We start from the raw sequence: 57,671 nt of genomic DNA on the forward strand, positions 1-57,671 counted from the left end.
AACCTTTTCAGCCTGAGCTTAGAAACAAAAGAGCGAAGGGAACTAAATTTTTAAAAATTTAGTTCTGTCCCACCGCCAGCCCGAACCTAGAAACGAGATAGTGAGGTAGAAAAGTTATGGATAAGGAGTCTGTCCCACCGCCATCAGCTGTACTCCAGCACAGCTGACATTCCTAGCGGAAACTTCATTAACAGCTTCAACTAGTCCAGACTGCACGGCTGACAGGAATTTTGTTTCTTTTATCTACAAGCTCAAAATCTCCACTCCGCTGGAGCTTTTGAGCAGCTAGCTGCCAACCTGTCTGCTCCCGCTTAGTTTGCTGCTGCTGTTCATTGAGTATCAGCTGTTTTCCTGAAAGCTTGCTTGATTTATGGTAAAATAGAAACAGTTTAGTATAGAAGTGAGCAAAATGAAAGATTTATTAAAATATTTTAAGGGCTATATCAGAGAGTCTCTGCTGGGCCCTCTGTTTAAGCTCTTGGAAGCCAGCTTTGAGCTCTTGGTGCCGCTCCTGATGGCCGGTATTGTCGACCAGACTATTCCCAAGAAGGATTCCCCCCATCTTTTCTGGATGGTTTTTCTTTTGATAGTCTTAGCTGGTCTGGGAGTTCTGGTAGCGGTCGTGGCCCAGTATTATTCCTCTAAGGCGGCGGTCGGCTTTACCCGCCAGCTGACGCAGGACCTTTACCAGATCATCCTCCGCCTGCCCAAGGCCAGCCGCGATCAGCTGACCGTTTCCAGCTTGGTGACCCGGCTAACCAGCGACACCTACCAGATCCAGACGGGGATCAATCAGTTTCTCCGCCTCTTTCTGCGGGCCCCCATCATTGTCTTTGGCTCTATCATCATGGCCCTGACAATCAGTCCGGCTATTACAGTTTGGTTTTTGGCCATGGTGGGGATGCTGACCTTGATTATCTATGTCATGTCCCGGCTGATGAATCCTCTCTATGCCAAAATCCGTCAGCTGACGGATCAGCTGGTCAGTCTGACCCGGGAGCAGCTGCAGGGTATGCGGGTTATTCGTGCTTTCGGGCAGACTGCTAGGGAAGTACATGATTTTAGAAATAAAAATGAACTCTACAAAACCTGGCAGATTCGGACCGGATTTTTGGCCAGTCTCATCAGTCCGCTGACTTTTTTGGTGGTCAATGCCACCCTGCTGGCGGTCATCTGGCAGGGCAATGCGGCTATTGGACAGGGGCTGCTGACCCAGGGCCGGCTGGTGGCCTTGGTCAATTACCTGCTGCAGATCTTGGTGGAGCTGCTCAAGCTGGCCATGCTGGTCAATTCGCTCAATCAAAGCTATATCAGCGCAGGGCGAATCAGTCAGGTCTTTGCTCAGGCTGAAGAAGATGTCCTGCAGGAGCTGGATCAGGAGACGGCCCTGCCCAATCAAGCTATTCAAGCCCAGCAGGTCAGCTTTTCCTATCCCAATGCCGCTGCTCCGGCTCTTACCGACCTCTCCTTTGACCTGCAGGCGGGTCAGACGCTGGGGGTCATTGGCGGGACCGGCGCGGGTAAGTCTACGCTGGTCCAGCTTTTAGCCCACCTTTACACAGCGGATGCCGGCCGCTTAAGCCTTTTTCATGAGGGGAGAAGTCCGCGCGATTTGAGAGAATGGCGGTCCTGGGTCAGTCTGGTGCCTCAGAAAGCGGAGCTATTTCAGGGAACTATCCGCTCCAATCTGACACTGGGGCTGGACAAGCAGCCTGCAGATGAGCAGGTCTGGCAGGCTCTGGCTATTGCTCAGGCGGCAGAATTTGTCGCACAGAAAGAGGGCGGGCTGGATGCGGTAGTGGAGGCTTTTGGCCGCAATTTCTCAGGCGGTCAGCGCCAGCGTCTGACCATCGCCAGAGCGGTCCTGCGCCGGGCACCCTTTCTGGTCCTGGACGATGCGACTTCGGCTCTGGACTATCTGACCGAGGCTCGGCTGCTGCAGGCGATGAAGGAAGAGCTGGGAAAGACCAGTCTGATTCTGATCTCTCAGCGGACCAACAGCCTGCGCTCAGCGGACCAGATTCTGGTCTTGGACCAAGGACGGCAGGCTGCACTTGGCAGGCACGAGGACCTGCTGATCAGCTCTGCGATTTACCGGGAAATCCATCAATCTCAGCACAGCAGTAAGGAGGGCGACCGCCATGACAAGTAAGTACAAAAGCAGCAGTCTGAAACGTCTGAGCCATGATCTGCTGCAGGCCCGCGGGCTTTTTCTGCTGGCCAGTCTGGGAACCTTGCTGCAGGTCGGTCTGACCATCTATCTGCCGGTGCTGATCGGCAATGCAGTGGACAGTGTGCTCCTGCCGGATGCCAGCCGGCAGCTGCTGCCGATTTTGGGACAGATGGCCTTGGTCATTGGAGCCAATACTCTGGTCCAGTGGTTCAACCCGCTGCTCTACAATCGTCTGGTCTACAGCTACAGTAAAAAGCTACGCCAGCAGGTCATTGAGAAGATTCACCGTCTGCCCTTAGCCTATCTGGATGGTCAGGGGACAGGCGATGTGGTCAGCCGTCTGACCACGGACCTGGACCAGCTCAATAACGGCCTGCTCATGGTCTTTAATCAGTTTTTTGTCGGTCTGCTGACCATTTTTATCACCATTGTGACCATGGCTCAGATTGATATTTTCATGATGCTCTTGGTCCTGTTGCTGACACCGCTCTCTCTTTTTATCGCCCGCTTCATTGCTCGGAAAAGCTACAGCCTTTTTCAGCAGCAGACTGAGGCGCGCGGACGGCAGACCCAGCTGATTGAGGAGAGCCTGAGGCAGGAGAGTCTGATTCAGGCCTTTAATGCTCAGGAACAGTTTATGGAGGCCTTTGGCGCCAGCAACAGCGTCTACTCCGACTACTCGCAGGCGGCCATCTTCTACTCCTCTACGGTCAATCCGGCCACCCGCTTTGTCAATGCCCTCATTTATGCCCTTATCGTAGGCTTTGGGGCTGTGCGGATTATCGGCGGTTCCGCCTTTACGGTCGGTCAGCTGGTGACCTTTCTCAACTATGTCAACCAGTATACCAAGCCTTTTAATGACATTTCTTCGGTCCTGTCGGAATTGCAGAGCGCCCTTGCCTGTGCAGAGCGGCTCTATCATGTCTTGGATGAGCCGGAAATTGCAGAGACTGGGACAGCAGAAGTAGATGCTGCTCAGGTGCAGGGCCATATCCGCTTTGAGCATATTGGCTTTGGCTATGAAAAAGACAGACCCCTGATCCGGGATCTGACAGTGGCTATTCCCGCTGCCAGCAAGGTGGCCATTGTCGGGCCGACTGGGGCCGGCAAGTCCACTCTGATCAATCTCCTCATGCGCTTTTATAATCTGGACAGCGGCCGGATTTTGCTGGATGGCCGAGACATGACGGACTACAGCCGGGCTTCTCTGCGCCAGCAGTTTGGCATGGTTTTGCAGGAGACTTGGCTCAAGACAGCCACCATCCATGACAATATTGCCTTTGGCCGGCCGGATGCCAGCCGGGAGCAGGTAGTGGCGGCTGCCAAGGCTGCCAATGCCCATTTCTTTATCCAGCAGCTGCCCCAGGGCTATGATACCTATCTGGCCGACGCGGGGGACTCCCTGTCTCAGGGCCAGCGCCAGCTCTTGACCATCGCCCGAGTCTTTCTGGCAGTGCCTAAGATTCTCATCCTGGACGAGGCGACTTCCTCCATTGATACCCGGACCGAGGTCCTGATTCAGGAAGCCTTTAACAAGCTCATGCAGGGCCGGACCAGCTTTATCATCGCTCACCGCCTCTCCACCATCCAAAATGCCGATCTCATCCTCGTCATGGTAGACGGCGACATCGTCGAGCATGGCAATCATCAGGAACTCATGGCCGCCCAAGGCGTTTATTACCACATGCAGACGGCGCAGGGGAGTTTGGACTAAACATATAAGTATAAGCAAAACGACCGACCTGTTCTACACAGGCCGGTCGTTTTTAAATATAAAATCAATTTATTGATCATTCTGAATAGCTGCCTTGACTTGGGCGATGGTGACTGGCTGGTCATCTCTGTAAATGACGGTGTCGCCGTCGTTGTCAAGAATTTCGCCGACCAGGGGTTGGCTGTCTGGAGCTTTGACGGAGAATCCGCCGCCTAGATTTTCCGGATAGGCAATAACTTGGTCATGGTCTGAAAATCTATCCAAGGTTTCTAGGAGCGTAGGGTCTTCCTTGGCTTTTTCTGTCATGATTTCCAGCGTCGGTGCCTGGGCAGCTGCGTCATTCTTGCTGTCATCTGCAAGCGCAACAGCGTTTTTATTGCTTTCTCTAGTGTCATCGTTGGCAAGTATAACAGTGCTTCCGATGGCAAGAGAGGCAGCAAGGCCGGCGAGAAAAATGAGGGTGATGAGTTTTTTCAATAGCTTCCTCCTATTGGTTTGGACGAGTAAAAGTGGATGAGGGACGGTTAGGGCGCTGAGCGAGGGAATATGGTTTCCGAATCTTGTCTTTCTACCCTGGCCTAGCGGTTCCCTTTCACCTATATTATATCATTTATTATTGGCTATGGCTGGAAATAAGGTGTTTACAAACTATCTTTCCCCACCTCCTCCAATCCCTCCTCGGTCAGCCGGTAAAGCTTCTGGCAGACTTGCTTGAGGAAGGCGCGGTCGTGGGAGACGGTCATGATGGCGCCGGGGTAGTGGGCAAAGAGCTGGCGGACCTGGGGCTGGGAAGTGGGGGAGAAGTTGCGCGTGGGTTCGTCCAGCAGGAGGACATTGGGTCGGTCCAGGACCAGCTTGAGCAGGAGGAGCTTGGCTCGCTGGCCGCCAGAAAGCTGGCTGATAGGATGGCGGGCTTCCTCGCGCGTGAACTGTAGGCTGGCCAGATGGGTCAGAGCCTTTTCCTGACTGGCCTTATGGCCGGTAGGAGCCAGAAAGTCCAGGGGACTGACTGCCTGATCCAGCAGGTCGCCATAGTGCTGGGGCATGTAGCCCGCCCGCAGATCTGTCCGCTGACATAGGCTGCCCCACATTTCCTTGAGCAGGCTGGATTTGCCCGCTCCATTGGCTCCGATGATGCCAATTTTCTCCTGTCCGGTCACTTCCAGGCTCAGATTTTTCGCCAGCAGTCGCCCTCCAACCTCCAGATTTTGCCCGTCCATTTTGAGGATTCTTTTGGTCAATGGCAGAGCTTCTATGTCTGAAAAGCGGAGCTTGATTGCTTCTTCCTGAGTTGGGATTTCAGTCATCTGGGCTGCCTGCTGCTCAAATCGCTTGCCTTGAGAAAGAACGTTCTTCATCTTCTTGGCAAGGAGTCGGCCTTCGACATCGTTTTTGGTATTTCTCAAAGCATTTTCGACATTTTGCTTGACCCGCTGGTGTTTGTTCATGGTCTTGGCGTGTTCTTCCCGCTCTTTCTTGGCCTGCTGGCTCTGCTTGTCAAAGGCCTCCTGACGCTGCTGGCTGTAGTCCTCATAGGCCAGATTTCTGACGGTAGTCCGGGCTTCCTGCTTTTTCTTGATCCGCTCCAGATGGACGATCTTGGTCGCCGCCTTAGTCAGAAGATTTTCATCATGGGAGACAAAGAGGACCGTCTTGTCCGTCTGCTTGATAAAATCTTCCAGCCAGATCAGGGTATCCAGATCCAGGTCATTGGAAGGTTCGTCTAAAAATAGCATGTCGGCATCGCTGGCCAGTTTTTTGATCAGCTGGACTTTGAGCTTTTCGCCGCCGGACAGACTGGAGAGGACTTGGCTTGAAGCAAAGCGCTGACTGTCGAAATGCAGCTCCTGGGCATAGCGGTAGAGCTTAGCATAGTCCAAATCTGCCTCGGTGTCCGCAAAGAAGTAGTCGTTGAGGGTCAGCTGGGCCTCCTGCTCAGGCAGCTGCTGGGGCAGGTAGCTGTAAGAGGAGTAGGCCCTTTGGATCTGACCGCTGCAGCTGACATAGTCTGTGACCAGGCTGGGCTCCATCATCAGCTTGAGCAGGGTGGACTTGCCATTGCCCTCTTCGCCGATGATGGCTACTCTGTCGCCCGCATTGACCGTCAGTGTCAGGTCTCTGACCAAGTCTTTTAGATCCTTTAGATGGGTGATAGTGAGATTGCTTACTTGTAACATAGGTGCCTCCTTATTCGTGTAAAAAACAGCTCCGCTTTATCTAGCAGAGCTGTTTTTTGATTGCACAAAGAAGGCAGTGAAATGCCTAATCAGGTCTTTGTTTCTAGCGAAATAGAGAAAAAGACACTGCGGGTATGTGAAAACATGACAAAATCTACTAAATAAAGTTTCCTTTAAAAAATAGACTTAATTTTTCATGTCTCCAGTTACCTCCGAAATATAAGTACCCTAAGTGTAGCAAAAGTCCTTCTCAGTGTCAAGAAATTATAAAATATTTCTAAATTTTTTTAGTCGCTTTTTGATAAAAAGGGCTGAATGTCTTGCTGCAGCTGCTTTCTTCAGGTATTGAAAAAAATTATATAAAAATTTGACATATGGTAGAAAATTATATATAATCTCATTGTATATAAAAATAATATATATAAAAGAATTTCATAAAGGAGCACCAATCATGAACAAAGCAGTATTTATCTGGCTCTTGACGATTCTCAGTCTGGGTCTGCTCAAGGTCGAAAATGTCAAGGCAGCCGAGCCTCAGCTGCCGTCTGGCACACCGTCCAGTCAAATCGGTCAAAAAATCGAGGATTATGTTAAAGAAAACGAAAAAACGACCGCCGGCATGGAAACGGCCGTCTTTGACACCAAGGGCACCATCTACCGGGGCAACTTTGGCTATATGGACAAGGAAAAGGGCCTCAAGGCCGATGACGACAGCGTCTTTGAATGGGGATCTGCAGCCAAGCTCATGGTCTGGGTTTCCGTCATGCAGCTCTGGGAAGAGGGCAAGCTTGACCTTGACGAAGACATCCGGACCTATCTGCCAGAGGGCTTTCTCAAAAATCTCCGCTATGACAAGTCCATCACCATGACGGATCTGATGAACCACCAAGCAGGATTTGAGGAATCTTCCCATGCCTACTTAGAAAACGAGGGGCAGAGCATTGAAGAAATTCTGGCGGTCAACCAGCCAGCCCAAATCTTTGAGCCCGGTACCATGACTGGCTATTCTAACTGGTCTACCGGTCTGGCTGCCTTTATTGTCGAGCGGCTTTCCGGTCAGAACTTTGCGGACTATGCCCGCGAGCATATCCTCCAGCCGCTGGGCATGGATAAAACCTCACTCTTACCCGGCTTTACCGATAATGACTATGTCCGGGACAAGCGCAAGGAAGAACTGACCTATGATACAGAAGGGAAGTCCCTGGGCCTCAACTACATGAAGCTGGGCCTCTATCCTGCTGGCGATGCAGCTAGTACCATGGGAGATTTCCAGAAGTTTGCCCAGGCGCTCTTGAAGAAAGAAAAACTCTTCAAAAGAACTGAAACTTGGACCACTCTTTACACAGCGACATCGACCTATCCGGGCACAGATATGCCGCTCAATATGCACGGCTTCTGGACTCAGGAGTATGGCACGACAGTTGTCGGTCACGGCGGTAACTCCCTGGGCTTCTCCTCTTATATCCTGCTGGATCTGAAAAACGGCGTCGGCATGACCATCATGACCAATCAGGGGCATGAACAGGTTTATAATTACGAGATGCCAGCATTGGTTTTCGGAGCCAAGAAAAAGACCGACCCAGCCACTTTTGAACAATTCCAGGCTGGTAATTACCGGAGCTCTCGCTATTATGAAACCGGCCCCCTGTCCTTCACCAGAACCTTCCCTCGGACAAGCTATGTCGCAAAAACAGCTGAGAATCCGCTTTTGACTGATAATTTTGCTGTAGTCAGCCAACAAAACGGAAGGGCAAAAGTAACAGCTGCTTATGGCGATACGTTCAAAATGAATGATGCCGATGTGCAGAAGGATCAGGCTATGATGATTTTAGCTGTAGCTGCCGTTATCTATGGCCTCATTCACTTCCTAATACGGGGCGGACTGGATCTCTTCCGCTGGGTCTTCAAAAAAGGTCCATCTAAGACACCGAAAAATCTGCGCATTTGGTCTTACCTAACCTCTTTCGCAGCCTTAGCTGTAGCCTTTAATTACTTTTCTATGTTTAGTGCCTTGGCTGCCAGTGATATAAGCTTTTTAGCCAGCTGGCGTTACATAGTCTTTGCGGTTCTGGGGCTGATTTTGGCCGGCTGTGCCGTCTATCCTCTCCTGACCAAGGCTTGGAAGGAACTGAGTAAGAGTCGGATTTTCCTGACAGTCTTGACCAGCCTGTCCGCTCTGGCAATCGTGGCCAATATTCTCTACTGGTCTATCTACCAATGGTGGTTGATCTAATCTCCTCAAGAAAGGAAGTCGTCATGTTTAAAATTTTTATCCGAATGGTCTACAGAAGCATCGCCTATGCTATCCAAGGTACTGACTAGGAAGGAAAACTCATGAAAAAATCAATTTTAGTCATTATTTTAACGGTTTTAACGCTGGGACTTTTCAAGCCTGTGCCTGCTCAAGCGGCGGAGCAGAAACTGCCGTCTGGCACGGACCGTAGCCAGATTGGCCAGAAAATCCAAGACTTTGTCAAGGAACATGAAAAGACAACTGCCGGCATGGAGACAGCCGTCTTTGACAAGGACGGCACCATCTACCGGGGGAACTTCGGTTATATGGACAGGGAAAACAAGGTCAAGGCCGATGACGACAGCGTCTTTGAATGGGCCTCTATCACCAAGCTGACCGTCTGGATATCGGTCATGCAGCTCTGGGAAGAAGGGAAGATTGATCTGGAGGAAGACATCCGGACCTACCTGCCGAAAGGTTTTCTCAAAAATCTTCGCTATGACAAGCCCATCACCATGCTGGATCTCATGAATCACCAGCCTGGTTTTGACGAGACACCGCTCTACAATGAGGGTGACAATAAAACGATTGAAGAGCTGCTCCTAGACTACCAGCCCATCCAGTCCTTTGAGCCAGGTACCACGACATCCTATTCTAACTATAGTACAGCTCTGGCCTCCTATATCGTGGAGCGGATTTCCGGTCAGACCTATGTGAACTATGTCCATGAGCATATCTTTCAGCCCTTGGGCATGAATCGGACCGCGATTTTACCAGACTTATCAGACAATGCCTATGTCCAAGCTAAGCGCAAGGAAGCCAAGGGTTATGATGCCCAAGGCAAGCTTTTAGGAGAGGTTCCCTTTAAACTGGGCCTCTATTCGGTCGGTCAGGCTACGGGAACGCTGGATGATTTGCAGAAATTGGCCCAAGCCCTGCTGGGCCGCAAGACCCTTTTCAAGCGTCCGGAGACTTGGACCACTCTTTACTCAACGACATCGACCTACCCCGGTACGGACATTGCTCGTAACGCTCACGGCTTTTGGGCCAGTCACTACGGCGTCACCTTGCTGGGGCACAATGGTAATTCTGATGGCTTTTCCAGCAATCTCTATCTGGATCTTGAAAACGGTATTGGCCAAGTTATCCTGACCAATCAGCAATATGAGCAAGTGTACAATACCCAGATGCCGGAATTGATTTTCGGCCCAATGCAGACTGTCAGTGAGGCTACTCAGAAGCAGTCCCAGCCCGGCTATTACCACTATCTGAGAAGCTATAACAATGGCCCGCTATCCATCCTGCTCATGATGCCCGGTGCTATAGAGAAGATTGATAAGCTGACGGACCAGCCGGCCTTGCTGTCTATGTTCTGGACTATTGACCAGAGCCAGGGGGCTGACCGTATAGAAGTCGGTGTCATGAGTGCAGAAAGGCTTTCGGATACGGATCTTTTCAAGCACTATCTGGTCCTGATCCTCGGAGCTCTGGCCCTTGTCTTTGCCCTGGGCAATCTTGTGCTCAGTTCCGTGATTGGCGGTTTCCGGCTCCTCCTGCGAAAGACCAAAAGTCCGGCTCCCCGCTCTTGGAAGGTCTGGAATTACCTGACTTCTATAGGCATCCTTCTTTTCGGCAGCAATCTCATCCTGCTTTTGCTTGTTGCCATGAATCAGTTCCAAAACTATCCAATGGTAGAGCCTTGGCGCTACATGGTCTTTGCCGGTCTGGGGCTGATCCTGACAGGCTGCGCGGTCTATCCGCTAGTGACCAAGGATAGAAACGGACTCGGAAAAGGCCGTATCTTCCTAACCGTCCTGACCAGTCTGTCAGCTCTGGCCATCGTGGCTAATATTCTCTACTGGTCGCTTTATCAATGGTGGGTGATGTAGCAGAAGTAGATATTCAAATAGTTATAAACTGTAAATAACTGCGGGCGAGTTTTATAGATGTTATAATAAAAAAGGAACGACTTTTTCAAAAAATGCTCTCTCTATCAATTCTGGATGTTCTAGCTTAGGAAAGGAATACCTATGATTAAAAGTATTTTTAAATTTATGTTCAAAGGCCTAGTCTGGCTCTTGGGGCTGCTGGCTTTGGCCTTACTGGCGATTTTTCTCTATCACCGTTTCCAAATTGCTCAGGAGAGTAGGCTAATCCAAAAGCCCTTTGGCCAGTTGGTCGAGGTGGACGGCAAGAAGCTCAATGTTTATACGGCCGGCAAGGGGGACAAGACCTTGGTTTTCCTGTCTGGTTTGGGCACCAATTCGCCAGTGCTGGATTTCAAAGCTCTTTACTCCAGGCTGGAGGAGGATTACCGCATCGTTGTTGTCGAGCCGCTGGGCTATGGCTACAGCGATGACGGGGATGATGACCGCTCGCTGGATAAGCAGCTCAGTCAGACCCGCAAGGCTCTCAAGGCGGCTAAGATTTCCGGCCCCTATGTTCTGGTTCCCCATTCTATCGGGGGTCTGGAGGCCATTCACTGGGCCAATCGCTATCCGTCAGAAGTGGAAGCTATTGTTGGCCTGGATATGACCATGCCCCATACGGAAGTATCCGATCAGGAGCGTTTTACCCGCTCTTACCAGATCGTTCAGCTGGTCAGAAATCTGGGCTTGGCCCGGCTGCCTATTTTCTTTAATGATGACAATGCCCCGGCTATCCAGTCTGGTGCCCTCAGCGAGCGGGAACAAGCAATCTTTAAAGCTCTGTTTCACCGGCGCTCCGTCACTCAGGCAGTCATGAATGAAGTCAAGGCCAGGGACAAAAATGTCGCTACCGTCAATCAAGAGCCGGTGCCGCAGGTCCCTACCCTGCTCTTTGCGGCTGTCCAAAAGGGCGGAGGAGATACCAAGCTGGAAGAGGACTTTGCCGCCCAAAATCCCCAGGCCCAGCTAGTCACCTTGGAAGGCTCCCACTATATCCACGATGACCAGCCGGAGGAAATAGCCAAGCGGATAAAGGACTTCCTAGGGAAGTGATTGGCTAAGCTGGATAATTGATGTTTAAGGAGGTGTTAGATCGATAGAAGAATACCTGAAAGAGACGGCTTTGCTGGATTTTTCCCATCCCTTTATTCAGGATTTGATTGAGCGTCAGGCTTGGCGCAATATGGCTGAGTTTGACCGTCTGAAAGCCATCTATGATTTTGTAAGAAATGACATTCTTTTTGGCTACAATGAGTCGGATGGGATTCCTGCTTCAAAGATTTTGTCTGACGGTTTTGGCCAGTGCAATACCAAGGGCATTCTCTTTATGGCCTTGCTCAGAGGCTGCGGCATTCCCTGCAGGATGCACGGTTTTACCATTGACAAGCAGCTGCAAAAAGGGGCCATGACCGGCTTTGTCTATAGAAATGCGCCGCAGGAAATCCTGCATAGCTGGGTAGAAGTTTATTTTGAGGAGATCTGGTATGAGCTGGAGGGCTTTATCCTTGATGATGGCTATCTGAAGCGGCTTCAGAATACTTTTCCCGACTGCCGGGGTGCCTTTTGCGGTTACGGAGCAGCGACAGCATATTTCCAGCATCCCAAGGTAGCCTTTAACCGCAGCAATACCTACATTCAGAGCGAGGGGATTGTGCAGGACTTGGGTGCCTATCCGTCGCCGGATGAATTTTTCCTGAGACACCGTCAGGAGCTGTCAGCTGTCAAGGAATGGCTCTATTGTCATCTTGGTCGGCATCTCATGAATAGAAATATCCGGAAAATTCGTGGGAAAGGATAGGAGAAATATAAAAAACGGTAATTCGATTTGAATGGTTAAAAAAATTTTTTCTCGGGCTTGCTTATTTTTATCTGGCCATTACGAATAGTATAGGTAAGAGACTATTTGTCAGGAGGAAGTATGAGCTTGTCCAACCCCTATTCGCTGCGCCATCCCAATCTGTCCCCAACCATGGATCTGATTGCCAAAAAGATTTTTCATCAGGAGCACCTGACGGCTGATTTCATTAAGAGCGTGCTCAGGCTACCGGTCCAGTCGGTGGAGATTCTGGAGGGCACCCAGATCCAGCTGGAGGAAGAAGACCACCTGGGCTTCTACACGGCCGTGGACGTGCGGGCCCAATTGGACGATGGGACGCAGGTCATCATCGAGGTCCAAGTAACGAGACAGCGGGCCTTTATCAACCGCCTGATGGCCTATCTGGCCAATCAAATCTCCGACAATCTCAAGCGGAGCAAGAAAGACAAGCCGACTCACACTCTCTACTCCGAAATGAATCCGGTCTACTGCATTGCCCTCTTGGAGCAGGAGTATTTCCCAGATTTGCGGGCCTTCCGGACCCTTTCCCTGCGGGATGACGAGACTCTGGAGCCGCTTTTGACCGATTTCAAGATCAGCCGCCAGCGCCCGCCGATGAAATTTGCATTTCTGGAACTGAGCAAGTATAATAGAGATAAGATTAACGATTATAATTTGCGCAAATGGTTTGAATTCTTCAGAAATCAGCCCTTTGATGTCCCGGCGGATCGGGTCATTCAAGAGGCTGAGGAGCTGCTGGATCAGACCCGCTGGACCAAGGAGGAAAGACAGATGTTTGACGAAAAACGCCGCCAGCAGGACCATTACGAAGCGACCATGGCCCAGATTTACTACGAGCATGAGCTGGCTTTGGAGGAGAGAGAAAAAGCTGGTAAGGAGCAATTAATCCTGACCATGCTGAAAAATGGGGTGTCTGCCCAAACCATCGCCCAGCAGACCGGTATGGAAGAAGTGAAAATCCAAGAAATTGCTAAAAAGAATTTAGTGGAGTAAGCGGCTGGCTGGAAAATAGCGGTTTACAAACATCATAAAAAGGCTTAGAATCAGCGTTTTTAAAAACGAGTTTCTAAGCCTTTTTGAAATGGTAGATGAATCTTGCTGGAAAATGAGTGGTTTTCCAGTCATTCTTTCTTTACACGTTCAGCACCTTGTCCAGGAAGTCCTTGAGGCGGGGATGCTGAGGATTGTCAAAGATTTGGTCAGGCTTGCCGTCCTCCAGAAATTCGCCGTCTGCGGTAAAGATAACGCGGTTGGCTACCTGACGGGCAAAGCCCATCTCGTGGGTGACAATCAGCATGGTCATGCCCTGCTGGGCCAAATCCTTCATAACATTGAGTACATCGCCGACCATTTCCGGATCCAGAGCAGAAGTCGGCTCATCAAAGAGCATGATGTCTGGATTCATAGCCAGCCCGCGGGCGATGGCCACCCGCTGTTTCTGACCGCCGGACAGACTGTCTGGATTAGCATCAGCCTTGTCAGAGAGGCCGACCTTTTCCAGCAGCTCCATGCCCAGCTTATCTGCTTCAGCTTGACTCATCAGCTTGTGCTCGACAGGAGCAAAAGTAATGTTCTGCAGCACGGTCATATGCGGAAAGAGGTTGAAATGCTGGAAGACCATGCCGATATTTTCCCGGACCAGGTCTACATCCGTCTTCTTGTCCGTCAGGTCAAAGCCATCTACGGTAATGGTGCCGCTGGTGACCTCCTCCAAGAGATTGAGACTGCGCAGGAAGGTGGATTTGCCTGAGCCTGATGGTCCGATGATGCAGACCACATCGCCCTCGTAGAATTTGGCTGTAATCCCCTTGAGAACCTCATTGTCCCCATAGTATTTATGTAAATCGTTGACATCGATTTTTAGCTTGGTCATTTGTTAATCCTCTTTTCTAAGCGTTTGGCCAGTCTCGTCAGCAGGGTGATAATGACGAGGTAGAGCACCGCCAGGATTGCATACATTTTGAAACTTTGGTAGTTGCGGGCGATGATGATTTTCCCAGTCTGGAAAAGCTCGACCAGCCCGATAGCAGAGACGATTGTCGTATCTTTGAGTGCGATGACAAATTGGTTGACAAAGTTGGGCAGCATAATCTTAGTCGCCTGCGGCAGGATGATCTTTCTCATCGTCTTGGAGTAGGAAATCCCCAAGCTGCGGCTGGCCTCCATCTGCCCGACGGGCACAGCCTGAATCCCCCCGCGGACAATCTCGGCGATATAGGCGCCGGCATTGAGAGAGAGGGCGATAGTACCAGCTACAAAGTCATTGATAGGACTTTGCTGGCCGGTTATGGATTCGATCAGATTGGGAATTCCCCAGAAGATAAAGGCTGCCAGAATCATGAGTGGAATCCCGCGGATGACATCGACGAAGATTTCGGCAATCCAGCGCAGCGCCTTATAAGGACTGACGCTGAACATGCCAAAGATAATCCCGATGACCATGGCGATAGCAAAGGAGAGCAGGGCCAGAGCCAGTGTGACGCCCAGACCGCTCAGCAGCTGCTTGTAATTATTTTGCAGCAGGCCCAGCACCGTTGTTTCATCGGCTGTTGAGCTGGCTGCTTCTGACGAATCTGTATTTGCCGCCAGATACTTGTCCAGAATTTTCTGGTATTTGCCGTTTTCTTTCAGATTGGCCAGACCGTTGTTGAACATCTCCACCAGCTCTGGGTTTGACCCTTTTTTGACGGCAAAGGCTACTTGTCCGCTTGGCGTTCCCTCGATAGGGGTCTTCATTTTTTTGCCTTGATTAATAGCATATTTGACCACTGGCTCGTCATCCATAATGGCTGCGACAGAGCCGGAGTTGAGGCTGTCATACATAGATGAGCCATCTGAGAAGGTCTTGATTTTGTAGCCGTACTTGCTTTGATTTTCTGTCAGGAAAGTCTGAGAAGCGGTACCGTTCTTGACCCCGACCGTCTTGCCTTTCAGGTCTTCATAAGACTGAATGTCGCTGGATTCTGTCACTGCCAGAATAGAATTGGCCGTGTAGTAGGGCTCTGAGAAATCAAAGGTCGCCTTGCGGGCGTCTGTTACAGACATACCGGCGATGATGCCGTCGGCCTGACCGGACTGGACAGCGTTGATAGCGGCGTCAAAGCCCGGATTGGTGACTTCGATTGTGAAGCCTTGATCCTCAGCGATGGCCTTGATCAGGTCCATGTCAATTCCGGTGTACTGGTTGCTGTCGTTTTGAAAAACGAAGGGAGCAAAGGATGAATCACTGGCAATGATGTATTTGGACTTGACGGGAGCGGCCTGCTGGCCGGACTTGGTCGTGGTTTCCGGTATGGCCGAGCTGACCGAGCTGCTGGAAGCAGTCCATTTTTTGATGATGTCGTCCAGACTGCCGTCCTTCTTCATCTGTGCCAGAGCTTCGTTAAATTCGGTCACCAGGTGTTCGTATTTGCTGCCTTTTTTGACCCCGAAAGCAAAGCTTCCGACAGCTTCGCCTTTCATGGAAATCTTCAAATCCTGCCCTTGGCCGATAGCATACTCAATGACCGGCTGGTCATCCATCACGCCATCTACTGCACCGGCAGACAGGCTGTTGTACATGAGATCGCCCGTATCGAACGTCTTGATTTTGTAGCCGTATTTGTCCTTGTTTTTTTCCAAAAAACGCTGGGCAGCTGTACCGTTTTTGACCCCGACCGTCTTGCCCTTGAGCTCCTCGTAAGACTGGACCGTCTTAGACTTGGTCGTGGCAATGACAACCTTAGTGTCATAGTAGGTGTCTGACATGGTAAAGACTTTTTCACGCTCAGCTGTCTTGGTCATCCCAGCCATAATGGCATCAGCCTGACCGGACTGGACCGCATTGACCGCTGCATCAAAGCCTGGGAAGGTCATATTGACATCCCAGCCCTTGATTTCAGCGACTTTGTTGATAATATCTACATCGATTCCCTTATAGGTTTGGTCTGAATCCTTAAATTCAAACGGCGCATAGGCTGTGTCCGATACGATTTTAATCGTATCTGCCTGAACAGCCACCCCTAACGCAAAAATGGGAAACAATGCCAGCAAAATTGCTAAGAATTTTTTCTTCATTTTCTTTCCTCCTTGAAGCATTCTAGCATTATAGCAGAAAATAGCCGAATAAGCAAATATTGCTTGCTTTTATGTTAGATTTTCTTACATGAATACTGCCTTTTCTGGCAAAAACAGCAGTTCCTTTGCTTGGCACAGGCTCCAAACTTTGCTATACTAAAGAGAGGAAAATGGTATTCATTGACTATAAGTCTAGAGTCTGCCAAAGAGCGGAGGAGGCTGTCTCACTCTCTCTTCTTTTCCTGTATGAGGAGGTTATGATGAAACAATCGCGTATATTAGAAGGAGTGGAACAGGCCCGCTTTGTTCCGCCTTATCTTCTTTCCCTGCTGCTGGCAGCTGTATTTATTTTGGGCGGTCAAAAGCTGGCAGTGCTGGCTTTAGAGCCGATTTCGGCGCTTCTCAGCCTGCTCTTGGGCTGGCTGGGACAGGGCGGATTTTTTGAAATCTTTTTTAACTTTGCCTTGCCTTTTCTCTTGTTTGGCTTCATTTTTATGGCGCTGGCTCTCTTTGCCTGGGTCCGCTTTGCAGAAGGCCGGCCGATTGGCAGTCTGGGCTTTGTCAAAAAAGGCTGGCTGCTAAATCTGCTCAAGGGCTTTGGATTGGGCTTTGTCCTCTTTAGTCTGGTCGCTCTCTTGATGCTGCTGACTGGTGTCGGGCATTTTGAGTGGGGCTATCTGACATTGGAGCCTCTGATCTACATTTTGATCTTGATTCCGCTTTGGATCATTCAGGGCGGGACCGAGGAGCTGGTGACCCGCGCTTGGCTGCTGCCGGTCGCGGTCAAAAAGACCAATCTGCCCATAGGTCTCGTGACTTCAAGCCTGCTCTTTGCTTTCCTGCATCTGGGCAATCCTGGTATTGGCTTCCTTCCCATTCTTAATATTGCTCTCTTTGGCTTTCTGGCCAGTCTCTATCTGCTCTGGACCGACAATGTCTGGGGGATTGTCGGCCTCCATGCAGCTTGGAACTTTACTCAGGGCAATATCTATGGCTTCAGCGTCAGCGGGACTGGTATTGATGCGGCAGCCTTTAATTTCATTCCCCAGTCTGAGCTGTCCTTTCTGACTGGAGGGAGCTTTGGAGCAGAAGCTTCGCTTTACTGCTCTCTGGTAACCCTGCTGGCAATCGCCTTCCTGCTTTGGAGAATGAAAAAAGACGGCAGTCTGGCCAGACTTTTGAGTTCCCCTCAAAAACAGCACTGAATCCAAGTGCTGTTTTTGATTTCGCTTAAATTTTATGCTATAATAATATAAGAGCGGAGTCTGCCCACTGCCGCTGTTAAAAGCAAACTAAAATACTATACTATCGTCATTTAGTTGATCTTTTATTACTTTGTTAGCTCGCCTTGCCGTACGCCAGTACTGTCTGCAGCTCGCTGCCTCGTATTAAAAGCAAACTAAAAGACTATATTCGCCAAAGGAGGAGTTTTCTATGTTCCAATCTCGTATGCTGGAGGCTGTCAAGCAGTCTCGCTATATCCCACCTGTTTTGCTGGCTGTCCTGATTGCCCTGCTGTTGGTCTATGGCGGGGAATTTTTCGGTGCCATTGTCATGTTTATCCTAGCTTTCTCTATGGGCCTTGGCCTCAAGATGGCAAATCCAGATATCAATGGAGCTGCACTTCAGAGCATGGTCCAGCCTTTTCAGATTTATTTCCAGTTATTGCTCTTTGCTTTTATTGTTTTGGCCGTCTTTTTCTGGGTTCGTTTTGTTGAGAAACGCCCCTTTGCCAGTCTAGGATTTTATAAGGCCGGCTGGCTCAGAGAGTTAGGTAAGGGATTCCTGATTGGCGCTGGGCAGTTTTCTATCGTTGTGGCTCTGTTAGCCATCACCGGTACGGGCCGCCTGTCACTGGGCCAGATTGGTCTGCAGACTTTGCTTTTTATCCTGACCATTATCCCTTTCTGGATCCTTCAGGGAGGAGCTGAGGAGCTGGTGACCCGTGGCTGGCTTTTTCCCACGGCTTCTGAAAAGTCCAATATTCTGGTCGGCATCCTGATTTCCAGCCTGCTTTTCGGCGCTCTTCATATCTTCAATCCCGGGGTGACCGTTCTTTCCCTCGTCAATATCGTCCTCGACGGTATCTTTGCCTGCTTTCTCATGCTTAGGTATGACAATATGTGGGTCCTAGCTGGCATGCACGGAGCTTGGAATTTTGTGCAGGGTAATATCTATGGCATAGAAGTCAGCGGTCAAGGGGCCAATGGTTCTCTCTTGGCTTATAGCAATCAGTCCAATATGGACTGGCTTTCCGGAGGGGCTTTCGGAGCAGAAGGTTCCATCCTGACCAGTATCGTCCTCATCGGCTGCATCGCCTATCTCTATTGGTCGCTCAAAAAGGATGGCAAGCTGCCCCAGAGCCTGTCTATCAAAAAGTAAAGCATCGCCGTCCAGCAAATCTGGGCGGCGATACTTTTTGTCCCAGCCTCTTTGATTTGTGGAGTGAAAGGAGGAAAAACAGTTGATGCTCAATAAAAATCATCAGCGAAGCAGGCAGAAGCAGACATCATGGGCGTCTGTCCCAGCCTCTCGCGGCTCAAATAGTCCGGAGGGACTGTAAATACAACTTTCCAAAGGAAGTTCCGTTAAGTAGGGCAAGGCGACGCTAACGTGCTTTGAAGAGATTTTCGAAGAGTTAGGCATTTCAAAAGCCAGAGAAAAGAGAGTAAATATGGTAAAATGGTAGCAGCACAAAGTGAGGAATGCACATGATTAACAGAATTACAGATAATAAATTTAGACTGGTCTCAAAATATGAACCATCCGGCGACCAGCCCCAGGCCATTGAGCAGCTGGTGGACAATATTGAGGGCGGGGAGAAGGCCCAGATTCTCATGGGGGCGACCGGAACCGGCAAGACCTACACCATGAGCCAGGTTATTCAAAAAGTCAACAAGCCGACCCTGGTCATCGCTCATAACAAGACCTTAGCTGGCCAGCTTTATGGCGAGTTCAAGGAGTTTTTCCCGAACAATGCCGTGGAATACTTTGTCTCCTACTATGACTACTACCAGCCCGAGGCCTATGTGCCTTCGTCTGACACCTATATCGAAAAGGACAGCTCGGTTAATGACGAGATTGACAAGCTCCGCCATTCGGCGACCTCGGCCCTGCTGGAGCGCAATGATGTCATCGTCGTAGCTTCTGTCTCCTGTATCTACGGTCTGGGTTCGCCCAAGGAATATTCCGACAGCGTGGTCAGCCTGCGGCCGGGGCTGGAGATTTCCCGGGACAAGCTGCTGAATGACTTAGTAGACATCCAGTTTGAGCGCAATGACATTGACTTTCAGCGGGGCAAGTTCCGTGTGCGCGGCGATGTAGTGGAAATCTTCCCAGCTTCCCGGGATGAGCATGCCTTTCGGGTGGAATTTTTCGGTGATGAAATTGACCGGATCCGTGAGGTGGAAGCCCTGACAGGCCAGGTACTGGGGGATGTGGACCATTTGGCTATCTTCCCAGCCACCCACTTCGTGACCAATGACGACCACATGGAGACAGCCATTGCCAAGATCCAGGCTGAGCTGGAGCAGCAGCTGGAAATCTTTGAAAAAGAAGGCAAGCTGCTGGAAGCCCAGCGCCTCAAGCAGCGGACGGACTACGATATTGAGATGCTGCGGGAAATGGGTTATACTAACGGAGTGGAAAACTATTCCCGTCACATGGACGGCCGCAGCGAAGGCGAGCCGCCCTATACCCTGCTGGACTTTTTCCCGGATGATTTTCTGATTATGATTGATGAGAGCCACATGACTATGGGCCAGATTCGAGGGATGTACAATGGCGACCGCTCCCGCAAGGAGATGCTGGTCAACTACGGATTCCGCCTGCCGTCTGCCTTGGACAACCGTCCCCTGCGCCGGGAGGAGTTTGAAAGCCATGTTCATCAGATCGTCTATGTATCAGCAACGCCGGGGGATTATGAGAAGGAGCAGACCGATACAGTCATTGAGCAGATTATCCGGCCGACCGGCCTCTTAGATCCGGAAGTCGAAGTCCGTCCAACTATGGGGCAGATTGATGACCTTTTGGGCGAAATCAATGCGCGCGTGGAGAGAAACGAGCGGACCTTTATCACCACCCTGACCAAGAAAATGGCCGAGGATTTGACCGACTACTTCAAGGAAATGGGCGTCAAGGTCAAGTATATGCACTCGGACATCAAGACCTTGGAGCGGACCGAGATTATCCGAGACTTACGCTTGGGTGTCTTTGACGTTCTGGTCGGGATCAATCTGCTGCGCGAGGGCATTGACGTGCCCGAGGTCAGTCTGGTTGCGATCCTTGATGCGGACAAGGAAGGCTTCCTCCGCAATGAACGCGGCCTCATCCAGACCATCGGCCGGGCTGCCCGTAACAGTGAGGGCCATGTCATCATGTATGCCGACACCATGACCGACTCTATGAAGAAGGCCATTGATGAGACTGCCCGCCGCCGGGCCATCCAGACGGCCTACAATGAAGAGCACGGCATTGTCCCGCAGACCATCAAGAAGGAAATCCGCGACCTGATCAGCGTGACCAAGGCTGCCCTGCCTGACAAGGAAGAAGCCGTCGAAATCGAAAGCCTCAATAAGCAGGAACGCAAAGACATGATCAAAAAACTGGAAGCCCAGATGCAGGAAGCCGCTGAACTTCTGGACTTCGAGCTGGCTGCACAGATCCGTGATATGATTCTGGAAATCAAGGCGGTGGATTAGGGAGATGACCATTTTAAGACAATTATCAAAGGAAGATTTACCTCTTTTGTGGGAAATGGCCTATTCCCAACCTCATCCAGAATGGAAAAAGTTTGATGCTCCCTACTTTGATGATTACCAGCACTATGCTGATTTTCTTGCATTTCAAAAGGACAAGGCTGAGAAGTTTGTGGGAAACCCTAATCGCCTTGGTATTTTTCAGGACGGCCGTTTGGTCGGGACGGTTTCTCGGTACTGGGAATGCAAGGAAACTCGCTGGATGGAACTGGGGATTGCCATTTACCAGCCATCAGACTGGGGACGAGGAATTGGCAAATGTGCTATGAAACTCTGGCTAAGACAGACTTTTCAAGACTGCCCAGAGTTGGAGCGGCTGGGCTTGACCACTTGGTCGGGCAATTCTGGCATGATGCGCTTGGCTGAGAGCTTAGGATTGAAAAAAGAAGCCTGCATCCGCAAGGTCAGATATTACCAAGAGCGATACCACGATAGTATGAAATACGGTATCTTGAGGGAAGAATGGGGAGAAGAGTAAATGAATATCACCATCAAACCAATGCAAACCCCTGAAGAAATCGAAGCCAAATCTGTGGTTCATTGGCAGACCTGGCGGGAAGCCTATGATGCTATCCTGCCAACCGATTTTCAGGAAGGAATGACGCTGGATAGGTGCCGATTTTACAGTCAGATCTATCCTGACAATACTCTGATTGCTCTGGATGGCTCAAAAGTTATTGGTTTTCTGAGCTACGGCGATTTTCGGGATTCTAAGATGCAGGCGGGCGAAATCTTTGCCCTTTATGTTCTGAAAGAGTATTATGGGCAGGGTGTCGGCCAGCGTTTGATGGAGGCTGCTTTCCTTCTTCTGGCAGATTATCAAGACATTCTGCTATGGGTTTTAGAAGACAACAAACGAGCCATCGCTTTCTATCAGAAAATGGGGTTTTGCTTTGACGGTCAGGAAAAGACTATTGAATTAGGGAAGTTGGTGAGAGAGAAACGGATGGTTTACAGGAAACGAGATGTCGCTTAAAAGTTAAAGTAGACTGGTAAAATCTTATTTGCCTATTTTGCTATTGTTCCGTTATTTGACTTGCATTATTCCGTAAAACTTGCTATTGTTCCGTTAATAACATATAATAAATGCAAGTGAGGTGGTTTTATGTATATGACTGTGAAAGAAGCGGCACAGAGATGGGGGATTTCCGAGAGAAGGGTTCGGGCCTTGTGTACGGAGGGAAGGATAGCCGGAGCAGTTCATCATGGACGGTTTTGGCAAATTCCTTCGGATGCCCAGAAACCCTCAGATGGAAGGTATCAGCAGGCTGTAAGCATTGTCAAGCTCATTGATGAAAAGCTGGAGCAGCTAAAGGGCCTGAGACCTCTGACTGAAGGCGAAGTGGAGCGTTTAAATGAAGAATTTATGGTTGAGTTCACTTATAATTCAAATGCAATCGAGGGAAATACTCTTACACTGCGTGAAACAGATATGGTCTTAAAAGGTTTGACCATTGATCAGAAACCTTTAAAAGACCATATGGAGGCTATCGGTCATGGGGAAGCTTTTAGATATGTTAGTCAGTTAGTCAAGGAAAATAATCCTTTAACTGAACAAGTCATTAAGGAAATTCATTATCTCGTTTTAGCTGATAAAAAGGAAGATAGGGGTGTATACAGGAAGCTTCCAGTGCGTATTATGGGTGCATCTCATGAGCCGCCCCAGCCTTATCTTATCCAGCCTCAAATGGAAAAGTTGTTACTGGATTATCAAAATAATAAAGAGAGAATCCTTTCAAAACTGGCCAGATTTCATATAGATTTTGAACGTATTCATCCCTTTATTGATGGGAATGGCCGAACAGGCAGGCTTTTAGTCAACTTAGAGCTGATGAAAGCAGGCTATCCGCCTATTGACATTAAGTTTTCTGATAGACTTTCTTATTACAGTGCTTTTGATGATTATCATACTAAGGGGAGTATCTCGAAGATGGAAAATCTCTTTGCTCTATATGTAAATGAGCAGCTGGATCGATATTTAGATATTTTGAAATGATTATTAGTTAAGTTCTCTCAATCTTACGAATTGGGAGGATTTTTTATTTTGCTACTAAAAAATGACACACTGTAAAGTTTTTTATGTAAAAAAGATAAGTTAGCCTCTCTAAAAAATGGTATAATATATATTATTTTCTTTATGTATATCATAAGGAATTTTGACTGTTGATCAAAACTTTTGGTTATTTTATGGCCAAAAGACTGCTCGTGTACGAAAAGGAGGCATGATGACTAATCACACAAAAGAACTTCACATTCTGGACTACTGGTATATAAATGAGTTTTTGGATCAAAATAGCTTAGAGGAAGAGAAAATTCGTCGCGATGCAAAAAACAGACTAAATGAATCAGATAATGTAAAAACGCTAAAATATTGTCTTAGTCTGGATAGAAGTACAGATATTCTTAGGCAGATCAAAACTAGCATCGATGAGTTGAGCAGAGACTACAAACCGCACAAACTAACAACCTGGGGGAATATTACAGTTTACCTTGGAAAAATAGAGCGTGAGGATTGCATAAAAAAGATTGCGAAATTACTGGGTTCAAAGGAGGAACGACCGGAAAAAAATAAAGATTATATTGCTTGGGCAAGTCTGCAGCTAAATCCAGACGGAATCTATGTAGTTGGTTCGTTTGATTTATCTCCGATTTTGTGGGCCCTCAAGGAGCTGCAAAACAGTGGCAGCAAAAATATTTCTGACAACCTATCTTTAAATACATTTGAACAGGATAAAAATGAAATCGAAGCAATCCTGAACGAGACTTTGAGTCATTCTCAGGAAAATGAAATGATTAAGTTTGAACATCTAAGGAATCTTTTGTCCGTTATCCAAGAAAAATATGTAGGACCTTTGGAACTCGGAAATCAGTGGGAAAATACAGAAAAGCAAGAACTTTCTCTTGTTTTTACAGCATATCTTGACGAAGAAACGAGAGAGAAAAATTCGGCTAAGGATTTTGAGTATAATAACCTGAGCCAAACTTTCTACATGGATGATATGAAGTGGCTCTATGATGAGATTGCAAACGGCAGGGTTGGCTATGATGGAATGGATGGAGCTATTCGGAAGTACATCACAGAAGCCAGCAATGATTTTAACCATCATCCAACCATTAAAAGGAAGAATGTCATCAATATCAAAGAAGATAAAAAGTCTGAATACAGAGATTTTTTGATGAATGCCTTAGATGTACAGAATACACCGATAGCTAAATGGCCTTCAAGGTTCCGACCTTCATTGATGCAGCAAATCGCCGTTAATGCGGCAACATCAAAAATTAGCGGTGCTTTTCCGGATGTGAAATATCCTATATTCTCAGTTAATGGTCCTCCGGGAAGCGGCAAGACAACCTTATTGAAAGAGATTATTGCTAATAATGTTGTTGAACGGGCAAAATGCTTGGCTGAGTATCAACAATCAGATCATGCTTTCACTGTCAGAAAATTTAAACACGGAAGGGTTGGAAATACATATTACAATGAATATCACAGGAACTTTTATTCCCTAAAAAATGATAAGATTAATGATTACGGTATGTTGGTTGTGTCCAGCAATAACACGGCTGTGGAGAATATTACCAAAGAACTGCCGCAGGAAGAAAAGCTGCTTAAAGATTTGCGGGTGTCTTCGGGAGACAGTGAGCAAGTGAAGCAGTCTTTGGAAGAAATCAGAAGCTATTATATCGTAGACAATAGTGAGGATGAACAAAGTTACAAATTTTATAACAAAACAATAAACCGTTATGAAAAAATCAAAGAAAAGGATATTTATTTTTCTAAATTAGCGTCGAATTTACTAGGAAGTAAGGAGAAAGACAAAAAAGAAGCTTGGGGACTGATTGCTGCCCCGCTTGGTAACAGAAATAACATCAAAGACTTCACCTATCAAATTTTGGCACCAATTCTGGATATTCTTCCAAATTCTAAGTTTCCAGATGATTCTATGGATTATGATTATTATCATAGGGAGTATGGCAAAGTTCGGAAAGATTTTCAAAGACAGTTAGATATTGTCGAAAAAATGCAAAATCAACTAGCTAGTCAAAGTAAGATTTTTACAAGGTACTACAAGGCTTCAAATGTGTTTCCTCAGCAGAAGAGAGATTTTCAAGATCAAAAGAAAACTTTGTTACAACAAGTCTGTCAGATGCAAAGCTCTCTTTCAGTATTTGAAGAGGATTTAACGCAGAAGAAACAAGAATCCAGGGAACTGGCAGAAGTGCTGGCTGAAAAGCAGAATGAACTAAAACAGTCTCAGGAAAGCATTGACAAGCTTGAGAATGATATTTTAGAAAAGCGTCAGCTGGCGTTTGATGCTCTGAACAGACTTGGTTTTTGGGCTAAACTATTGGACAAGCTGCTGGGCGGGGATAAACAAAAGGCCACTCAGCAGTTGGCTGATGAGTATGATAAGCAGTGCCAGCGGTTGCAGGAAAAAATCAGTATTGAAGAAATGAACTGTCAAAGCATAAAGTCAGATGCAGCAGCATTTGAGGAAGAACTGCAAAAATATAGCTATCAGAAAAGCAGCTTGGAACAAGAAATTCAGGAGCTTCAAAGGAATATTTCAGAAAAACGACAAGAGATGAAGCAACAGGAAAAAGCATTCAAACAAACAGAATCTGAATATTTAAAGCTTCAGGAGCAAGTAGAGGCTGCGCGTGTTCCTAAAGAACCGATGGAAAGCTATACTCCGCTCGATCAAGAATTGATTGATAAACTGACAGGGTCTGATGAAAAAGAAATAACAGCAGCGCAGGTTGAAAATCCTTGGCTGACGGCGCGTTATGACAGGGAACGGGAGAAGCTGTTTTACTTGGCAATCAGATTAAATAAGTATTTTGTCCTGTCATCAAAATCCTGCAAAGAAAATCTGCATCATTTATTTGCCTATATGACTGGAAAATATAAAGGAGAAAAGGAATATGTTGAATTTCATCCAGAGGATAAGCAAATATTGGTTCCTGCCATTTATCAAACCTTATTTTTGTTGGTTCCAGTTGTTTCCTCTACCTTTGCTTCTGTCGGGAAATTTTTGGCGGATCTGAAAGTTAAGAATAGCATTGGCATGCTGATTGTTGATGAAGCGGGGCAGGCCCAGCCTCAAATGGCCTTGGGTGCCCTAAATAGATCCAGACGTGCTATTATAGTAGGAGATCCAAGGCAGGTTGAGCCCATTGTCACGGATGATTTGAGACTGCTAAAAGGAGCTTTTCGGGGAGATTCTTATGCGGCTTACAAGGAGAAAAACATATCCGTTCAGAAATGTGCAGACTTAATCAATCCTTATGGAAACTACTTAGAAAACGGTACAGAGTATCCTGAATGGGTCGGAAGTCCTTTGATTGTGCATCGGCGATGTATCTCACCTATGTATGAAATTTCCAATGCCATTTCCTATGATGGTATGATGAAACAACAGACAAAGGAACCTGATGAGAAGCTGAAGAGAACCTTTGTCGGCAGTTCTTGCTGGATTAATATTGCGGGGAATGAAAGAGGAAATAAAGACCATTATAATGAAAGGCAAGGAGAAAGAGCGGTTGAATTGGTTTTCAAAGCCTTTGAACTGGTTAAGGAGCAAGAAAATAAGATACCGAGCCTCTTTATTATCACTCCTTTCAATACAGTTAAGAATGGCATCTCTGATGCTTTAAGAATTCGCAGAAAACAAAGAGAACATGGGCATTCAGGATATGCTCCAGAAGAAAAGTCCTTGAATGATTGGATAAAAAACAATATCGGCACTGTCCATAAATTTCAGGGCAAAGAAGCGGACCAAGTCATTTTCCTCTTGGGCTGTGATACCAGTCAAGCTGCTAACGGCGCTATTAACTGGGTGAATAGCAATATCGTCAATGTCGCTGTAACCAGAGCAAAATATCGCCTCTATGTCATTGGGGACATTCAGGCTTGGCAGAAAAATGAATATGTTCAAAAAGCTAAGGCAATTATTGATACTTATAAGCTGAAAGAAATTGACAAGAATGATTCCAAAGATTTAGATAGCAAAGAAGCTGCTGAAATAAATAACCAGCTTCCTAATCTTGCGTCTTTCCCCGTGTCGGAAACCATTAATGAGGCTGGAGAAAAGGAACTATCAGTTGAAACTGCCGAGTTCATTGATGCTTTGAATACAGAACAGGTCTATGCACGTCCTCTGACTGATGAGCAGCTGCATCGTTTTGGTTTTCAGACTTATGCTGAATTGCAGCAGCTGTCTTCAGAAGTCAGAAAAAATATTGAGTGGGGGATAAAAATTTATTATCTGATGCAGCGTATATATTTAGAGAATGAAAATCTTGATGCATCCTGCTGTGCGATTTTATTCTGCAAGGCTCTGGAATTGCATGTGAAAGATTGTTTACTAGATGGTCTTAAAGTTCTTTTACCAACGTTTAAGGCCAAAAGAAAAACAACATTATCTGAAATTAAACCTGAAGATACAACATTAGGAACTTTTGGATACATCTTTGAAAATAACATGCAAAAAATTGAAGAACATTTGGCTAAAAGAGGTTTCCCCGAGTACGATGAAAAATGGCTAGAAACCTATAAAAAGAAATTGTCAGAAGCGAAAGACAAACGAAATCATTGTTGTCATAGCGGTCTTTTCAAATATATTGAATTAAATTCATTTTTGAAGGATATGTTTGAAGAAAATTACAGTTCGCCTGCAGATGCACTGCCATCAGACGGTTTGATTTTCACAAGTCAAGTGGGCAAGAAATTATAAGTTCTACTATACTAAGCGCTGTGTGTCTATCAACTGCCAGCTTTGATGCTGCTATTGATACAGACTGGTTTACAGGGCTGTGTCGTTATACTCTTTGAAAATCTCTTCAAACTACGTCAGCTTTAACAGTCTGGGGGACTGTTAAAGGTTGCAGATGAAGAAAGCGAAGCTTTCACCAAGCTTGCCGTACTCTTGACACTTCCTACCGGAAGCTGTATCCACAGCCTCAAAACCTCCACTGGAGCTTTTGAGCAGTCTGCGACTTACACAGACACCATCTTTCTTGAAACAATTATTTTCAAGACAATCAGTTAGTGCAGGAGTTAGAGAAAGTCCCTTGGGTTTTCTCGTGACATGATGAAGCAACTATCTACCATCATGTCTGCTCCGGCCTAGTTTGCTGATGATTTTCTTTGAGTATTAAATAAAATAAAGGAGTCTGCCATGACAGAAGCGCTATTAGAAGCCAAATCAATCAGTAAAAAATATGAGGACCGCTACGTCCTGCAGAATACGGATCTGAGAATCGATCACCAGCAGTTTGTGGCCATCTTGGGTCACAGCGGCTCAGGAAAGTCAACCATGCTTAATATTCTCTCTTCTCTGCTGAAACCAAGTTCTGGACAGGTCTTATACCAGGGCAAGGAAATCGGTCAGCTCAGTAAATCGGCAGTGGCCAAGTTTAGGAGGGAAGATATTGGTTTGGTCTTTCAGCACTATCTGTTAGTTCCCAATCTAACAGTGGAAGAGAACATTCAGCTAGGCAGCAAGTATGCCGCTCAGGCAGCTGACCTGGAAGAATTGGCTTCTCTGCTGGGAATTGAGAAGCTCTTGAGCAAATATCCTCATCAGCTGTCGGGCGGTGAGCAGCAGAGGGTCTGCATGGCCAGAGCTGTTATCAAGAAACCGGCTGTCTTATTTTGTGATGAGGCGACGGGCGCTCTGGACAGCGAAAATAGTAAGAAGATTATTGTTTTACTGCATGCTATCAAGGAAACCTACGGGACCAGTATTCTTTTTACGACCCATAATCGAGAAATTGCCAGAACAGCTGATCGGATTCTGCTCTTGGAAGATGGCCGTATTGTCAGGGATGACATCAATAGGGAAAAGCTGTCGCCAAATCAAATGAGTTGGGAGATTTAAGATGGGTTTGATCTTTAAATATCTATCCAGAGACTTTTTTGCCAAGAGGACCATGGTGGCCATTCTGTCTCTGATTATTGTCTTCACTTCCTTTATGTACTTCTTCGTTCATTTTGCGATTGATGCCAATTTACTGCGTTTAGGTGGTGCACAATTATCCACTAATGAGGCCAATTACCTCACAGCCTTGAAAAGCAATCAACTATTGATTCGGAACATTACTGTTGCCATGGTGGCTATCTTTTCCCTGATTTTATCCTTGTTCATCAGAGGGACACTCCAAAGAAATCGGGTGCAGCTGGCCCAGCTCATGGCTCTTGGCTTTTCTTTCTCCAGTGTGCTGGCAAGCTATGGTCTGCTAATCAGCGGATTGTCCCTGATCAGTTCCCTGCTTGGCTTGGCCTTGGGCTTCTGGGGCTCCGACATTCTCCTTTCTGCCAATAGCCAGACCTATCTAGTCCAGGGATTGAGTAAGGGGCTTTCTCTGCAGTCTCTTATGACGGGCACTCTGATCCTCAGTCTTTTCCTAGGTGCTCTTGCCTATCTGGCATGCCTGACAGTGAGAAATACAGATCTTGCCCTAATGATGAAACAGACAGACGGTACAACCCACCGTCCCGGTTTGATAGAAAAGATGATTCAAAAGCTGCCGATGAAGCATAAATTTAGATTTAAGCTGACGCTGGCTTATTTCAGCACCTTAGGTCTCTTGTTGATTGCTATCCTTACGTTTAGTATCATGTTTGTCCTGAGTCTGTCTCTTACTTTTAGCTCTTCTAAAATCCTTGAATCTCAGAAGGCGGGTCGGCACTATTCTTATGATATCAGCTATGATAGCTACCAAAAGGAAGAGGCTGTCCCTGCTTCAGATTCTGTAACCTATCTTCGATACGATGTGGACCTCGTGATGAATGGCGAAAGGATAGCCTATCAGGCCCTTGCCTTTAGCGGTCAAAATGATTTATTTCAGCTGCTTGGCAGCAGGGGAGAAATTCTCAATCCCACCCAGGGGGTCTTTGTAAATCCTGAGCTGCGGGAGAATTATGGCCTTAAAGCTGGGGATAGCCTAGAGCTAATCGTAGCGGGAAAGCGGCATCGGATAAAGGTGGCAGGATTTGCGGAGAATGCCGATTTAAAGACCATATATATCCCAAGAGACCAAGCGTCCGCTATGGTAGCTGAAGCGGATGGCAGTTTTAATGGCAGATTGACCAATAGCTCTCCAGAAAAAGGCGGGGGCAAGGTTCTCTCCCTAGAGGAAAAATTATCCCAGGTCCAAAGAAGTCAGACCTCTAACAGAGCAAGCGCCATTATTAACCAAAGTATCGGTGTCATAACGGGTTGTTTGCTGATTTATTTGGCAGTCTTTATTGGCTTGCACGGGAATATTCAGAACCTATTCATCTTTGATTTACTCGGATATGAGGAAAAAGAAATCTACCGTATCCTGCTGAATCCCTACATTGTGATAAGCAATCTGCTTTTCCTCCTCACTCTGCCCGTGGCCATCTATGTCGCAAGGAATATACAGATTATGACCTCGCTTCAGACAGGGGACTATATGCCATTCCAGCTTAGCTGGATCACCCTTGTTTATATGTTTGCCATCCTAAACGCCCTCATTTTTATCATCCGATTTTTATTTATCCAAAGGGTTAAAAAAATCAGGGATGACAATCGGCAGGCCGAATTTTTATCAGAGTGGTGAGAAAGTGTATGAAGATTTTTAAGATAAGGAGTCGCAAGGCCTTAGGAGACAGAATGTTTTCTCCCTCTATTTGTAGTATGTCTTTTCTCAAAGAGCTACCACTTCATTAATAAGATTGAAAGGATCCTTATGCGCTACATTCTTTTACTCCGCGGCATCAATGTCGGCGGGAAAAACAAGGTTGTTATGGCTGATTTAAAGGCTGATTTGGAGGAGCTGGGTTTTGAAAATGCAGTTTCCTACATCAACAGCGGCAATCTCTTTTTTAACAGCGAGGAAGGGGAGGAGAGGATTAGGGAAAAGCTGGAAAGCTATTTTGCCCAGACTTATGATTTTCCCCTGCCCTTTGTCCTCCTCAGCTCTGCTATTTTACAAGAGGAAGCAAAACGACTGCCGGCCTGGTGGTGGGATGAGTCTGCCTATCGCCGGGATGTGCTTTTTTACCTGCCCGAGGCGGATCGGGAGCAGATCATGGCTGAGACCGAGACTTGGAGTAACGACAAGGAGCAGATCCACTTTGGGCAGACGGCCTTTTTCTACAGCAATGCTGACCAGGCAGACTATCTCAAGTCCAACTATCACAAGAAATTGCTCAAGTCTAGCTTCTATAAGAAAGTGACCATCCGCAACGGCAAGACCTTCCAGAAGATTTTGGAGCTGGTTGGGAAGGATTAAGATTTATTTTGAGGTGGAGAGTAAAAAATGAAAGCTTTGATATTTTCCAGCAAAACTTTTTGGGCAGCGCTCTATATCTTGCTGGCTTTCTGTGTTTTGAGCCAGTTTATACTGGGCTTATTTGGTCTTTCCTTTACACCGATGCTGGGGATATCTGGCTGTTTTGCTTAGTGCTTACCTTGTTTGCCCACCTCTGGTTTCTTTTCTTGGAGGGCAGAAGTTTCCACTGGTCTTATATTATTTGAGGTATTCTTAGTTTTTTGCTGACTCTGTTTTTGGAATTCATGATGTCTATGGTTATTTCCTATTCCCATGATTCAAGTTTTCCGATTAGTATAGAATACTCGATAAAAGAAAGTGAAATCATCCTGCATAAGGGGTTCTTACTAGATGCCTATGATGAACATCACGACCTGCTTAATCTTTACCTCATGAAAACCAAAGTCAATCGTGTTCGCTATATTGATTGATCATTTCTCTAACGAACTAATCTGCTGAGAGCTATTATAATGTCACTGTAAAATTCGCTGCTTTGTATCGAAAGGAAAAAATCCATGTCCCGTTCCCAAGAAACCATCTTAACAAACATCTGCCTGGTCGAAGATGAGGCGTGTGGAAAAGTGCTGATGCAGTACCGCTCTCCTGAGCGCTATCACTGGTCTGGCTATGCCTTTCCGGGCGGTCATATTGAGAAAGGTGAGTCTCTGCACGATGCTGTCGTGCGAGAAGTTTTAGAGGAAACAGGCTTGACTATTAGCCATCCAAAATTGGTCGGCGTCAAGAACTGGCATAGGGATGACGGGATTCGCTATCTGGTCTTTTGCTACAAGGCAACGGAATTTTCCGGTCAGCTGCATTCGACTGAGGAAGGTGAAATCTCTTGGGTGGACAAAGAGACGCTGCCCCAGCTGGACTTGGCCTACGATTTGCTGGAACTCCTGCGCATGATGGAAGATGAGGAGCTGTCGGAATATTACTATCATGAGCGGATTGAAGGCGGCTGGCGCAAGAGTATGTATTAGAAAAAACTGACTAGGTTAGTGCCTAATCAGTTTTTATTTATTCCTGTAAAAATCCTAGGTCTCTCAAAGCAGCTTCGACATAGTCCAGATCCTGCTGGGAGTCGGCTTGTACTAGGTGGTAGTGGACGCCGTCTGTCAGCTCCGATAAGGGGCGAAAGGCGCAGGATGCGACCTGCTGGAGAAAATGCTGAACATCCCGGCGGCAGGTCAGCTTCAGATAAGTCTGAATCTCACCGTAGACCGGGTGCTCGATCAGGATATTCTGTACGCGGCCGCCATTGTCCACGATTGCCAGCAGCTCAGCCTCCATATCCTCAGCTTGGTGCTGGACCTTGAAAAGCTGGTGAACAGCCGTGCTTTCCTCGCGGTCTTTGTAAAGATAGCCGCGGTTGGTCGAGAGGATCGGTGCACCGTCGGCCCGCAGCAGGGCAATGTCCTGCACAATAATCTGGCGGGTCACATGGAAATGCTCTGCCAGCAGCTGGCCATTGACGGCGGCAGAGGAGGTTTTCAAAAGGTCTAATAGTTGTTCTCGTCTTAGTTTGGTCATAGCTTCATTGTAAACCAAAAGTCGGGATTCTTCAAGGTCTAGCGGATCTTTTTCAGAGCTTGATAGACAAACTTGGCAATGACAAAGTCCACCATACTGTGAATGACTGTGCCCAGCCCAACCAAGCCAAATAAGATATAAAAGGCATTAGCCGGATAGGCTGAGGTTGTGTAAAAGAGGATGCAGACGACAACTTCGCCAAAGGCATGTATCAAGGCCAGTACAAGGTTAAAGGCCCAGCTTTTTTTCGGACTGTCCAGTGTATCTGGGTGCTTCTGCAGATAGAGAGCACCGATGCTGGCGAAGAGCAAGTGGGACAGGGCTCTGAGCGTAATGATGAAAGGAAGCCCTGACATAGCAAACCCAATCGTAGAGCCGATAACGACAATCACTGTCATGAGAGGGGAGATAAACATAGCCAGAAAGATGGCGACGTGGCTGGCCAAGGTAAAGGAAGCGGGCGGAATGACAATCTTAATCGGCATGACCAGCGGGATAACGATGGCCAGGGCAGTCAGAAAAGCGGTCAGTGTCATAAACTGATTTTTAGATTTGGGTTTCATGGCAACTCCTTTTTATCTGTATATACACTAGTATAGTACACTGTTTTGGCAGAAAGGTCAAGCTTCTTTGATAAAAATCCTCAAAGAGATTTGTCAAAAAGGATAAAATAGCTTATACTAGAAAGGCAGGTGATGAGCAGGAGCTGACCGGCATTAGACTTCATGAAAATCAAAAGTGAATAAGAGACAAGAATATGAGGCCTTGGCCGATAAAGGGTCCCGCCGCTCTTGCAGATAGAACTTCCGCAAGGAAGTGTTCGCTTTGATTTTCGCAGAGTAGTAGAAATGGAGAAGAAATGAACAATTTACCAAACTGCCCAAAATGCAATTCAGAGTATGTCTATGAGGACGGTGTCCTTTTGGTCTGCCCGGAGTGCGCCTATGAGTGGGATCCGGCTGAGCTGGCTGAAGCAGAAGAAGGAACTGCGGCGGTCGATGCCAACGGCAACAAGCTGACCGATGGCGATACCGTGACTCTGATCAAGGACCTCAAGGTCAAGGGGGCGCCTAAGGATCTCAAGCAGGGGACGCGCGTGAAAAACATCCGCATCGTAGAGGGCGACCATAATATCGACTGTAAGATTGACGGCTTCGGGGCTATGAAGCTCAAGTCAGAGTTTGTCAAGAAAATCTGAGGTCCCTATGAATCGCCGCTTTATCTTTGCTTATCGCATCTTTCTCTTTCTGCTGGCTTTTCTGGGAATCTATCTGGAAATTGCCAAGTACGGCTGGGGGATGCTCATGTACTATACCATCCTGTCCAATCTGTTGGTCCTGCTCTTTACAGCTTATCTGATTTATCTGATGACGAGAGCGGATGAGGTTTGGAAAGCACCGAAGATTCTGAGGATAAAGGGCGGAGTGACGATGGCTATCATGATTACTTGTGTCGTCTATCACCTGCTCTTAGCACCTATTGCCAAGGATTTTTACCGGCTGGAAAATTTCCTCTGCCACTATATTGTGCCGCTCATGTTTCTTTTTGATACGCTGCTGGTTGACAAGAGCCGGCAGTACCGCTGGTTTGATCCGATTGCTTGGACCAGTCTGCCGCTGATATATATGATCTTTGCCCTCTTCAATGGCTTTGTGCTGAAGATTGACATTCCGGGGGCCAAGGACAATCCCTTTCCTTACTTTTTCCTCAATGTCTTTAAGTACGGCTGGCCTTATGTAATCCGTATGTCGCTGATTATCTTTGCGGCCTATCTGGTCTTTGGCTTTGTCTTTTATGGGATAAAGTCTGTCCGATTGGGAAAAAATCGGGAGAGAGCATAAGGTTCCGTTTTTCGGAGAGAATTTCATAAATGTGCATTTTTCTCTTGCAGTATTTTCCCAACTGTGATATAGTAGATGCAATCAAATAATCCTTTAATTCTATCCAGAGAGATAGGCAAGGAGCAAAGTAAAAAAGATGGGTGGAGTGCAGACAGGTGCGTCTTATTTGCCATACCCAGCTGTATTTTCTGAAGTCTCCTTGCAAAAGGAGACTTTTTATTATCTTCGAGGAGGTTTTCGATGAAAACAAAAGAAGTTGTCGATGACATCACTATGAACCGTGCCATTACACGGATTACTTATGAAATCATCGAGCGCAATAAGGACTTGAATCAAGTCGTTCTGGCTGGGATCAAAACGCGGGGCGTTCATCTGGCCCATCGCATTCAGAAGCGGCTGGCTCAGCTGGAAAAGATTGAGATTCCGGTCGGAGAAGTGGACACTAAGCCCTTTCGGGACGATGTCAAGAGCGGTGAGGACACGACGGTGATTCCGGTAGACATTACCGACCGTGAGGTCATTCTGATTGATGATGTTCTCTACACCGGCCGAACCATTCGTGCAGCCATTGACAATCTGGTCAGCCACGGCCGGCCGTCGCGGGTCAGCCTGGCTGTTCTGGTCGACCGCGGCCACCGCGAACTGCCCATTCGGGCGGACTATGTCGGCAAGAATATTCCGACCAGTCAGTCAGAGGAAATCATCGTGGAAGTGACCGAGACAGATGGTCAGGATCGGGTCCTGCTGGTGGAGGATGACGCATCATGAGCCAAGAAGTCAAGTATGATGTGCAGGATAGGCCGCGGCCCGGTCTGCTTCTAGGGCTGTCCTTCCAGCATCTCTTTGCCATGTTCGGTGCCACCGTTCTGGTGCCTATCCTGGTCGGCATTGACCCAGCTGTTGCTCTTTTTTCCAGCGGTCTGGGGACTCTGGCCCACCTGACAGTAACCAAGTATAAGATTCCGGCTTACATGGGCTCCAGCTTTGCCTATATCGCAGCCATGCAGATGCTGATGAAGACGGACGGGATTGCTGCGGTGGCACAGGGAGCGATTACCGGCGGTTTGGTTTACTTCATCGTTGCCTTGGTGGTCAGATTTGCCGGCAATGCCTGGATTGATAAGGTCCTGCCGCCGGTCGTGGTCGGACCGATCATCATGGTTATCGGTCTCAGTCTAGCCGGCACAGCTGTCAATGATGTCATGCTCAAGGATGGGAGCTACCATCTGCCCTATTTTGCTATCGGTATGGTGACCCTCTTTGCAGTGATTCTCTTTAACATCTATGGCAAAAAAATCGTCGGGATTATACCGGTGCTGCTGGGCCTGATCGTCGGCTATGTCTTCGCGCTCCTGCTTGGGGCGGTAACAGGAGAAGAGATTGTGTCCTTCGCTAAGGTATCGGAAGCTTCGTGGTTTCACCTGCCGCCCATGAGCCTGCCCTTCTTGGACTACAGTGTGAAATTTTATCCCAGCGCTATACTGACTATGGCTCCCATCGCCTTTGTCACCATGACCGAGCACTTTGGCCATGTCATGGTACTCAACAGTCTGACCGGCAGGGATTTCTTTAAAGATCCCGGTCTGGATAAGACCTTGACTGGTGACGGTCTGGCTCAAGTGATTGCGGGGCTCTTCGGGGCGCCGCCGGTGACCAGCTATGGGGAAAATATCGGCGTCATGGCCCTCAATAAAATCTACAGTGTCTATGTCATTGCCGGAGCTGCAGTGCTGGCCATTGTCATGAGCTTTGTCGGGAAAGTTTCGGCTCTCCTGCAGTCCATCCCCAGTCCGGTGCTGGGCGGTATTTCCATTGCTCTCTTTGGGGTCATTGCTTCCAGCGGTCTGAAAATCCTGATTGAGGCACAGACAGATTTTGACAATAAGAAAAATCTGCTCATTGCCAGTGTCGTGCTGGTCTCAGGTATCGGAGGCCTGACCCTGCAGCTGTCGGGGCTGCAGATTTCAGGAGTCGCCTTGTCAACTGTTCTGGGAATTGTGCTCTATCTTGTTTTGCCTGAGCCTAAAGACTAGGCCGGGAAGATGTCTATTGCTATTCAGTGCTTTATTTATCACATAAGGAGAAAACATCATGTCATCCAATCAAATCGCTCTTAAAAACCTTGTTTCCATGGAAGCTCTCTCAAACGAAGAGGTGATGGCCCTGATTAAACGCGGGATTGAATTTAAAAACGGTGCCAAAGTTCACTATGATGACCAGCACATCGTTGCCAATCTCTTCTTTGAATCCTCTACCCGGACCCACAAGGCCTTTGAAGTGGCAGAGCTGAAGCTAGGCTGCGACCTGCTGGACTTTGATGTCAAGACCAGTTCGGTCAATAAGGGCGAGACCCTTTATGATACGATTTTGACCATGTCAGCTCTGGGCGTTGATGTCTGTGTCATCCGCCACCCAGAAGTGGACTATTACAAGGAATTGATTGAAAGTCCGACCATTACGACTTCCATTGTCAACGGGGGCGACGGCTCTGGCCAGCACCCCAGCCAAAGCCTGCTGGATCTGATGACCATTTATCAGGAGTTTGGCCGCTTTGACGGACTGAAGGTGGCCATTGCCGGTGATTTGGACCACTCGCGCGTGGCCAAGTCCAATATGCAGATTCTCAAGCGGCTGGGTGCTGAGCTCTACTTTGCCGGTCCGGAAGAATGGCGGAGCCAGGAATTTGCCGGTTACGGTCAGTTTGTGACGATTGATGAGGTGATTGACCAAGTGGATGTCATGATGTTCCTGCGGGTGCAGCATGAGCGCCACGACTATGAGTCCATCTTCTCTAAGGAAAACTACCACCGCCTGCACGGCCTGACGCAGGAGCGCTATGACCGCATGAAGGAGACGGCTATTCTCATGCACCCGGCTCCGGTCAACCGGGATGTGGAAATTGCGGACCACTTGGTGGAAGCACCTAAGTCCCGCATCGTCGAACAGATGACCAATGGTGTCTTTGTCAGAATGGCGATTATCGAGGCTGTTCTCAAAGGCCGCGAATAGCGCGGACAGGAGCCCAGAAGGGCATCAAGAGATTTTAACTGCTACAGCGGGAGGAGGCTGAGAATGATTCCAGCCTTGCTCCCTATTCTTATATAGGCATGCGGGTGGTCGATAGGCGATTCTGCATCTTGGACAGGAGGGAATAATGGCAAAGAGACTTTTAGTTCTGGAAAATGGCATGATTTTTGAAGGGGAAGCTTTCGGGGCCGACCTTTTGGTAACAGGAGAAATTGTCTTTAACACAGGCATGACCGGCTATCAGGAATCCATTACGGATCAGTCTTACAATGGTCAGATTTTGACCTTTACTTATCCGCTGGTGGGCAATTACGGCATCAATCGGGACGATTATGAGTCTATCCTGCCGACCTGCAAGGGGGTGGTGGTCTACGAACACGCCCGCCGGGCCAGCAACTGGCGTCAGCAGCTGTCTTTGGATGAATTTCTCAGGATTAAGAAGATACCTGGGATTTCAGGGATTGATACCAGGGCACTGACCAAGATTATCCGCCAGTACGGCACTATGCGGGCCACCATCGCCAATACTGAAGACAGTATCGAGCACTTAAAGGACCAGCTGCAGGCGACAGTGCTGCCGACTGACAATATCAAGCAGGTCTCCACCCAGCAGGCCTATCCGGCTCCGGGTGTCGGCCGCAGTGTGGTGCTGGTCGACTTCGGCCTCAAGCATTCCATCCTGCGGGAATTGGCCAAACGCGGCTGCAATGTGACAGTCGTGCCGTACAATACCAGTGCAGAGGCTATCCTGCATCTCAATCCGGACGGTGTCATGCTGTCCAATGGTCCGGGCAATCCGGAAGACATACCGGAAGCTCTGGAGATGATTCGCGGCATTCAGGGCAGGATTCCCATCTTTGGCATCTGTATGGGGCATCAGCTCTTTTCTATGGCCAACGGTGCCAAGACCCATAAGATGAAATTCGGCCATCGGGGTTTTAACCACGCAGTGCGCGAAATTGCGACCGGCCGGGTTGACTTTACCAGTCAAAATCACGGCTATGCTGTCAGCCGCGAGGACTTGCCGGAGAGCTTGATTGTCACCCACGAGGAAATCAATGACAAATCAATCGAGGGTGTCCGCCACCGCTATTATCCCGCCTTTTCTGTGCAGTTTCACCCAGACGCTGCGCCGGGGCCGCATGATGCGGACTATCTCTTTGATGAGTTTATGGAGATGATGGGGGAATAGCTGAGCTCCCTGCACGAGATTTTCAACGAAAAATCGTCGGAGACTTTATTTAATGGCAATCAGAGAGTTGCCGAATAGGAAGGAGACGATACAGGTTCGCGGAAGTGAGCACGCCCTCAGACGGTGTGAAAAAAGAAACGGAGCCTAGACGCTGAAGGTGTCTGCGCCGGGTTTCCAACTGTCACTCTGTCCTTGACGGGCTTTGTATCATACGAAACATGCCAAAACGTACAGATATTCAGAAGATTATGGTGATTGGTTCCGGACCAATTGTAATTGGGCAGGCAGCCGAGTTTGACTATGCAGGAACTCAGGCCTGTCTGTCCCTGAAGGAAGAGGGCTATAGCGTTGTCTTGGTCAACTCAAATCCAGCGACGATCATGACCGACAAGGAGATTGCGGATCGGGTTTACATCGAGCCGATTACGCTGGAGTTTGTGACCCGTATTTTGCGCAAGGAGCGGCCGGATGCTCTCCTGCCGACTCTGGGCGGTCAGACTGGGCTTAATATGGCCATGGAACTGTCCAAATCCGGTCTCTTGGAGGAGCTGGGAGTAGAACTCTTGGGGACTAAACTGTCCGCCATTGATCAGGCAGAAGACCGCGATCTCTTCAAGCAGCTCATGGAGGAGCTGGACCAGCCCATCCCTGAGTCAGAGATTGTCAATACGGTCCAAGAAGCGCTGGAATTTGCCGGATCGATTGGCTATCCAGTCATTGTCCGTCCGGCCTTTACCTTGGGCGGCACCGGCGGCGGTATCTGCAGCAATGAGGAAGAACTGCAGGAAATTGCCGAGAATGGGCTCAAGCTGTCTCCGGTGACCCAGTGTCTGATTGAGCGTTCTATCGCCGGATTTAAGGAAATCGAATACGAAGTCATGCGGGATGGCGCCGACAATGCCCTGGTGGTCTGCAATATGGAAAATTTTGATCCCGTCGGCATCCACACAGGAGACTCGATCGTCTTTGCCCCCAGTCAGACCATTTCCGACTATGAGTATCAGATGCTGCGGGATGCCAGCCTGAAGATTATCCGGGCTCTGAAAATAGAGGGCGGCTGCAATGTCCAGCTGGCGCTGGACCCGCATAGTTTTAAGTACTATGTCATTGAGGTCAATCCGCGGGTGTCTCGCTCATCTGCTCTGGCCTCCAAAGCGACGGGCTATCCCATTGCCAAATTGGCTGCCAAGATTGCAGTCGGTTTGACCTTGGATGAGGTCATCAACCCAGTCACCGGCTCAACCTATGCCATGTTTGAGCCGGCTCTGGACTATGTAGTGGCCAAGATTCCGCGCTTTCCTTTTGATAAGTTCGAGCAGGGCGAGCGCCGTCTGGGCACCCAGATGAAGGCCACTGGGGAGGTCATGGCCATCGGCCGCAATATCGAAGAAAGTCTGCTCAAGGCCTGCCGCTCTCTGGAAATCGGTGCCGAGCATAATGAGCTGCCGGAACTCAGCCAGCTGGCGGATGATGATGTGATGAAAAAAATTGTCAAAGCACAGGACGATCGGATCTTCTATCTGTCGGAGGCTATCCGCCGGGGCTACAGTCCGGATGAACTGGCCGAGCTGACCAAGATTGACGTTTTCTTTTTGGACAAGCTGCTGCACATTTACGAAATCGAGCAGGAGCTGACCGGTCATGTCGGAGACAGCTCCGTGCTGAAGAAGGCCAAGCAAAATGGCTTTTCTGATGCTAAGATTGGAGATTTATGGGGGATGGCAGCTGATCAGGTTCGCCAGATCCGCTTGGAACAGCAGCTGGTGCCGGTCTACAAGATGGTCGACACCTGTGCAGCCGAATTTGAATCTGCTACACCTTATTTCTACTCGACCTATGGCTTTGAAAATGAATCGGTCAAATCCAGCAAGGAATCTGTACTGGTGCTGGGTTCCGGCCCGATCCGCATCGGTCAGGGAGTGGAGTTTGACTATGCGACTGTCCACTCAGTCAAGGCTATTCAGGCGGCCGGCTACGAAGCAATTATCATGAACAGCAATCCAGAGACTGTTTCGACTGACTTTTCCGTTTCAGACAAGCTTTATTTTGAGCCGCTGACCTTTGAAGATGTCATGAATGTCATTGATCTGGAGCAGCCCAAGGGGGTGATTGTCCAGTTTGGCGGCCAGACAGCTATCAATCTGGCAGAGCCTCTTTCAAAAGCCGGGGTTGCTATTCTGGGAACTCAGGTGGCTGACCTCGATCGAGCAGAGGACCGCGACCTCTTTGAGCAGGCCCTGAAAGACTTGGCTATTCCGCAGCCGCCGGGACAGACCGCCACCAATGAGGAAGAAGCAGTGGCGGCGGCCCGTAAGATTGGCTTCCCGGTTCTGGTGCGCCCTTCCTACGTGCTGGGCGGCCGAGCTATGGAAATCGTAGAAAATGAAAGCGACCTGCGCTCTTATATGCGGACAGCTGTCAAGGCCAGCCCGGACCACCCGGTTCTGGTGGACTCTTACATCGTCGGCGGCGAGTGCGAAGTCGATGCCATTTCTGACGGTCAGCAGGTGCTGATTCCGGGGATTATGGAGCATATCGAGCGGGCTGGGGTCCACTCAGGCGACTCGATGGCTGTCTATCCGCCTCAGACCCTGTCGCGCCAAGTGCAGGAGACGATTGCTGATTATACCAAAAAACTGGCCTTGGGGCTCAATTGCATCGGCATGATGAACATCCAGTTTGTCATCAAGGACGAGACCGTCTATGTCATTGAGGTCAATCCCCGGGCCAGCCGGACAGTGCCTTTCCTGTCCAAGGTGACCGATATTCCCATGGCTCAGGTGGCAACCCGCCTGATTCTGGGTGAAACCCTGTCCCAGCTGGGCTATGAGGACGGCCTCTACCCAGAAAGCTCCAGCGTCCATGTCAAAGCGCCGGTCTTTTCCTTTACCAAGCTGGCCAAGGTGGACAGTCTCTTAGGCCCTGAAATGAAGTCAACCGGTGAAGTCATGGGAACCGACAGCAATCTTGAAAAGGCTCTCTATAAGGCCTTTGAAGCTTCTTATCTGCACCTGCCAATCTTTGGAAATGTGGTCTTTACCATTGCGGACGACAGCAAGGAAGAAGCCCTGCATCTAGCTGAACGCTTTGCGGCTATTGGCTACAGCATTCTGGCAACCAAAGGAACTGCCAAATACTTTGAGGAGCAGGGGCTTTCCGTCCGTCTGGTAGAGAAAATCGGCAGCGATAATGACAGAGATATTCCGGCCTACATCCGCAAGGGCAAGATTCAGGCCATTATCAACACCGTCGGCACCAAGCGGACGGCAGATGAGCACGGCCAAATCATCCGCAGCTCTGCCATTGAGCACGGCCTTCCGCTGTTTACATCTCTGGACACTGCGGATGCTATGCTGAAAGTGCTGGAAAGCCGCAGTTTTACGACGGAAGCTATCTAGCGCCCATGAACTTCCATTTTGCACCTCTTGCTCTCCTTAGACACTGAGGGATGGCGACGCGCTCCTATAGAAGCGAACGAAGGATGAGAACCCCTATCTATGGCCGACTTCAGCAGTTAAGTTCCCCGAGAACCAGACTCCAGTGCCGTCCGTTTCTGGACTCAGACTGAAAAGGGCTCCAAACCGTTTCGCTCCCCGGACTGGACACTTGATAGCGGGTGCGGTGAAATCAAAGATAAACTTAAAGCAGCATAAAACAGGAAGCAAGCGATTCGGCAGAGCCGGCCTTCTTCCTGTTTTTTTCTTCAAAAGATTCTTGACAAAAAAAGAAGCAAGGTGTATGATATTAACTGGTTAATTAACCAGTTAATAAATTGCAAGGAGTTGCTATGAAAACGAATACGCGATTGATTGTTTTTATCAGTCTGCTGGCCATTCTTTCCTGCCTGCTGGGCTGTCAGTCGAGAAAAGACAGTGTTCAGACCCGTCAGGAGCCAGGCCTGAAAATCGTCACCAGCTTCTATCCCATTTACTGTATGGTCAGGGAAATATCGGGTCCGCTCAATGATGTCCGCATGATTCAGTCGGGCAGCGGCATTCATTCCTTCGAACCTTCGGCCAATGATATAGCGGCTATTTATGATGCGGATGTTTTTGTCTATCATTCGCGGACTCTGGAGTCTTGGGCTGGCGAGCTCAATCCCAGCCTGCAGCATTCTGCGGTGAAGGTGCTGGAAGCTTCTGAGGGAATGGACTTGGACCGCGTGGCAGGGTTGGAAGCAGTGGAGGTGAAGGAAGGAACGGATGAAAAAAGTCTCTATGATCCTCATACCTGGCTGGATCCGGAAAAAGCAGCCGAAGAGGCTCAGTTGATTGCCAATCAGCTATCTGACTTGGACAGCCGTCACAGGGATATCTATCAGGCCAATGCCCGCAGCCTGCAGGAAAAGGCTCATCAGCTGACTGAGAAGTATCAGTCTGTCTTTCAGCGGTGCCGGCAAAAGACCTTTGTCACCCAGCACACGGCTTTTTCCTATCTGGCCAAACGCTTTGGTCTGACCCAGCTGGGGATTGCTGGTATTTCGCCCGAGCAGGAGCCTAATCCGCGGCAGCTGAGCGAGATAGAAGATTTTATCAAGGACTATAAGGTTCGAACAATCTTTGTAGAAAGCACCGCCTCACCCAAGCTGGCCCAAGCTCTTGTCAAGGCTACAGGAGTCCAGCTGAAGCAGCTGAATCCGCTGGAAGCAGACCCCGCTAATGACAAGAGTTATTTTGATAATTTGGAAGAGAATCTGGCCGTTCTGGCCCAAGATTTACAGCAATAAAGGAGTCTTTATGAAGAAAAACTATATGATCGGTGCAGCTGCTGTCCTTGCCCTTGGCCTCTGCTTTTATGGCTGGGGCCGTTGGCAGTCTGTCAGTCAGACGCAAAGCAACCGAGTCAGCTATATCGGGGACTGGACAGGCAGCAGTCAGGCAGCTCCCAAGGAACTGACGCCTGAGCAGATTAGTGAGCAGGAGGGGATTGCCGCTGAGCAGATTGTGGTTAAGATTAGCGACCAAGGTTATGTCACCTCGCATGGCGACCATTATCATTACTATAATGGCAAGGTGCCCTTCGATGCCATTATCAGCGAAGAGCTGATCATGCGCAGGCCTGATTATAAACTGCAGCAGGAGCATATTGTCAATGAGGTTCAGGACGGCTATATTATCAAGGTTGACGGCAGCTATTTTCTGTATCTGAAGGATGCCAAGCATACGACCAATGTCCGCTCGGTGGATGAAATTGCCCGCCAAAAGCAGCTCCATCATGTCAAGGAAGATGGCGGCGGTTCACAGGCTTCAGGCAACAGAGCGGGCAGGACTCAGGATTTCAGTCAGCCCAGTCCCTCCTTGGCAGCTGGAAACAGCCTGGCCTCTCTCACAAGCGGCAGCCGTCGAGAGAATGGCCATTATACAACGGACGACGGCTATGTCTTTCATCCGACTGATGTCATTCAAGATACAGGGGACGCCTTTATCGTGCCGCATGGCAATCATTTTCATTATATCCCTAAAAGCGACCTATCTTCGGCAGAACTGGCAGCTGCACAGCTTTACTGGAACAGCCGGCGGACGGCAGTCTCGCCAGCTGCTCCGGTCTTAGCAGGAGGACCTGTCATACAGCGGCCTGCGGTCAGTCAGGCTGGTCAGCCAGTTATGGGAAATGCCGGCGGCAGCGGTCCTTTTATCAGCCATCAGCCAAGTCAGCCAGCGCCGTCTCAGCCGTCCACAGCTCCGGCAAATCAACCTGTTCAGCCGCAGGACAGGAAAAATGAGAATCCGACGGTTCAGGATTTGTTAAAGCAATTATACGCTCTTCCTAAGGAGCAGCGGCATGTGGAAGCAGACGGTCTGCTCTATGATCCGGCACAGATTGTCCGATGGACTGACACCGGTGTGGCAGTGCCCCATGGCGACCATTACCATTTTATTCCTTATGAACAGCTGTCTCCGCTGGAACAGCAGATCAGCCGCTTGCTGACCGGCCAGCCGGCGGCCAATGCGGTCAGCCCGAATCCTGAGCAGCCTCTGCCATCAGTGTCAGAAGCAGAGACACTTCCGGTCAAGGAAGCTGATTTGCCTGCTCAGCTGGTTCGCAAGGCAGATCAGGGTTATGTTTTTCAAAAAGAGGGACACTACCGCTATATATTGGCCAAGGATCTGTCACAGCTGGCTGTGGCTCAGCTGGAGAAGCGCTGGGAAGAGATGAGTCCAGCTCCGGCCCTGCCGGCAGTCAGCCTGCCAGGGCCTAAAGCAGACGTGGACGCACGCAATCAAGAGTTTTATCAGGCGGTTTATCAGATTCTGGCAGCCAGTCATGAGCGTCTGCTGGCGTCAAAAGGGCGGCTGGCTGATTTTCAGAGACTGCAGCAGCTGCTGACTCAGCTTAATGCTGAAGGAAGGGATAAGTCCCGGCTGGTAGATGAACTGCTGGCATTTACAGCGCCTATCCTCCATCCAGAACGGCTGGGCCGGCCAAATGCGCAGATTGTCTATACGGCCAAAGAGATTCGGGCAGCCCAGCTGGCAGATAAGTACACGACCTCTGACGGCTATATCTTTGATGCCCATGACATCATCAGCGATGAGGGGGTTGCCTATGTTACGCCGCACATGGGGCACAGCCACTGGATTGGCAAGGACAGCCTGTCAGCAGCTGAAAAAGCGGCAGCCCAGACTGTCGCTCATGAAAAAGGGCTTCTGCCTCCAGCAGCTGATGATAAGTCTTATTTCAAAGCAGATGGTGAGTCTGCGCAGGCGATTTACAATCGAGTCTCAGCTGCGAATATGATTCCGCTGGTGCGGCTGCCTTATCATGTCGAGCATACAGTAGAGGTTAAAAACGGCAACCTCATCATTCCTCATAAAGACCATTATCATAATATCAAGTTTGCTTGGTTTGATGACGGAAGTTACAAGGCACCTGCAGGCTATAGCATAGAGGAGCTCTTTGCCACCATTAAATACTATGTCGAACATCCGGAGGCCCGACCTCTTTCTGAGGACGGCTGGGGCAGCAGCAGCGATCATGCGCTGGGCAAGGATACAGAGCCGGCAGGAGATGCTAAGGAGGAAGAAGACGAGGAAGCAGCTGAAGAGCCAGCAGAGGAGCAGGTGCCCTCTGAGCGGGTGGCTGAAAAACTCCAAGAAGCAGAGAGTTTATTCGTTCAGTTAGGGCCTTCCCCTTTAAGAGATACCGCTGAGGAAACTCTGGCGGGGCTGAAATCCAGCTTCCTTCTGGGGACGCAGGACAATAACAGCATCATGAAGCAGACCGAGGAGCTGCTGCAGAAACTGCAAAAGGAGCTGGCTCTTGGGAAGCCTGCAGAGACTGCAGGGGCTTCAGCTGTTCCCGCAGGCAGCACTGAGGAGCCGGCAGCACAGCCGGCTGATGCTCAGGCAGAAAGGGAAGACAGGAGTCCGGCTGACACGGACCTGTATCCTCCTCAGCCAGACTCAAGCTCAGACTAGGGAGAGCTCAAGGCTGCTTGGTCTTGCTCAGTCTTGAATCTCTTTGCACATCCGCTCCTGCCTGTCTATTTTTTGAAAAATGTGATAGAATAAGTGAAAACAGCAGTTAATGAGGTGAGCACATGGAGAAAACACTTTTTATTGTCAAGCCTGACGGTGTTCGGCGCGGTCTGGTCGGACAGGTCCTGCAGCGGATAGAACAGCGCGGCTTTCAGCTGGAAAGACTGGAATACCGCTCAGCGGTCAGCAGCGAACTCATCGACCAGCACTATGAGCAGCTGCTGGATAAGGCTTTCTATCCTGCTATCCGTGCATTTATGACCTCAGGACCGCTTGTAGTCGGTGTCATTTCCGGTCCAAAGGTCATTGAGTGCTGGCGGACCATGATGGGCGCTACCCTGCCAGAAGAAGCTTTGCCCGGCACCATTCGTGCTGATTTTGCGCATGCAGCCTCTCCGGGCGGGACCATTGAGAATATCGTACACGGATCTGACTCGGCCGCATCGGCTGCGCGCGAAATCAAGCTCTGGTTTGGAGAATAAGAAAGCAATCAAGTTCGGAAGCGGATCGGCTTTGAGAAGGAAGATACGGAGCCAGCTGCCGCCGCGGTCGGAGCAATTCTCTTTAAATTTCTCTGCAAACGGTGTCAGCTTCAACAGCTTTCCAGACAGTTGGAGCTGATGTGCTTTAAAGAGCTTTTCGAAGGCTATAAGAAACATTTTCCAAGGAGAATGATAAAAAATAGAAAACGAATGAAGGGTGGTTAGCATTTTCTAACCTGCCGTCCTCATTCGTTTTTTTTGCTGATTCAAATGCAGTATTTCAATGAGAGCCATCAGACATTAGGCAGGAGCAGACAGCCCAAAGCAGTGCTTTTGTCGCTTCCTCATGGAAGCTTTATCTACAGCCTCAAAGAGGCCTCTATCGTTTTTGGGCACTTTCTGCCTAGTCTGCTTTTGATTTTTCCATTGAGTATTGGAAGATATAGAAGAAGGGAAGACAGTCTGCTGCAAATTTGGCACTCAGTCCTGATAGGAGACAATACCGATAATAGTGTCTACAGCCCGCTCCATCGTCTGCAGACTGACATACTCAAAGCGGCCGTGCATGTTTTCACCGCCGGCAAAAAGGTTGGGGGTGGGAATCCCCATAAAGGAAATTTTGGAGCCGTCCGTGCCGCCGCGGATAGGCTCGATAAGAGGCTGGATGCCCAGACTTTCCATGACTGCCTTGGCGATATTGACCGGTGTCATGTCTTTCTCGATGATCTGCTTCATGTTGTAATATTGGTCTTTGAGGGTCAGGCTGACGCGCTCGCTGTCCAGCTCTTGGTTCATCTTGTCAGTAATGGCCTGCATAACAGCTTTGCGATGTTCAAAAGCCTCCGTCTCAAAGTCGCGGACAATGTAGCTGGCCTGAGCCTGCTCAACGGTTCCGGTCACGCTCATCAGGTGGTAGAAGCCTTGGTAGCCTTCGGTCTTCTCAGGGCGGTCGCCGGCAGGCAGCTGATTGTGAAAATCAATGGCCAGCTGCAGGGCATTGACCATTTGTCCCTTGGCTGTTCCCGGATGGACATTGCGTCCCTGAAAGGTGATTTCTGCACCGGCAGCTGAGAAGGTTTCATACTGGAGTTCTCCCAGCGGGCCGCCGTCAACAGTGTAGGCAAAGTCCACATCAAAGTCCTGAGCGTCAAACTTGTCAGCACCGACACCGATTTCCTCGTCTGGTCCGAAGCCGACCCGGATTTCTCCGTGCTTGATGTCTGGGTGAGCCGTCAGGTACTCTATAGCCGTCATGATTTCTGCGATGCCCGACTTGTCATCGGCGCCCAGCAGAGTAGTCCCGTCAGTTGTAATCAGGGTTTGTCCCTTGTATTTATGCAGGCTGGAAAAGTCTGCCGGATCCAGACTGAAGCCGGAGTTTCCAAGTGCAATCGTGCCACCGTCATAGTTGTCGATAACCTGCGGATTGACGCCTTCAGCATTAAAATCTGCAGTATCCATATGGGAAATAAAGCCAATCTTGCGGGTAAAAGCCGGGTCATTGGCCGGCAGGGTTCCAATCGCAAAGCCGTTGGGCAGGTAATAGACATTTTGCAGACCGACCCGCTTCATTTCAGGAATGAGCACTTCATTGGCAAAGTCTGCCTGACTTTGGGTGCTGGGAGTGGCAGTAGATGTCTCGTCGGAGCGAGTGTTGATCTTGACATAGGTCAAAAAACGGTCTAAAAGATTTGGGTATTTCATGGTGTCTCCTCTGATACTGTTTGAAAATCGAAAACCGCTGGATGCGGCTGTTGGAAACGGCACTGCAGCTGGAGAGCAGTGCTTCTGGCATTCCTGACAGAAACTTTCTCCGCCATCTCAATCCATCCAATGGTGATGGAGGGCGTCTTGCCGTTTGGCCTGGCTTCTCATCGTCTGAGCAGCAGGCAGTCGGCCAGCAGGCAATGGCTCCGCCGCTTCCTGGCTGAACAAAATGCTTAAGTCTGTGACTTTGCGGACAAGTCTGTTGATTTTCTTTCGTATGGAATAGTTTAAAACTATTTTAGCATATTCAGAAGAAAGTGAGAAATTTTTTTATCTTTCTGCAAAAAAACTGCAGGAATCCAGTAATTATTTCAATATCTGTGGAAAATCTGATAAGATATATCTATGGAAAAGGCAAAAAAGATTAAAAAAGTCGTGCTGCTGGGGGCCAGCGGCGGTATCGGCCGCCAGCTGGCAGAGCGGTTGGCCCAGCGAGCTGACCAGCTGCTTCTGGTCGGCAGAGATGAAAGCAGGCTGCGTCAAGCAGTGAAAGAACTAGGAGAAAGCCCAGCCCAGCTGGATTATAGAGTTTTGGATATGAGAGATAGAGCAGCCTTAGAACAGTTTGCCCACAATTTGGAGGCTGATCTCCTGATCAACTGCAGCGGTCTGGCAAGCTTGGAGCAGGCAGCGAACCTGACTGCAGCGGCAGAAGCTGATATTTGGCAGGTCAACTGTCTGGCGCCGATTTTCCTTATGAAACAAGCAGTCCAGAGCGGCAGCTGCACAACCTTTGTCCAACTGTCCTCTCTGGCCGCCATCTGCCCCCATCCTTATCTGGCCGCCTACAGTGCCAGCAAGGCGGCCCTGCACTCCTATTGCTTGTCTTTGCAGGAGGAGTTGAGGCAGGCTGGATCTGCGATGAAGATCTGCGTCTACACACTGGGACCGACCCAGACCGGAATCCTTCCACAGCAAGCAGCAGCCGCCTTGGGCGGCGGCGGTTTGCAGCTGCAGGCGTCTGCAGCCGCAGCCGGCATTCTGAAACAGCTTGAGAAAGAGCGGACTTCTGCCGTCATCGGTGCAAGGTACCGCCTGCTTGTCTGCCTGATGAAACTGCTGCCGCAGAGCTGGCAGCTGGGCCTGCTGGGACATTATTTACGAAAGGGGCTGAGTTGATGCATCTGATTTTTTTACTCCTCGCTCTGACTTATTTGGGGCTTTTTCTGCTGCGCTGGCTTCTTTCTTTGAGCTATTTCAAAAAAGAGGGAAAAACAGCCTGTCAGGCTGGCTTTAAGGAGGAGCTGTACACTGTTGTTCAGCCCATTCTGTCAGGCGATCCGCGCTTGGAAGCCGACTTGCTGGCCAATCTTCAGCAGACAGCAGACTTGGAATTTTTTTGGCTGATTGACAAGTCTGATCCAGAGGCTCAAAGAGCAGCGGACCGTATCTGCCAAAATCCCTCCTTTGCTCGGCGTATCCGCCTCTTTCTCATGGATGACGTCCCTCAGGGCATGAATCCCAAAAGCTTTAAAATTGCACAGATTGTCAAAGAGCTGACCAGACCTTATATGATTGTTTTGGATGATGATACGGTCATTGACTTTTCAAAAATGGGAGAGCTGGCAGCTTATGATGGCAGGACTGCCATTCTGACCGGTATTCCCTACAATCATGAGCGGAGCAATTTCTGGTCTAAGCTGGTGGCAGCTTTCGTCAATGGCAATTCCTTTATTACATATTTTACCATGGCAGCCATGAAGGCCAATCACTCTATCAACGGCATGTTTTATATTCTGCCGGTGGAGCTGGTCAAAGAGCTGGACCTGTTCGGACAGATTATGGACTGTCTCTGTGATGATTTGGCTGTTGCTGATTATCTGAGCAGCAGAGGGATTGAGATTGTTCAGACACGGGTGACCTGCAATGTCCGCAGCACCATTAAAGACGGCCGGCAATACGGTCTGCAGATGAAGCGCTGGCTGCTTTTTACGTCCATTTACCTGCGGGAACATCTGGACTGGAAGCTGCTGTTGCTGATAGCCTTGCCCAGCTGCCTGCCGATTCCTCTCCTTCTTTGCGGTCTTGTCCTTGGCTGGCCTTATCTTGCTCTGGCCTTGCTGCTGTTTGCTGCAAAGGCGCTCTGGATGTTTGCTTATCGTCGTTTGATACTGTCTGCCCGGCCTCATCCAGCTGAGATTGTCTATGAAATCCTGAATGACTTGCTGCTGCCTTTTCTCTTTCTCTATGTCCTCGTCAGTCCTCCTCTGATAAACTGGCGGGGCAGAAAGATTCGTGTGACAGACGGGAAGATTCGTTATGAGTAAGATGGGCAGGTATATCAAGGAGCTGGCCGCCCTGCCGCCAGAGGCGACTTTGCTTGCTGGGCCTAGGCTCATGCTCTTTCTCAGCGGCAGCAGCCAGCTGGATCGGGCGACTCTGACACCGGGTCAGCAGGCCCTTTTAAAAGACCTCTGCCCGGCAGGCTATAACTGTGTCAGCAGCAACTTCCCCTACAATCAGCATTTTGAACATGACAAGCAGCAGCCGGTGTCCTTGCTGGCGGCCTCCTTTTCTAATGTCCGTTATTATTGGCATACTTTGTTCAATGCTGCATTTCAAAAGGAACTGGCCCGGCACCTGCAGCCCTTGCTGCAGGCAGAAGCGGCTGTTATCATCTGCAAAAGCTCCGGTCTCAATTTACTGACCCAGTGGCTGGACGGGATAGAGCATCTGCAGCCTAAACTGCAGGTCATTGCTCTGGGGCCGGTGTCTCGGCGGCTGCTGACACGGACAGATCTTGATTTGCTGGTGATTAAGGGCAAGAAGGACAGGTACTCTTATATGTTGGACCGTCATGCGGCGGATGCTGTCATTGATTCCAATCATTTTGATTATGAATACCGAGAAGATGTGAAAGGATTGATTTATGACTGGCTTAGAAAAAGCGATAAAGATTGATGTGGTCTGCGTCCCTTTCAGCGGACATTTGCTGCCGACTCTGACCCTCCTTGAGCCCTTGCTGGCTGACCGCCGTTTTCAGATACGGGTCATTACCGGCTGTCAGAAAAAGGAGCTGGTGGAAACAATCGGTTTTGACTGTCTGGCCCTCTTTCCTGAAAGGCCTACGGTCATGGAAGACATTGCCAATACACCGCAGAAACTCAATCTTCTGACGGCCTACCGGCAGTTTCGGGCCAATGCCGATTTGATTCCTCAGGTGATGGACGAATTGCATCGGATATGGCAGAAGGACGGCCGGCCCGATCTGGTCATTGCTGATTTTGTAGCCACTCCGGCCGGGCTTGTGGCTGACCGTCTGGGTCTGCCCTGGATAACGACCATTCCCAGCCCTGTCGCCCTTGAGTGCCGATGGACCACCCCGACCTATCTGGGCGGCTGGAGACCGCATGAAGGCCGCCTTTACAAGATCAGAGATGCCTTGGGCAGAAAAGCCATTCATCTAGGAAAACGTCTGGCTTTCTCTCTGATCAGGAGGAGTTTGGGAGATGTTCAGGATTTTAAGCTGTATCGGCCCGATGGGACGGAAGCGATTTATTCGCCCTATTCCATTCTGGCTCTGTGGCTGGAAGAGTTGGAATTCCGCGATGACTTTCCTGAGCAGCTCCGTTGGGTGGGCTACAGGTGCCTGTCCTTTGACAGGCTGCCTCAGGAGCAGCAGACTTATTTTGCTGCTGACGGCAAAAAGAAAGTTTTAGTGACCTGCGGTACGCACTTGCTGTGGGAGAAAGAGCGCATGGTCGGCTGGTCGCAAAAGCTCAGCCAGCACTATCCGGACTATCAGTTTTATGTGACTCTGGGACAGGCAGGCGGTTTGGGAAATCCGCCTCAAAAGCTGGCTGCCAATCTGCTGGTTTTTGACTATCTGCCTTATTCAGATATTTTGGAGCAGATGGACTTTGTCATCCACCATGCCGGTACAGGTATCATGCTCTCCTGCATCGAACTGGGCATTCCCAGTCTCATTCTGCCGCAGGATTATGACCAGTTTGACAATGCAGTGCGGGCAGAAATCGGACAGGCAGGCTTGGTGGTCCGCCGGCAGACCGATACAGAAGTGCTGCGCCTGTTTCAGGAGCTGACAGAGCGGACGGATTGGCCGCAGCTGCAAGACTTGGCACAAAAAAGCCGAGCCTATGAGCCTGCCAAGCTTCTCTATCAGGAATTAAGCCGCTTACTGCAGCTGGACCTATAAGCCTTTGTCAGGGATTTTTCTTCCTGTTTTCAGCAATTATTAAAATGTCCGAATTATTAAGTTTTTTCTTTTCCATGGGAAATACTGGTTTTCATCTATCCATCCCTTTTGCAACATGGTAAAATAGAATAGATTGCAAGGAAAAAGAGGAAATAATGAAATCATGATGAAGAAAGCTGTTTTAATGATGACCTTTGGTTCGCCTGAGGAAATTACCTTTGAGGGAGTAGCTGATTTCTTTACCAATATCCGCCGCGGTGTCCGACCGCAGGACCATGAGATTCAGACGCTCTATGACAACTATGTCCTGATTGGCGGAACGCCTCTGCAGCGGATCAGCAGGGAAGAAGTAGAAAAGGTCGGCCAGCGCTTGGCAGGTGACTATGCAGTTTACTTTGCCAATAAATTTTCCCGGCCTTTTATTCCCGATGTTATCAGACAGATGGAAGCAGACGGGATAGAGGAGTGCATCTGCCTGATTTTGGAGCCCCATTTTTCCTACTATTCTGTCATGGGCTATGAGAAGTTCATCGAGAGTGACCGGATTCGATTTAACATCATCAAGGAATGGTATCAGGAGCCGGCTATCGTAGATTTTTGGTCGCAGGAGCTGGCTGAGATTCTGCGGGAAGAGGTCAGGGACCAGTCCTTTCAGATCCTTTTTTCGGCCCACAGTGTGCCGATACTGGCTCTGGACTTCGGGGACCCTTATATTGATCAGATTTATGACAATGCCAGACTGATTGCTGACAGGCTGGGTTTGACGGAGGGTCAGTATCTCAATGTCTGGCAGAGTGAGAGCGATATCGGCCTGCCTTGGATTAAGCCGGATGTGCTGGATCATATCCGCGAGCAGCCGGAGCATCCGCAGCATTATATTTTTGTCCCCATCAGCTTTATCAGCGAGCACATTGAGGTCCTTTTTGATAATGATGTGGAGTGTCAGGAATTGTGCCGCGAATACGGGATTGCCTACCACCGGCCGCCTATGCCCAACAGCGATGATCGCCTGATTGATGCCTTGGTCAGCACGATTCGCCGGCATGAAGGGGGAGAGTTCAAAGAGTTTCTCCCCGAGCAGGAGACATTTGACGAACTGCAGCCATCGCGGGAAAGCAGCCAGATTTTAGCAGAAGATTCCGATTTGAAAATGCCGGATTTTGTCAAGAAACTGATTGAGAAAAAAGGCCGGGAAAATGTCAAAATGCCTTACTTTGTTAAGAAAATGCTGGAAAAAGCAGGCAGGCTGCCTAAAAGCTGATTGTCACAGAGGATGAGCTGGCAGCTGGCATCAGAAACGATTATATCGTCATTTAGTTTATCTTTTATCACTTTGTTAGCTCGCCTTGCTTTAACAGCCCGAACCTAAAAACGAGATAGTGAGGTAGAAAGGTTGTGGGTGAGGACGCAGCCATCATGGGAGTCTGTCTCAGCCTCTACTATAAGCAAAGGAAAAGACTGTAAAAAGGAGATTGCCATGAGACTTTGGCATCAGGATTTGATTGAAAAACTGCCGCGTCAGCAGCTCTTGGGCCAGCATCGGGAATGCGCAGCCCTGCGCGGCAAGGGCTGGGGCAAGCCGCATGCAACGGTCAACTATGTCTTTGAGCACAGCCCCTATCTGCTCTATAGCTATCATCAGCTCATCATGAAGGAGATGCAGAAGCGGGGCTATCAGCCCGATGCCCTCTGGCTGGACAAGGATTACCGGGGCAAGAGCTGTCCTGCCTATGAGGACCTGCCGGAGCTGGCAGTCAGCCTGCCGATCTATCCAGAGCATGATGCAGCCTATCTGCAGGAATGCCTGGAGAATTTGCGGGAGAAGGGAATTGTAGTCTGAGCGGGGTCCTGCTTTGCGGGCGGCTTGCGCACTTTTTCTCTCCTGCTTACTGACTGTCCTTGGCTAAGCAGCGCTTTTACAGCCGGTCGAAAGGAGCAGTCCTCCGCCTCTTTCTGGCGATTTTCCCGGCAGAAGTGCTGAATATTGAGAATGATTACCCTCTTATTGGCAGAAAATGAAAAATCAGAGCCTTCAGCACACTGCGCTGTTTGCTCTGATTTTTTTTTACTGCTGCAGGATATAGTTCTTAATCGCTGCTGCGACTCCGTTGTCATCATTGCTGGCGGTGACAGCGTCGGCCAGCTCCTTGACATGGTCGGGAGCATTGCCCATAGCTACACCCAGACCGGCGAATTCCAGCATTTCAATGTCGTTATTGGCATCGCCGACAGCCATGATTTCAGCAGGGGAGACAGCAAGCCGTTCAGCCAATTCTCTGAGGGCACTGGCTTTGGTCACGCCCTTGGGCATAGTTTCGTAAATATAGGCCTGCGAGCGGACAGCGCTGAAACGCTGAGCCAGCTCAGTACCGAATGCTTTTTCAAAGGCATCCAATTCCTCCGGCTGAGCCAGAAACATGGCCTGAAAGAGGATGTTTTTGCCGTTCGTAGCTTCCTGCAGGCTGATTTGCATGGGTTCAGTGAAGACCAGCCCGGCATCATAAGTAACGAGGTCATTGGGCTCCTCACCTAGGACCAGATAGCGCTCCTCATCAAAAATAGTCAGCTGAGCCGGAGTCTGCCGGGCAATGCTGTCCAGATAGAGGATTTCCTCCTTGCTGAGCGAGCGGTAGTCAACCAAGCCCCAGTCGCTGGTCTGGTGCGTTGCACAACCATTGTCCACAATGACGTATTCATTTTCCTGTGACAAGCACAGCTGCTCATAGTAGGGCTTGACCCCGACCAGAGGGCGGCCGGTACAGAGAACCAGCTTAACGCCGGCCTCTACCGCCTGATGAATGGCATCAATGTGAGCCTGAGGGATTTCTTTGCTGCTGTTCAGCAGGGTGCCGTCCATATCCAAGGCAAGAATTTTAAACATAAACCATCTCCAAAAGTATTCTGATTTCATTATAGCATAAATTGCAGAGAAAGTCTGAGCCCCTAGCAAAAAATGCCGGTCTTGTGTTATAATGAATAGAATACCCTAAAAGGACGAGAAGAATGAACCTAGAAGAATTAAAACAACGCCAGGAGAAGATTCGCAATTTCTCCATTATTGCCCACATTGACCATGGGAAGTCCACCTTGGCCGACCGGATTTTAGAGGCGACGGAGACCGTTTCCAGCCGGGAGATGCAGGCCCAGCTCTTGGACAGTATGGACTTAGAGCGGGAGCGCGGCATTACCATCAAGCTCAATGCCATTGAGCTCAATTATAGAGCCAAAGACGGCCAAACCTATATTTTTCATCTGATTGACACCCCGGGACACGTAGACTTTACCTATGAAGTATCCCGCTCACTGGCTGCCTGCGAGGGGGCCATTTTGGTGGTAGATGCGGCTCAGGGGATTGAAGCACAGACTCTGGCCAATGTCTATCTGGCCTTGGATAATGATCTGGAAATTCTGCCGGTCATCAATAAAATTGACCTGCCGGCTGCAGACCCAGAGCGGGTGCGGGCGGAGATTGAGGATGTGATTGGTCTGGATGCCAGCGAAGCCGTCCTTGCTTCTGCTAAGTCGGGCATCGGGATTGAGGAGATTTTAGAACAGATTGTGGACAAGGTCCCCGCTCCGACCGGAGATGTAGCAGCACCGCTCAAGGCTTTGATTTTTGACTCAGTCTATGACAGTTACCGCGGCGTTATCCTGCAGGTGCGGGTCATGGATGGCCTGGTCAAGCCGGGCGACACCATTCAGCTCATGAGTAATGGCAAGACCTTTGATGTGACAGAGGTCGGCATTTTCACCCCCAAGGCAGTTGGCCGTGATTTTCTAGCGACTGGAGATGTGGGCTATATTGCCGCCTCCATCAAGACGGTGCAGGACACGCGGGTCGGAGACACCGTGACCTTGGCCAGCAATCCTGCTGCAGAACCCCTGCATGGCTACAAGCAGATGAATCCCATGGTCTTTGCTGGTCTCTACCCTATCGAGTCCAATAAATACAATGATTTGCGCGAAGCCTTGGAAAAACTGCAGCTCAATGATGCCAGCCTGCAGTTTGAACCAGAAACATCACAGGCATTGGGATTTGGATTCCGCTGTGGTTTCTTAGGCTTGCTGCACATGGACGTCATTCAGGAGCGGCTGGAGCGGGAGTTTAACATTGATCTGATTATGACGGCACCGTCTGTTATCTACAAGGTCAATATGACGGACGGCGAAGCCATTGATGTGTCCAATCCCAGCGAGTTTCCGGATCCGACCAAGATTGATTCTATTGAAGAGCCTTATGTCAAGGCCCAGATCATGGTGCCGCAGGAATTTGTCGGAGCAGTCATGGAGCTGGCCCAGCGCAAGCGCGGAGACTTTGTGACCATGGATTATATTGATGAAAACCGTGTCAATGTCATCTATCAAATCCCGCTGGCCGAGATTGTCTTTGACTTTTTTGATAAGCTCAAGTCCTCTACCCGAGGCTACGCCAGTTTTGACTATGAAATCTCTGAGTACCGGTCTTCCAAGCTGGTCAAGATGGATATCCTGCTCAACGGTGACAAGGTCGATGCCCTCAGCTTTATCGTCCACAAGGAGTTTGCCTATGAGCGTGGTAAGCTGATTGTAGACAAGCTCAAGAAAATCATTCCCCGTCAGCAGTTTGAAGTACCCATTCAGGCAGCCATCGGACAGAAAATCGTGGCCCGGACCGACATCAAGGCCCTGCGCAAGAATGTTTTGGCCAAGTGTTATGGCGGAGACGTTTCCCGCAAGCGCAAACTTCTGGAAAAACAAAAAGCCGGCAAAAAACGCATGAAAGCAATCGGCTCTGTCGAAGTCCCACAAGAAGCCTTCCTCAGCGTCTTGAGTATGGATGAGGAGTAGAAAGCGGGTTACCCCGCTTTCTAGCCGTAAGGGTAGCTAGCTGCGATAGGGCTCCTTGTTTTTGAGCTTGGAATAAAGAAACGATGAAGTCGGGGAACGTTTTTATCCTGACCCTGGGAACAAAAATTTGTATATTTGAGAGGATACTTATGAAAAAAACTGCAGTTTTATCAATTCTTTTACTGAGT

General features: G+C 49.1%; 45 protein-coding genes and 1 pseudogene (1 of these 46 running past the window's edge). 38 read left to right on the forward strand and 8 right to left on the reverse strand.

Annotated features, from left to right (window positions below):
• The first annotated feature begins 409 nt into the window (after positions 1-409).
• Both DHL47_RS09265 and DHL47_RS09270 read left to right on the forward strand, forming a co-directional pair.
• Positions 410-2,152 carry an ABC transporter ATP-binding protein gene (locus tag DHL47_RS09265; RefSeq protein WP_209551661.1) on the forward strand — a complete coding sequence of 581 codons (1,743 nt, stop codon included), beginning with the start codon at positions 410-412 and terminating at the stop codon, positions 2,150-2,152.
• A complete protein-coding gene (locus DHL47_RS09270; protein ID WP_209551662.1) occupies positions 2,142-3,887 on the forward strand; it encodes an ABC transporter ATP-binding protein in 1,746 nt (581 codons plus the stop codon). Before DHL47_RS09265 ends, DHL47_RS09270 begins: the two co-directional genes overlap by 11 nt.
• A gap of 69 nt (positions 3,888-3,956) precedes the next feature.
• Here DHL47_RS09270 and DHL47_RS09275 read toward each other — a convergent pair whose 3' ends face one another.
• Complete coding sequence (locus DHL47_RS09275; RefSeq protein ID WP_209551663.1) at positions 3,957-4,364, reverse strand: hypothetical protein; 408 nt, start codon at positions 4,362-4,364, stop codon at positions 3,957-3,959.
• A gap of 164 nt (positions 4,365-4,528) precedes the next feature.
• Positions 4,529-6,064 (reverse strand): ATP-binding cassette domain-containing protein, encoded by a 1,536-nt coding sequence (locus DHL47_RS09280; protein WP_209551664.1) that lies wholly within the window; start codon positions 6,062-6,064, stop codon positions 4,529-4,531.
• 451 nt (positions 6,065-6,515) lie between these two features.
• On the opposite strand from DHL47_RS09280, the gene DHL47_RS09285 reads away from it, so the two are divergent.
• The 5 genes from DHL47_RS09285 to DHL47_RS09305 all read left to right on the forward strand — a co-directional run bounded on the left by DHL47_RS09285 (position 6,516) and on the right by DHL47_RS09305 (position 13,055).
• A complete protein-coding gene (locus DHL47_RS09285; protein WP_209551665.1) occupies positions 6,516-8,297 on the forward strand; it encodes a serine hydrolase domain-containing protein in 1,782 nt (593 codons plus the stop codon).
• A 101-nt stretch (positions 8,298-8,398) separates the two neighbouring features.
• Entirely contained in the window at positions 8,399-10,186 is a 1,788-nt protein-coding gene (locus DHL47_RS09290; protein WP_209551666.1) for a serine hydrolase domain-containing protein, read from the forward strand.
• 141 nt (positions 10,187-10,327) lie between these two features.
• A complete protein-coding gene (locus DHL47_RS09295; RefSeq protein WP_209551667.1) occupies positions 10,328-11,278 on the forward strand; it encodes an alpha/beta fold hydrolase in 951 nt (316 codons plus the stop codon).
• A 70-nt stretch (positions 11,279-11,348) separates the two neighbouring features.
• Positions 11,349-12,023: a transglutaminase-like domain-containing protein gene (locus DHL47_RS09300; RefSeq protein WP_209551668.1), complete on the forward strand. Its 675-nt coding sequence runs from the start codon at positions 11,349-11,351 to the stop codon at positions 12,021-12,023.
• A 120-nt stretch (positions 12,024-12,143) separates the two neighbouring features.
• On the forward strand, positions 12,144-13,055 hold the full coding sequence (locus DHL47_RS09305) for an Rpn family recombination-promoting nuclease/putative transposase (protein WP_209551669.1): 912 nt from the start codon (positions 12,144-12,146) through the stop codon (positions 13,053-13,055).
• A gap of 139 nt (positions 13,056-13,194) precedes the next feature.
• Here DHL47_RS09305 and DHL47_RS09310 read toward each other — a convergent pair whose 3' ends face one another.
• Both DHL47_RS09310 and DHL47_RS09315 read right to left on the reverse strand, forming a co-directional pair.
• On the reverse strand, positions 13,195-13,935 hold the full coding sequence (locus DHL47_RS09310; protein ID WP_209551670.1) for an amino acid ABC transporter ATP-binding protein: 741 nt from the start codon (positions 13,933-13,935) through the stop codon (positions 13,195-13,197).
• Positions 13,932-16,118 (reverse strand): ABC transporter substrate-binding protein/permease, encoded by a 2,187-nt coding sequence (locus DHL47_RS09315; RefSeq protein ID WP_209551671.1) that lies wholly within the window; start codon positions 16,116-16,118, stop codon positions 13,932-13,934. The genes DHL47_RS09310 and DHL47_RS09315 overlap by 4 nt, the downstream gene beginning before the upstream one ends.
• A 260-nt stretch (positions 16,119-16,378) precedes the next feature.
• Here DHL47_RS09315 and DHL47_RS09320 point away from each other — a divergent pair, with 260 nt between their 5' ends.
• The 12 genes and pseudogenes from DHL47_RS09320 (at position 16,379) to DHL47_RS09375 (ending at position 32,163) form a co-directional block, all read left to right on the forward strand.
• Positions 16,379-17,323, forward strand: a complete 945-nt coding sequence (locus DHL47_RS09320; protein ID WP_209551695.1) for a CPBP family intramembrane glutamic endopeptidase — start codon at positions 16,379-16,381, stop codon at positions 17,321-17,323.
• A 229-nt stretch (positions 17,324-17,552) separates the two neighbouring features.
• Positions 17,553-18,500 carry a CPBP family intramembrane glutamic endopeptidase gene (locus DHL47_RS09325; protein WP_209551672.1) on the forward strand — a complete coding sequence of 316 codons (948 nt, stop codon included), beginning with the start codon at positions 17,553-17,555 and terminating at the stop codon, positions 18,498-18,500.
• Between the two features lie 329 nt (positions 18,501-18,829).
• Positions 18,830-20,818, forward strand: coding sequence for an excinuclease ABC subunit UvrB (gene uvrB, locus DHL47_RS09330; protein ID WP_209551673.1), 1,989 nt, complete (start codon positions 18,830-18,832; stop codon positions 20,816-20,818).
• A 4-nt stretch (positions 20,819-20,822) separates the two neighbouring features.
• Positions 20,823-21,388 (forward strand): annotated as a pseudogene (locus DHL47_RS09335) (GNAT family N-acetyltransferase).
• A complete protein-coding gene (locus DHL47_RS09340; RefSeq protein WP_209551675.1) occupies positions 21,354-21,851 on the forward strand; it encodes a GNAT family N-acetyltransferase in 498 nt (165 codons plus the stop codon). Before DHL47_RS09335 ends, DHL47_RS09340 begins: the two are co-directional and overlap by 35 nt.
• A gap of 129 nt (positions 21,852-21,980) precedes the next feature.
• The gene (locus DHL47_RS09345; protein WP_209551676.1) at positions 21,981-22,871 is read left to right on the forward strand and encodes a Fic family protein; all 891 of its coding nucleotides are present in this window, start codon (positions 21,981-21,983) and stop codon (positions 22,869-22,871) included.
• Between the two features lie 229 nt (positions 22,872-23,100).
• Positions 23,101-27,612 (forward strand): DEAD/DEAH box helicase, encoded by a 4,512-nt coding sequence (locus DHL47_RS09350; protein WP_209551677.1) that lies wholly within the window; start codon positions 23,101-23,103, stop codon positions 27,610-27,612.
• A gap of 444 nt (positions 27,613-28,056) precedes the next feature.
• The gene (locus DHL47_RS09355; protein ID WP_209551678.1) at positions 28,057-28,758 is read left to right on the forward strand and encodes an ABC transporter ATP-binding protein; all 702 of its coding nucleotides are present in this window, start codon (positions 28,057-28,059) and stop codon (positions 28,756-28,758) included.
• Between the two features lies 1 nt (position 28,759).
• On the forward strand, positions 28,760-30,466 hold the full coding sequence (locus DHL47_RS09360) for an ABC transporter permease family protein (protein WP_209551679.1): 1,707 nt from the start codon (positions 28,760-28,762) through the stop codon (positions 30,464-30,466).
• 129 nt (positions 30,467-30,595) lie between these two features.
• The gene (locus DHL47_RS09365) at positions 30,596-31,141 is read left to right on the forward strand and encodes a DUF1697 domain-containing protein (protein ID WP_209551680.1); all 546 of its coding nucleotides are present in this window, start codon (positions 30,596-30,598) and stop codon (positions 31,139-31,141) included.
• A 284-nt stretch (positions 31,142-31,425) separates the two neighbouring features.
• Positions 31,426-31,611, forward strand: a complete 186-nt coding sequence (locus DHL47_RS13405; RefSeq protein ID WP_245335598.1) for a hypothetical protein — start codon at positions 31,426-31,428, stop codon at positions 31,609-31,611.
• Between the two features lie 84 nt (positions 31,612-31,695).
• Positions 31,696-32,163, forward strand: coding sequence for an 8-oxo-dGTP diphosphatase (locus tag DHL47_RS09375; RefSeq protein WP_128837465.1), 468 nt, complete (start codon positions 31,696-31,698; stop codon positions 32,161-32,163).
• Between the two features lie 37 nt (positions 32,164-32,200).
• Here DHL47_RS09375 and DHL47_RS09380 read toward each other — a convergent pair whose 3' ends face one another.
• Positions 32,201-32,731, reverse strand: a complete 531-nt coding sequence (locus DHL47_RS09380; protein WP_206512716.1) for a transcription repressor NadR — start codon at positions 32,729-32,731, stop codon at positions 32,201-32,203.
• A 20-nt stretch (positions 32,732-32,751) separates the two neighbouring features.
• Entirely contained in the window at positions 32,752-33,276 is a 525-nt protein-coding gene (locus DHL47_RS09385; protein WP_128837463.1) for a hypothetical protein, read from the reverse strand.
• 296 nt (positions 33,277-33,572) lie between these two features.
• Between DHL47_RS09385 and DHL47_RS09390 the strand changes: the two genes are divergently transcribed.
• From DHL47_RS09390 to ndk, 10 genes are all read left to right on the forward strand, one after another.
• Entirely contained in the window at positions 33,573-33,911 is a 339-nt protein-coding gene (locus DHL47_RS09390; protein WP_128837462.1) for a zinc ribbon domain-containing protein YjdM, read from the forward strand.
• A 7-nt stretch (positions 33,912-33,918) separates the two neighbouring features.
• Entirely contained in the window at positions 33,919-34,554 is a 636-nt protein-coding gene (locus DHL47_RS09395) for a Pr6Pr family membrane protein (RefSeq protein ID WP_209551681.1), read from the forward strand.
• Between the two features lie 240 nt (positions 34,555-34,794).
• Positions 34,795-35,322 carry a bifunctional pyr operon transcriptional regulator/uracil phosphoribosyltransferase PyrR gene (gene pyrR, locus DHL47_RS09400; RefSeq protein ID WP_209551682.1) on the forward strand — a complete coding sequence of 176 codons (528 nt, stop codon included), beginning with the start codon at positions 34,795-34,797 and terminating at the stop codon, positions 35,320-35,322.
• Complete coding sequence (locus DHL47_RS09405) at positions 35,319-36,587, forward strand: uracil-xanthine permease family protein (RefSeq protein ID WP_128837459.1); 1,269 nt, start codon at positions 35,319-35,321, stop codon at positions 36,585-36,587. Before pyrR ends, DHL47_RS09405 begins: the two co-directional genes overlap by 4 nt.
• Before the next feature lie 58 nt (positions 36,588-36,645).
• Positions 36,646-37,563 carry an aspartate carbamoyltransferase catalytic subunit gene (locus tag DHL47_RS09410; RefSeq protein ID WP_128837458.1) on the forward strand — a complete coding sequence of 306 codons (918 nt, stop codon included), beginning with the start codon at positions 36,646-36,648 and terminating at the stop codon, positions 37,561-37,563.
• 145 nt (positions 37,564-37,708) lie between these two features.
• Positions 37,709-38,773, forward strand: a complete 1,065-nt coding sequence (locus tag DHL47_RS09415; RefSeq protein ID WP_209551683.1) for a carbamoyl phosphate synthase small subunit — start codon at positions 37,709-37,711, stop codon at positions 38,771-38,773.
• Between the two features lie 218 nt (positions 38,774-38,991).
• On the forward strand, positions 38,992-42,171 hold the full coding sequence (gene carB, locus DHL47_RS09420) for a carbamoyl-phosphate synthase large subunit (RefSeq protein WP_209551684.1): 3,180 nt from the start codon (positions 38,992-38,994) through the stop codon (positions 42,169-42,171).
• A gap of 389 nt (positions 42,172-42,560) precedes the next feature.
• Positions 42,561-43,499 carry a metal ABC transporter solute-binding protein, Zn/Mn family gene (locus tag DHL47_RS09425; RefSeq protein ID WP_209551685.1) on the forward strand — a complete coding sequence of 313 codons (939 nt, stop codon included), beginning with the start codon at positions 42,561-42,563 and terminating at the stop codon, positions 43,497-43,499.
• 10 nt (positions 43,500-43,509) lie between these two features.
• Positions 43,510-46,191 carry a pneumococcal-type histidine triad protein gene (locus tag DHL47_RS09430; protein WP_209551686.1) on the forward strand — a complete coding sequence of 894 codons (2,682 nt, stop codon included), beginning with the start codon at positions 43,510-43,512 and terminating at the stop codon, positions 46,189-46,191.
• Positions 46,192-46,313: 122 nt separating this feature from the next.
• Entirely contained in the window at positions 46,314-46,733 is a 420-nt protein-coding gene (gene ndk, locus DHL47_RS09435; RefSeq protein WP_209551687.1) for a nucleoside-diphosphate kinase, read from the forward strand.
• 480 nt (positions 46,734-47,213) lie between these two features.
• Here ndk and pepT read toward each other — a convergent pair whose 3' ends face one another.
• A complete protein-coding gene (gene pepT / locus DHL47_RS09440) occupies positions 47,214-48,437 on the reverse strand; it encodes a peptidase T (protein WP_209551688.1) in 1,224 nt (407 codons plus the stop codon).
• Positions 48,438-48,457: 20 nt separating this feature from the next.
• Between pepT and DHL47_RS09445 the strand changes: the two genes are divergently transcribed.
• From DHL47_RS09445 to DHL47_RS09475, 7 genes are all read left to right on the forward strand, one after another.
• Complete coding sequence (locus DHL47_RS09445) at positions 48,458-48,664, forward strand: hypothetical protein (protein ID WP_128837456.1); 207 nt, start codon at positions 48,458-48,460, stop codon at positions 48,662-48,664.
• Between the two features lie 181 nt (positions 48,665-48,845).
• Entirely contained in the window at positions 48,846-49,619 is a 774-nt protein-coding gene (locus tag DHL47_RS09450; protein WP_209551689.1) for an SDR family NAD(P)-dependent oxidoreductase, read from the forward strand.
• Positions 49,619-50,767 carry a glycosyltransferase gene (locus DHL47_RS09455; RefSeq protein ID WP_209551690.1) on the forward strand — a complete coding sequence of 383 codons (1,149 nt, stop codon included), beginning with the start codon at positions 49,619-49,621 and terminating at the stop codon, positions 50,765-50,767. Before DHL47_RS09450 ends, DHL47_RS09455 begins: the two co-directional genes overlap by 1 nt.
• On the forward strand, positions 50,760-51,401 hold the full coding sequence (locus DHL47_RS09460; protein ID WP_209551691.1) for a hypothetical protein: 642 nt from the start codon (positions 50,760-50,762) through the stop codon (positions 51,399-51,401). The genes DHL47_RS09455 and DHL47_RS09460 overlap by 8 nt, the downstream gene beginning before the upstream one ends.
• Positions 51,370-52,656: a glycosyltransferase gene (locus DHL47_RS09465; protein ID WP_128837452.1), complete on the forward strand. Its 1,287-nt coding sequence runs from the start codon at positions 51,370-51,372 to the stop codon at positions 52,654-52,656. The genes DHL47_RS09460 and DHL47_RS09465 overlap by 32 nt, the downstream gene beginning before the upstream one ends.
• A gap of 166 nt (positions 52,657-52,822) precedes the next feature.
• Positions 52,823-53,917 (forward strand): ferrochelatase, encoded by a 1,095-nt coding sequence (hemH, locus tag DHL47_RS09470; protein ID WP_209551696.1) that lies wholly within the window; start codon positions 52,823-52,825, stop codon positions 53,915-53,917.
• 216 nt (positions 53,918-54,133) lie between these two features.
• The gene (locus DHL47_RS09475) at positions 54,134-54,496 is read left to right on the forward strand and encodes a TIGR02328 family protein (protein ID WP_209551692.1); all 363 of its coding nucleotides are present in this window, start codon (positions 54,134-54,136) and stop codon (positions 54,494-54,496) included.
• Between the two features lie 225 nt (positions 54,497-54,721).
• Here the strand turns inward: DHL47_RS09475 and DHL47_RS09480 are convergent, their stop codons facing one another.
• Positions 54,722-55,537, reverse strand: coding sequence for a Cof-type HAD-IIB family hydrolase (locus tag DHL47_RS09480; RefSeq protein ID WP_209551693.1), 816 nt, complete (start codon positions 55,535-55,537; stop codon positions 54,722-54,724).
• Between the two features lie 122 nt (positions 55,538-55,659).
• On the opposite strand from DHL47_RS09480, the gene lepA reads away from it, so the two are divergent.
• Together lepA and DHL47_RS09490 are read left to right on the forward strand one after the other, a co-directional pair.
• The gene (lepA, locus tag DHL47_RS09485; RefSeq protein ID WP_209551694.1) at positions 55,660-57,483 is read left to right on the forward strand and encodes a translation elongation factor 4; all 1,824 of its coding nucleotides are present in this window, start codon (positions 55,660-55,662) and stop codon (positions 57,481-57,483) included.
• Between the two features lie 149 nt (positions 57,484-57,632).
• Positions 57,633-57,671 carry the 5' portion of a hypothetical protein gene (locus DHL47_RS09490; RefSeq protein ID WP_128837449.1) on the forward strand. The gene runs 576 nt beyond the window's last position, so the window shows 39 of its 615 coding nt (coding positions 1-39); it begins with the start codon at positions 57,633-57,635; its stop codon lies beyond the right edge, outside the window.

Source organism: Streptococcus panodentis (assembly GCF_017884005.1).
Classification (GTDB): Bacteria; Bacillota; Bacilli; order Lactobacillales; family Streptococcaceae; genus Streptococcus; species Streptococcus panodentis.

Bases quoted from the DNA above. Each gene is read 5' to 3' on its own strand.
- DHL47_RS09265 (WP_209551661.1), top strand. From the start codon at position 410: ATGAAAGATTTATTAAAATATTTTAAGGGCTATATCAGAGAGTCTCTG.
- DHL47_RS09270 (WP_209551662.1), top strand. From the start codon at position 2,142: ATGACAAGTAAGTACAAAAGCAGCAGTCTGAAACGTCTGAGCCATGAT.
- DHL47_RS09280 (WP_209551664.1), bottom strand. From the start codon at position 6,064: ATGTTACAAGTAAGCAATCTCACTATCACCCATCTAAAGGATCTAAAA.
- DHL47_RS09285 (WP_209551665.1), top strand. From the start codon at position 6,516: ATGAACAAAGCAGTATTTATCTGGCTCTTGACGATTCTCAGTCTGGGT.
- DHL47_RS09290 (WP_209551666.1), top strand. From the start codon at position 8,399: ATGAAAAAATCAATTTTAGTCATTATTTTAACGGTTTTAACGCTGGGA.
- DHL47_RS09295 (WP_209551667.1), top strand. From the start codon at position 10,328: ATGATTAAAAGTATTTTTAAATTTATGTTCAAAGGCCTAGTCTGGCTC.
- DHL47_RS09305 (WP_209551669.1), top strand. From the start codon at position 12,144: ATGAGCTTGTCCAACCCCTATTCGCTGCGCCATCCCAATCTGTCCCCA.
- DHL47_RS09310 (WP_209551670.1), bottom strand. From the start codon at position 13,935: ATGACCAAGCTAAAAATCGATGTCAACGATTTACATAAATACTATGGG.
- DHL47_RS09315 (WP_209551671.1), bottom strand. From the start codon at position 16,118: ATGAAGAAAAAATTCTTAGCAATTTTGCTGGCATTGTTTCCCATTTTT.
- DHL47_RS09320 (WP_209551695.1), top strand. From the start codon at position 16,379: ATGAAACAATCGCGTATATTAGAAGGAGTGGAACAGGCCCGCTTTGTT.
- DHL47_RS09325 (WP_209551672.1), top strand. From the start codon at position 17,553: ATGTTCCAATCTCGTATGCTGGAGGCTGTCAAGCAGTCTCGCTATATC.
- uvrB (WP_209551673.1), top strand. From the start codon at position 18,830: ATGATTAACAGAATTACAGATAATAAATTTAGACTGGTCTCAAAATAT.
- DHL47_RS09340 (WP_209551675.1), top strand. From the start codon at position 21,354: ATGAATATCACCATCAAACCAATGCAAACCCCTGAAGAAATCGAAGCC.
- DHL47_RS09345 (WP_209551676.1), top strand. From the start codon at position 21,981: ATGTATATGACTGTGAAAGAAGCGGCACAGAGATGGGGGATTTCCGAG.
- DHL47_RS09350 (WP_209551677.1), top strand. From the start codon at position 23,101: ATGACTAATCACACAAAAGAACTTCACATTCTGGACTACTGGTATATA.
- DHL47_RS09355 (WP_209551678.1), top strand. From the start codon at position 28,057: ATGACAGAAGCGCTATTAGAAGCCAAATCAATCAGTAAAAAATATGAG.
- DHL47_RS09360 (WP_209551679.1), top strand. From the start codon at position 28,760: ATGGGTTTGATCTTTAAATATCTATCCAGAGACTTTTTTGCCAAGAGG.
- DHL47_RS09365 (WP_209551680.1), top strand. From the start codon at position 30,596: ATGCGCTACATTCTTTTACTCCGCGGCATCAATGTCGGCGGGAAAAAC.
- DHL47_RS13405 (WP_245335598.1), top strand. From the start codon at position 31,426: ATGATGTCTATGGTTATTTCCTATTCCCATGATTCAAGTTTTCCGATT.
- DHL47_RS09375 (WP_128837465.1), top strand. From the start codon at position 31,696: ATGTCCCGTTCCCAAGAAACCATCTTAACAAACATCTGCCTGGTCGAA.
- DHL47_RS09385 (WP_128837463.1), bottom strand. From the start codon at position 33,276: ATGAAACCCAAATCTAAAAATCAGTTTATGACACTGACCGCTTTTCTG.
- DHL47_RS09390 (WP_128837462.1), top strand. From the start codon at position 33,573: ATGAACAATTTACCAAACTGCCCAAAATGCAATTCAGAGTATGTCTAT.
- DHL47_RS09395 (WP_209551681.1), top strand. From the start codon at position 33,919: ATGAATCGCCGCTTTATCTTTGCTTATCGCATCTTTCTCTTTCTGCTG.
- pyrR (WP_209551682.1), top strand. From the start codon at position 34,795: ATGAAAACAAAAGAAGTTGTCGATGACATCACTATGAACCGTGCCATT.
- DHL47_RS09405 (WP_128837459.1), top strand. From the start codon at position 35,319: ATGAGCCAAGAAGTCAAGTATGATGTGCAGGATAGGCCGCGGCCCGGT.
- DHL47_RS09410 (WP_128837458.1), top strand. From the start codon at position 36,646: ATGTCATCCAATCAAATCGCTCTTAAAAACCTTGTTTCCATGGAAGCT.
- DHL47_RS09415 (WP_209551683.1), top strand. From the start codon at position 37,709: ATGGCAAAGAGACTTTTAGTTCTGGAAAATGGCATGATTTTTGAAGGG.
- carB (WP_209551684.1), top strand. From the start codon at position 38,992: ATGCCAAAACGTACAGATATTCAGAAGATTATGGTGATTGGTTCCGGA.
- DHL47_RS09425 (WP_209551685.1), top strand. From the start codon at position 42,561: ATGAAAACGAATACGCGATTGATTGTTTTTATCAGTCTGCTGGCCATT.
- DHL47_RS09430 (WP_209551686.1), top strand. From the start codon at position 43,510: ATGAAGAAAAACTATATGATCGGTGCAGCTGCTGTCCTTGCCCTTGGC.
- ndk (WP_209551687.1), top strand. From the start codon at position 46,314: ATGGAGAAAACACTTTTTATTGTCAAGCCTGACGGTGTTCGGCGCGGT.
- pepT (WP_209551688.1), bottom strand. From the start codon at position 48,437: ATGAAATACCCAAATCTTTTAGACCGTTTTTTGACCTATGTCAAGATC.
- DHL47_RS09450 (WP_209551689.1), top strand. From the start codon at position 48,846: ATGGAAAAGGCAAAAAAGATTAAAAAAGTCGTGCTGCTGGGGGCCAGC.
- DHL47_RS09455 (WP_209551690.1), top strand. From the start codon at position 49,619: ATGCATCTGATTTTTTTACTCCTCGCTCTGACTTATTTGGGGCTTTTT.
- DHL47_RS09460 (WP_209551691.1), top strand. From the start codon at position 50,760: ATGAGTAAGATGGGCAGGTATATCAAGGAGCTGGCCGCCCTGCCGCCA.
- DHL47_RS09465 (WP_128837452.1), top strand. From the start codon at position 51,370: ATGACTGGCTTAGAAAAAGCGATAAAGATTGATGTGGTCTGCGTCCCT.
- hemH (WP_209551696.1), top strand. From the start codon at position 52,823: ATGAAGAAAGCTGTTTTAATGATGACCTTTGGTTCGCCTGAGGAAATT.
- DHL47_RS09475 (WP_209551692.1), top strand. From the start codon at position 54,134: ATGAGACTTTGGCATCAGGATTTGATTGAAAAACTGCCGCGTCAGCAG.
- DHL47_RS09480 (WP_209551693.1), bottom strand. From the start codon at position 55,537: ATGTTTAAAATTCTTGCCTTGGATATGGACGGCACCCTGCTGAACAGC.
- lepA (WP_209551694.1), top strand. From the start codon at position 55,660: ATGAACCTAGAAGAATTAAAACAACGCCAGGAGAAGATTCGCAATTTC.